Annotated in this window: 58 protein-coding genes and 1 pseudogene (1 of these 59 cut by a window edge); 37 read left to right on the forward strand and 22 right to left on the reverse strand. The window is 61.1% G+C overall.

Features of this window, described 5'->3' with window-relative positions:
* Positions 1-70: 70 nt before the first annotated feature.
* Positions 71-466 carry a DUF3024 domain-containing protein gene (locus ASE26_RS17220; RefSeq protein ID WP_082507238.1) on the forward strand — a complete coding sequence of 132 codons (396 nt, stop codon included), beginning with the start codon at positions 71-73 and terminating at the stop codon, positions 464-466.
* A gap of 243 nt (positions 467-709) precedes the next feature.
* Here the strand turns inward: ASE26_RS17220 and ASE26_RS17225 are convergent, their stop codons facing one another.
* From ASE26_RS17225 to ASE26_RS17235, 3 genes are all read right to left on the reverse strand, one after another.
* On the reverse strand, positions 710-1,189 hold the full coding sequence (locus ASE26_RS17225) for a hypothetical protein (protein ID WP_055928674.1): 480 nt from the start codon (positions 1,187-1,189) through the stop codon (positions 710-712).
* Between the two features lie 344 nt (positions 1,190-1,533).
* Positions 1,534-5,301 (reverse strand): methionine synthase, encoded by a 3,768-nt coding sequence (gene metH, locus ASE26_RS17230; RefSeq protein WP_055928679.1) that lies wholly within the window; start codon positions 5,299-5,301, stop codon positions 1,534-1,536.
* Between the two features lie 188 nt (positions 5,302-5,489).
* Positions 5,490-5,804, reverse strand: a complete 315-nt coding sequence (locus tag ASE26_RS17235) for a hypothetical protein (protein ID WP_156397945.1) — start codon at positions 5,802-5,804, stop codon at positions 5,490-5,492.
* Positions 5,805-5,972: 168 nt separating this feature from the next.
* On the opposite strand from ASE26_RS17235, the gene ASE26_RS17240 reads away from it, so the two are divergent.
* Entirely contained in the window at positions 5,973-6,374 is a 402-nt protein-coding gene (locus ASE26_RS17240; protein ID WP_055928684.1) for a hypothetical protein, read from the forward strand.
* On the opposite strand, the gene ASE26_RS17245 is transcribed toward ASE26_RS17240, so the two are convergent.
* Genes ASE26_RS17245 through def form a run of 3 tightly spaced genes read right to left on the reverse strand, consistent with a single transcriptional unit; the run spans position 6,356 to position 8,765 of the window.
* Positions 6,356-7,252 carry a LysR family transcriptional regulator gene (locus ASE26_RS17245; protein ID WP_055928686.1) on the reverse strand — a complete coding sequence of 299 codons (897 nt, stop codon included), beginning with the start codon at positions 7,250-7,252 and terminating at the stop codon, positions 6,356-6,358. The two genes, ASE26_RS17240 and ASE26_RS17245, sit on opposite strands and share 19 nt — an antisense overlap.
* Positions 7,253-8,209, reverse strand: coding sequence for a methionyl-tRNA formyltransferase (gene fmt / locus ASE26_RS17250; RefSeq protein WP_055928815.1), 957 nt, complete (start codon positions 8,207-8,209; stop codon positions 7,253-7,255). It lies immediately after the preceding gene.
* A gap of 16 nt (positions 8,210-8,225) precedes the next feature.
* Positions 8,226-8,765 carry a peptide deformylase gene (gene def, locus ASE26_RS17255; RefSeq protein WP_055928689.1) on the reverse strand — a complete coding sequence of 180 codons (540 nt, stop codon included), beginning with the start codon at positions 8,763-8,765 and terminating at the stop codon, positions 8,226-8,228.
* Between the two features lie 175 nt (positions 8,766-8,940).
* On the opposite strand from def, the gene ASE26_RS17260 reads away from it, so the two are divergent.
* The 7 genes from ASE26_RS17260 to ASE26_RS17290 all read left to right on the forward strand — a co-directional run bounded on the left by ASE26_RS17260 (position 8,941) and on the right by ASE26_RS17290 (position 19,216).
* Positions 8,941-10,038 (forward strand): LysM peptidoglycan-binding domain-containing protein, encoded by a 1,098-nt coding sequence (locus ASE26_RS17260; RefSeq protein WP_055928692.1) that lies wholly within the window; start codon positions 8,941-8,943, stop codon positions 10,036-10,038.
* A gap of 5 nt (positions 10,039-10,043) precedes the next feature.
* Entirely contained in the window at positions 10,044-11,279 is a 1,236-nt protein-coding gene (dprA, locus tag ASE26_RS17265; protein ID WP_055928695.1) for a DNA-processing protein DprA, read from the forward strand.
* 49 nt (positions 11,280-11,328) lie between these two features.
* A complete protein-coding gene (locus tag ASE26_RS17270) occupies positions 11,329-11,793 on the forward strand; it encodes a DUF494 family protein (RefSeq protein WP_055928698.1) in 465 nt (154 codons plus the stop codon).
* Positions 11,794-11,940: 147 nt separating this feature from the next.
* Complete coding sequence (locus ASE26_RS17275) at positions 11,941-14,619, forward strand: DNA topoisomerase III (protein WP_055928701.1); 2,679 nt, start codon at positions 11,941-11,943, stop codon at positions 14,617-14,619.
* Positions 14,620-14,662: 43 nt separating this feature from the next.
* Entirely contained in the window at positions 14,663-16,708 is a 2,046-nt protein-coding gene (locus tag ASE26_RS17280; RefSeq protein WP_156397946.1) for an alpha/beta hydrolase domain-containing protein, read from the forward strand.
* On the forward strand, positions 16,705-18,090 hold the full coding sequence (locus tag ASE26_RS17285) for a YfcC family protein (RefSeq protein ID WP_055928707.1): 1,386 nt from the start codon (positions 16,705-16,707) through the stop codon (positions 18,088-18,090). The genes ASE26_RS17280 and ASE26_RS17285 overlap by 4 nt, the downstream gene beginning before the upstream one ends.
* Before the next feature lie 10 nt (positions 18,091-18,100).
* A complete protein-coding gene (locus ASE26_RS17290; RefSeq protein ID WP_055928818.1) occupies positions 18,101-19,216 on the forward strand; it encodes a succinylglutamate desuccinylase/aspartoacylase family protein in 1,116 nt (371 codons plus the stop codon).
* Here the strand turns inward: ASE26_RS17290 and ASE26_RS17295 are convergent.
* The 5 genes from ASE26_RS17295 to ASE26_RS17315 form a co-directional block, all read right to left on the reverse strand.
* Positions 19,213-19,746 (reverse strand): hypothetical protein, encoded by a 534-nt coding sequence (locus ASE26_RS17295; RefSeq protein ID WP_055928708.1) that lies wholly within the window; start codon positions 19,744-19,746, stop codon positions 19,213-19,215. The two genes, ASE26_RS17290 and ASE26_RS17295, sit on opposite strands and share 4 nt — an antisense overlap.
* Entirely contained in the window at positions 19,743-20,435 is a 693-nt protein-coding gene (locus ASE26_RS17300; RefSeq protein ID WP_229208171.1) for a hypothetical protein, read from the reverse strand. Before ASE26_RS17300 ends, ASE26_RS17295 begins: the two co-directional genes overlap by 4 nt.
* Before the next feature lie 9 nt (positions 20,436-20,444).
* A complete protein-coding gene (locus ASE26_RS17305; RefSeq protein WP_055928711.1) occupies positions 20,445-20,864 on the reverse strand; it encodes a DUF3597 domain-containing protein in 420 nt (139 codons plus the stop codon).
* 70 nt (positions 20,865-20,934) lie between these two features.
* Positions 20,935-24,510, reverse strand: a complete 3,576-nt coding sequence (locus tag ASE26_RS17310) for a M1 family aminopeptidase (RefSeq protein WP_055928713.1) — start codon at positions 24,508-24,510, stop codon at positions 20,935-20,937.
* A gap of 11 nt (positions 24,511-24,521) precedes the next feature.
* On the reverse strand, positions 24,522-25,415 hold the full coding sequence (locus ASE26_RS17315) for an ABC transporter ATP-binding protein (protein ID WP_055928716.1): 894 nt from the start codon (positions 25,413-25,415) through the stop codon (positions 24,522-24,524).
* A gap of 225 nt (positions 25,416-25,640) precedes the next feature.
* Here ASE26_RS17315 and ASE26_RS17320 point away from each other — a divergent pair, with 225 nt between their 5' ends.
* From ASE26_RS17320 to coq7, 3 genes are read left to right on the forward strand one after another with little or no spacing between them, the layout of a single operon-like run.
* Entirely contained in the window at positions 25,641-26,087 is a 447-nt protein-coding gene (locus ASE26_RS17320; RefSeq protein WP_055928719.1) for a hypothetical protein, read from the forward strand.
* Between the two features lie 20 nt (positions 26,088-26,107).
* On the forward strand, positions 26,108-26,473 hold the full coding sequence (locus ASE26_RS17325) for an SLOG family protein (protein ID WP_055928822.1): 366 nt from the start codon (positions 26,108-26,110) through the stop codon (positions 26,471-26,473).
* Positions 26,474-26,518: 45 nt separating this feature from the next.
* Positions 26,519-27,157 (forward strand): 2-polyprenyl-3-methyl-6-methoxy-1,4-benzoquinone monooxygenase, encoded by a 639-nt coding sequence (gene coq7 / locus ASE26_RS17330; RefSeq protein WP_055928722.1) that lies wholly within the window; start codon positions 26,519-26,521, stop codon positions 27,155-27,157.
* Here coq7 and ASE26_RS17335 read toward each other — a convergent pair.
* From ASE26_RS17335 to ASE26_RS17350, 4 genes are all read right to left on the reverse strand, one after another.
* Positions 27,154-27,381 (reverse strand): hypothetical protein, encoded by a 228-nt coding sequence (locus ASE26_RS17335; protein ID WP_055928725.1) that lies wholly within the window; start codon positions 27,379-27,381, stop codon positions 27,154-27,156. The genes coq7 and ASE26_RS17335 overlap by 4 nt on opposite strands.
* Before the next feature lie 92 nt (positions 27,382-27,473).
* The gene (locus ASE26_RS17340) at positions 27,474-28,214 is read right to left on the reverse strand and encodes a hypothetical protein (RefSeq protein WP_055928728.1); all 741 of its coding nucleotides are present in this window, start codon (positions 28,212-28,214) and stop codon (positions 27,474-27,476) included.
* Positions 28,211-29,059 carry a DUF2167 domain-containing protein gene (locus ASE26_RS17345; protein WP_055928731.1) on the reverse strand — a complete coding sequence of 283 codons (849 nt, stop codon included), beginning with the start codon at positions 29,057-29,059 and terminating at the stop codon, positions 28,211-28,213. The genes ASE26_RS17340 and ASE26_RS17345 overlap by 4 nt, the downstream gene beginning before the upstream one ends.
* Positions 29,060-29,136: 77 nt before the next feature.
* Positions 29,137-29,544 carry a helix-turn-helix domain-containing protein gene (locus ASE26_RS17350; protein WP_055928734.1) on the reverse strand — a complete coding sequence of 136 codons (408 nt, stop codon included), beginning with the start codon at positions 29,542-29,544 and terminating at the stop codon, positions 29,137-29,139.
* A gap of 66 nt (positions 29,545-29,610) precedes the next feature.
* Here ASE26_RS17350 and ASE26_RS17355 point away from each other — a divergent pair, with 66 nt between their 5' ends.
* Complete coding sequence (locus tag ASE26_RS17355; protein WP_055928736.1) at positions 29,611-30,084, forward strand: DUF2938 domain-containing protein; 474 nt, start codon at positions 29,611-29,613, stop codon at positions 30,082-30,084.
* Entirely contained in the window at positions 30,081-30,641 is a 561-nt protein-coding gene (locus ASE26_RS17360; RefSeq protein WP_055928739.1) for a flavodoxin family protein, read from the forward strand. The genes ASE26_RS17355 and ASE26_RS17360 overlap by 4 nt, the downstream gene beginning before the upstream one ends.
* Here ASE26_RS17360 and ASE26_RS17365 read toward each other — a convergent pair.
* From ASE26_RS17365 to ASE26_RS17380, 4 genes are read right to left on the reverse strand one after another with little or no spacing between them, the layout of a single operon-like run.
* On the reverse strand, positions 30,628-31,050 hold the full coding sequence (locus ASE26_RS17365) for an OsmC family protein (RefSeq protein ID WP_055928742.1): 423 nt from the start codon (positions 31,048-31,050) through the stop codon (positions 30,628-30,630). The two genes, ASE26_RS17360 and ASE26_RS17365, sit on opposite strands and share 14 nt — an antisense overlap.
* A 30-nt stretch (positions 31,051-31,080) precedes the next feature.
* Complete coding sequence (locus ASE26_RS17370) at positions 31,081-32,265, reverse strand: ABC transporter permease (protein ID WP_055928745.1); 1,185 nt, start codon at positions 32,263-32,265, stop codon at positions 31,081-31,083.
* Positions 32,262-32,996: an ATP-binding cassette domain-containing protein gene (locus ASE26_RS17375; protein WP_055928748.1), complete on the reverse strand. Its 735-nt coding sequence runs from the start codon at positions 32,994-32,996 to the stop codon at positions 32,262-32,264. Before ASE26_RS17375 ends, ASE26_RS17370 begins: the two co-directional genes overlap by 4 nt.
* The gene (locus ASE26_RS17380; protein ID WP_055928751.1) at positions 32,993-34,405 is read right to left on the reverse strand and encodes an alpha/beta fold hydrolase; all 1,413 of its coding nucleotides are present in this window, start codon (positions 34,403-34,405) and stop codon (positions 32,993-32,995) included. The genes ASE26_RS17375 and ASE26_RS17380 overlap by 4 nt, the downstream gene beginning before the upstream one ends.
* Before the next feature lie 223 nt (positions 34,406-34,628).
* On the opposite strand from ASE26_RS17380, the gene rplM reads away from it, so the two are divergent.
* The 5 genes from rplM to erpA all read left to right on the forward strand — a co-directional run bounded on the left by rplM (position 34,629) and on the right by erpA (position 37,692).
* Positions 34,629-35,057, forward strand: coding sequence for a 50S ribosomal protein L13 (gene rplM / locus ASE26_RS17385; protein WP_028102306.1), 429 nt, complete (start codon positions 34,629-34,631; stop codon positions 35,055-35,057).
* A gap of 9 nt (positions 35,058-35,066) precedes the next feature.
* The gene (rpsI, locus tag ASE26_RS17390) at positions 35,067-35,459 is read left to right on the forward strand and encodes a 30S ribosomal protein S9 (RefSeq protein WP_028102305.1); all 393 of its coding nucleotides are present in this window, start codon (positions 35,067-35,069) and stop codon (positions 35,457-35,459) included.
* Positions 35,460-35,561: 102 nt separating this feature from the next.
* Positions 35,562-36,599, forward strand: coding sequence for an N-acetyl-gamma-glutamyl-phosphate reductase (gene argC / locus ASE26_RS17395; protein WP_055928754.1), 1,038 nt, complete (start codon positions 35,562-35,564; stop codon positions 36,597-36,599).
* A 12-nt stretch (positions 36,600-36,611) separates the two neighbouring features.
* Positions 36,612-37,277 carry a DUF6776 family protein gene (locus tag ASE26_RS17400; protein ID WP_055928756.1) on the forward strand — a complete coding sequence of 222 codons (666 nt, stop codon included), beginning with the start codon at positions 36,612-36,614 and terminating at the stop codon, positions 37,275-37,277.
* Between the two features lie 58 nt (positions 37,278-37,335).
* Positions 37,336-37,692 (forward strand): iron-sulfur cluster insertion protein ErpA, encoded by a 357-nt coding sequence (erpA, locus tag ASE26_RS17405; protein ID WP_028102302.1) that lies wholly within the window; start codon positions 37,336-37,338, stop codon positions 37,690-37,692.
* Between the two features lie 133 nt (positions 37,693-37,825).
* On the opposite strand, the gene ASE26_RS17410 is transcribed toward erpA, so the two are convergent.
* Together ASE26_RS17410 and ASE26_RS17415 are read right to left on the reverse strand one after the other, a co-directional pair.
* Complete coding sequence (locus ASE26_RS17410; RefSeq protein ID WP_057246623.1) at positions 37,826-38,917, reverse strand: anhydro-N-acetylmuramic acid kinase; 1,092 nt, start codon at positions 38,915-38,917, stop codon at positions 37,826-37,828.
* A gap of 94 nt (positions 38,918-39,011) precedes the next feature.
* Complete coding sequence (locus tag ASE26_RS17415) at positions 39,012-40,394, reverse strand: M23 family metallopeptidase (protein ID WP_055928764.1); 1,383 nt, start codon at positions 40,392-40,394, stop codon at positions 39,012-39,014.
* A 156-nt stretch (positions 40,395-40,550) separates the two neighbouring features.
* On the opposite strand from ASE26_RS17415, the gene tyrS reads away from it, so the two are divergent.
* The 10 genes from tyrS to ASE26_RS17465 all read left to right on the forward strand — a co-directional run bounded on the left by tyrS (position 40,551) and on the right by ASE26_RS17465 (position 48,511).
* On the forward strand, positions 40,551-41,783 hold the full coding sequence (gene tyrS, locus ASE26_RS17420) for a tyrosine--tRNA ligase (RefSeq protein WP_057246624.1): 1,233 nt from the start codon (positions 40,551-40,553) through the stop codon (positions 41,781-41,783).
* Entirely contained in the window at positions 41,780-42,226 is a 447-nt protein-coding gene (gene dtd, locus ASE26_RS17425) for a D-aminoacyl-tRNA deacylase (RefSeq protein WP_055928769.1), read from the forward strand. Before tyrS ends, dtd begins: the two co-directional genes overlap by 4 nt.
* A gap of 194 nt (positions 42,227-42,420) precedes the next feature.
* Positions 42,421-43,035: a YbhB/YbcL family Raf kinase inhibitor-like protein gene (locus tag ASE26_RS17430; RefSeq protein ID WP_057246625.1), complete on the forward strand. Its 615-nt coding sequence runs from the start codon at positions 42,421-42,423 to the stop codon at positions 43,033-43,035.
* Positions 43,032-43,673 carry a histidine phosphatase family protein gene (locus ASE26_RS17435; RefSeq protein WP_055928775.1) on the forward strand — a complete coding sequence of 214 codons (642 nt, stop codon included), beginning with the start codon at positions 43,032-43,034 and terminating at the stop codon, positions 43,671-43,673. The genes ASE26_RS17430 and ASE26_RS17435 overlap by 4 nt, the downstream gene beginning before the upstream one ends.
* 74 nt (positions 43,674-43,747) lie before the next feature.
* The gene (dusB, locus tag ASE26_RS17440; protein ID WP_082507236.1) at positions 43,748-44,764 is read left to right on the forward strand and encodes a tRNA dihydrouridine synthase DusB; all 1,017 of its coding nucleotides are present in this window, start codon (positions 43,748-43,750) and stop codon (positions 44,762-44,764) included.
* A gap of 43 nt (positions 44,765-44,807) precedes the next feature.
* Positions 44,808-45,041 (forward strand): helix-turn-helix domain-containing protein, encoded by a 234-nt coding sequence (locus tag ASE26_RS17445; protein WP_028102293.1) that lies wholly within the window; start codon positions 44,808-44,810, stop codon positions 45,039-45,041.
* A gap of 90 nt (positions 45,042-45,131) precedes the next feature.
* Positions 45,132-46,706 carry a bifunctional phosphoribosylaminoimidazolecarboxamide formyltransferase/IMP cyclohydrolase gene (gene purH, locus ASE26_RS17450; RefSeq protein WP_055928781.1) on the forward strand — a complete coding sequence of 525 codons (1,575 nt, stop codon included), beginning with the start codon at positions 45,132-45,134 and terminating at the stop codon, positions 46,704-46,706.
* Positions 46,707-46,851: 145 nt separating this feature from the next.
* Positions 46,852-47,388 (forward strand): crossover junction endodeoxyribonuclease RuvC, encoded by a 537-nt coding sequence (gene ruvC, locus ASE26_RS17455; protein ID WP_055928784.1) that lies wholly within the window; start codon positions 46,852-46,854, stop codon positions 47,386-47,388.
* 22 nt (positions 47,389-47,410) lie between these two features.
* Positions 47,411-47,989, forward strand: a complete 579-nt coding sequence (gene ruvA, locus ASE26_RS17460; protein WP_057246626.1) for a Holliday junction branch migration protein RuvA — start codon at positions 47,411-47,413, stop codon at positions 47,987-47,989.
* Between the two features lie 9 nt (positions 47,990-47,998).
* A complete protein-coding gene (locus ASE26_RS17465; protein WP_057246627.1) occupies positions 47,999-48,511 on the forward strand; it encodes a GNAT family N-acetyltransferase in 513 nt (170 codons plus the stop codon).
* Here ASE26_RS17465 and ASE26_RS17470 read toward each other — a convergent pair.
* Positions 48,508-49,472, reverse strand: a pseudogene (locus ASE26_RS17470) (integron integrase). The gene ASE26_RS17465 and the pseudogene ASE26_RS17470 overlap by 4 nt on opposite strands.
* Before the next feature lie 419 nt (positions 49,473-49,891).
* Here ASE26_RS17470 and ASE26_RS17475 point away from each other — a divergent pair.
* The 8 genes from ASE26_RS17475 to ASE26_RS30695 all read left to right on the forward strand — a co-directional run.
* Positions 49,892-50,182, forward strand: a complete 291-nt coding sequence (locus ASE26_RS17475) for a hypothetical protein (protein ID WP_055928796.1) — start codon at positions 49,892-49,894, stop codon at positions 50,180-50,182.
* A gap of 193 nt (positions 50,183-50,375) precedes the next feature.
* Entirely contained in the window at positions 50,376-50,678 is a 303-nt protein-coding gene (locus tag ASE26_RS17480; protein ID WP_156397947.1) for a hypothetical protein, read from the forward strand.
* 134 nt (positions 50,679-50,812) lie between these two features.
* Positions 50,813-52,348, forward strand: a complete 1,536-nt coding sequence (locus ASE26_RS17485; RefSeq protein WP_057246628.1) for an IS1182 family transposase — start codon at positions 50,813-50,815, stop codon at positions 52,346-52,348.
* A gap of 474 nt (positions 52,349-52,822) precedes the next feature.
* Positions 52,823-53,134 (forward strand): hypothetical protein, encoded by a 312-nt coding sequence (locus tag ASE26_RS17490; RefSeq protein ID WP_055928805.1) that lies wholly within the window; start codon positions 52,823-52,825, stop codon positions 53,132-53,134.
* Entirely contained in the window at positions 53,115-53,525 is a 411-nt protein-coding gene (locus ASE26_RS17495; protein ID WP_156397948.1) for a hypothetical protein, read from the forward strand. The genes ASE26_RS17490 and ASE26_RS17495 overlap by 20 nt, the downstream gene beginning before the upstream one ends.
* Positions 53,526-54,002: 477 nt before the next feature.
* A complete protein-coding gene (locus tag ASE26_RS31215) occupies positions 54,003-54,389 on the forward strand; it encodes a hypothetical protein (RefSeq protein WP_200953784.1) in 387 nt (128 codons plus the stop codon).
* Between the two features lie 322 nt (positions 54,390-54,711).
* Positions 54,712-54,930, forward strand: a complete 219-nt coding sequence (locus tag ASE26_RS30690) for a hypothetical protein (protein ID WP_156397949.1) — start codon at positions 54,712-54,714, stop codon at positions 54,928-54,930.
* On the forward strand, positions 54,923-55,273 hold the 5' portion of the coding sequence (locus ASE26_RS30695) for a hypothetical protein (RefSeq protein ID WP_156397950.1). 129 nt of this gene lie beyond the right edge of the window; 351 of the gene's 480 nt are visible here — the first part of the coding sequence; it begins with the start codon at positions 54,923-54,925; its stop codon lies off the right edge, out of view. The genes ASE26_RS30690 and ASE26_RS30695 overlap by 8 nt, the downstream gene beginning before the upstream one ends.

Consider the following 55,273-nt stretch of genomic DNA (forward strand, 5'->3'; position numbering starts at 1 on the left):
GTGTCCATAATTGAATTTGTGGGCACAACTGCTGTGCGTGTCCATAATTGAATTTGTGGGCACAACTGCTGTGCCAAAATTCGATCATGGATGGGGGCGATTCCTACGTCCAGACGGTGCTGGCTTTACGCTTACGGAGAAAAAGAAGATCGAAAACGCTGTCGGAGCTTTCGTCGCCAGGCGCCGGCCGCCCGTCCACATTCGAAAAGAAGTTGATCTTGATTTTAGAATTGCCGGGCAGAGCATAGAAATTTTTGAGATTCGCCCTGTTTGGCAAGGGCACGGAGAAACGCACGAAATTCCAATCGCGAAAGCGACGTTCGTCAGAACACGGGGCGTTTGGCAGTTGTATTGGCAGCGCAGAGACTTGAAGTGGCACAGTTATGAGCCGTTGCCGTCTGTGCGATCAATTGAAGACGTCATCGCCGAGATTGACGCTGATCCATATGCCTGCTTCTGGGGGTAATTCAGTATCACGTCATTGTGCCTGCCAGGCTGTGTTCGGCCAGAAGCCGTCGTTCGGCAAGAACTAGAATCGCCGGAGTACGGCATTCGCGCTATCTTTTCTTGAGGCTCGGTCTATTCTGCGCTAAATCGCGATAGTTTAGTCTAAGGAGTGCTAGAAATGCAGGGGCTCCCCGGTTCTGTAGACCGAATTCGACCCCGCAAAGAAACCTATGGACTGGTTTAGCCTTTCGCCCCCCCAGGGCTAGACTGCGTTAGACAGCTCGATTTCGCCTTTAGACTGTCTGGACTGCCGCTCGTGATGCCGCATTCTGCATGTGCTCGCTCGTATCCAGTAATCGTTTCCGGGAAACCGCAACCAGACGAAGCGCCAGGCGTTGCGACCCTTTGCATGCCGGTTCGCAAATTGCGACGGCGTCATCTTTGCGCCGTCGTCGGTTACGATCTGATCACCCGCGACTTTGGCAAACTCAATTGTGTTGTAATAGCTGGTTCGCAGAACAGTTCCTTCAGGGAGGAAAACATTTTTCCATTGGAAGCCGCGCATTGCTTGGCCTCGCTCCCGCAACGAGAGGCGTTCCATTTCTACTGCGAGCCAACGATTCACGAGGTCAGTGACAAAGGCGTCCGGTTTGACGCCTGGACGCGTGTCCATCAGGAAGAACTCCAGTTGAAGAAAATCGGTCACGGGTAGGTAGACAGCTTGCTTCGCTTCGTAAGTCATGATTCAGTCCTCTCGAAAATGGTCTAAACGTTGGATCGCGGAACGGAAAAATGGTTCCTTTTAGACTTTGGCTTCGAAAAATTGGATTGAAATGGACTTAGCCCGGAAATCCTTGGGCCGTTTTAGACATCTGGCTCCGACGCTTATCCTGAATTAGACCCGAACGGTTCCGATTAGGCCGAATTGGACTCAGGGCAGTTAAAGGATACCTAAGGTATGTCCTGCCTCGCATTGCGAACGTGCACGAGAAGCGGAGGCGCGGCAACGAAAGCGAAGGCCCGCTAAGGGGCGGAAGCTGCCTCCAGACTGGCAGCCTCCGTCACGTCAAGCCTGAGCTTCTGTTTTTAAAGGTTCGGTGCCAGCCAGCGCTCAAGCTGGTCTTTCGCCACGTCACGCCGCGCAGCCATGTCCAGCAGCTGGTCCTCGTTGATCTTCCCGACGGTGAAGTACTTCGATTCCGGGTGCGCGAAGTAGAAGCCACTCACCGCAGCCCCCGGGAACATCGCAAACGACTCCGTCAGCTCCATCCCGATCTCATTCGCGTTCAGCACGCGGAACACATCCGCTTTCACGGTATGTTCAGGGCAAGCCGGATAGCCGGGTGCGGGGCGAATGCCCTTGTACTCTTCCTTGATCAACTGCTCATTCGACAGCGCTTCCTGGGCGGCATAGCCCCACAGGTCCTTACGTACCCGCTCGTGCAGGTATTCGGCGAAAGCCTCCGCCAAACGGTCAGCCAGCGCCTTCAGCATGATCGAGGAATAGTCGTCATGCGCATCTTCAAAGCGCTTTTCATACTTCTCGATGCCCAGCCCCGCGGTTACCGCAAACATGCCGATGTAATCCTGTTTGCCTGAGTCCTTGGGAGCGATAAAGTCGGAGAGGCACTGGTTCGGACGCTGCACGCCATCGATCACCGGCTTCAGGCCCTGCTGGCGCAGGCCGTAATAAGTGAACGCCACTTCCGAGCGCGACTCGTCGGTGTAGACCTCGATATCGTCGTGGTTGACCGTATTTGCAGGCAGCAGCGCAATCACGCCATTGGCGGTGAGCCAGCGGCCTTCGATAATCTTCTTCAGCAGCGCCTTGCCTTCCTCGAAGACCTTGGAAGCTGCCTCGCCCACCACTTCATCGGTCAGGATGGCTGGAAAGGGGCCGGCCAGGTCCCAGGTCTGGAAGAACGGTCCCCAGTCGATGTACTCGGCGATGGCTGCCAGGTCCACATTCTTGAACACGCGGCGGCCAACGAATTTCGGACGCACCGGTGCAAACTCCAGCTTTGCCTTGTTGGCGCGCGCCGCTTCCAGCGAGACGGTAGGCAGCGCCTTCTTGTTAGCGTGTTGCTCGCGGATACGGGCGTAGTCGTGATCCAGTTCTTGCACGAACTTGCCGCGCTGTTCGTCGGTCAGCAGCGATTGCGCCACCGATACCGAACGCGATGCATCCGGCACGTACACCACCGGACCTTCGTAGTTGTGCGCGATCTTCACCGCGGTGTGGGCGCGGCTGGTGGTGGCGCCGCCGATCAGCAGCGGGATCTTCATCATGCGGAAGTGCTCGTCGCGCTGCATCTCTTTTGCGACGTGCGCCATTTCTTCCAGCGAGGGCGTGATCAGGCCGGACAGGCCGATGATGTCGGCGTTTTCCAGCTTCGCGCGGGCCAGGATCTCGGAGGCCGGCACCATCACGCCCATGTTCACAACTTCAAAGTTATTACACTGCAGTACCACGGACACGATGTTCTTGCCGATGTCGTGCACGTCGCCCTTCACGGTGGCGATTACGATCTTGCCCTTCGGTTTGGCCACGATGCCGGTGCGCGCTTCTTCCGCCTTTTTTTCTTCCTCGATGTAAGGAATCAGGTGGGCCACAGCTTGTTTCATCACGCGCGCCGACTTCACCACCTGCGGCAGGAACATCTTGCCCTGGCCGAACAGGTCGCCGACGATATTCATGCCGTCCATCAGCGGGCCTTCGATCACATTGATCGGACGGCCGCCGCTGTTGAACACCTGCTGGCGCATTTCTTCGGTGTCGTCGGTGATGAACTGGGTGATGCCGTGCACCAGCGCGTGCGCCAGGCGCTTCTCGACCGGTGCATTGCGCCATTCCAGGTTCGCCGCTTCCTGCTTGGCGCCGCCTTTCAGCGTTGCCGCGAACTCGATCATGCGCTCGGTGGCGTCGTCGCGGCGGTTCAGCACCACGTCCTCTACGCGTTCACGCAGCTCGGCCGGCAGGTCGTCGTACACGCCAACCATGCCGGCGTTGACGATACCCATGGTCATGCCGGCCTTGATGGCGTGGTACAGGAACACGGTGTGGATTGCTTCGCGCGCCGGGTCGTTGCCGCGGAAGGAGAACGACACGTTCGACACACCGCCGGAAATCTTTGCATGCGGCAGGTTGTTCTTGATCCAGCGCGTGGCTTCGATGAAGTCGACGGCGTAATTGTTGTGCTCTTCGATACCGGTGGCGATGGCGAAGATGTTCGGGTCGAAGATGATGTCTTCCGGCGGGAAGCCGACTTTCTCGGTCAGCACCTTGTAGGCGCGCTCGCAGATTTCAATCTTGCGCGCGAAAGTGTCGGCCTGGCCGGTTTCATCGAAGGCCATCACGATCACTGCAGCGCCGTAGCGGCGGCACAGCTTTGCCTGGCGGATGAATTCCTCTTCGCCTTCCTTCATGGAGATCGAGTTCACCACGGCCTTGCCCTGCACGCACTTCAGGCCCGCCTCGATGACCGACCACTTGGAGGAATCGATCATGATCGGCACGCGCGAGATGTCCGGCTCGGAAGCGATCAGGTTCAGGAAGCGGGTCATGGCGGCCTGGGAGTCCAGCATCGCCTCGTCCATGTTGATGTCGATCACCTGCGCACCGTTTTCCACCTGCTGGCGGGCGACGGACAGCGCCTCGTCGTACTGCTCGTTCAGGATCATGCGCGCGAAGGCTTTCGAGCCGGTCACGTTGGTACGCTCGCCGACGTTGACGAACAGCGAGTCGTCGTCGATGGTGAACGGCTCCAGGCCGGACAGGCGCTGCGCCACCGGCACATGCGGCAGCTTGCGCGGCGTAGCGGACGACAGCAGCTCGGCGACAGCGGCAATGTGGTCAGGCGTGGTGCCGCAGCAGCCGCCGGCCACGTTGATGAAGCCCGCGTCGGCGAACTCGCGCAGCAGGCGTGAAGTATCGTCCGGCAGCTCGTCGAAGCCGGTGTCGCTCATCGGGTTAGGCAGGCCGGCGTTGGGGTAGATGCAGACGAAGGTGTCGGCGATCTGCGACAGCTCTTCGGCATAAGGACGCATCAGTGTCGCACCGAGCGCGCAGTTCAGGCCAATGGTCAGCGGCCTGGCGTGGCGCACCGAGTTCCAGAAGGCCGGTACGGTCTGCCCGGACAGGATGCGGCCGGAGGCGTCGGTCACGGTGCCCGAGATCATCAGCGGCAGGCGTTCGATTTCAGGGCGCTCGTCGAAATACTGGTCGATTGCGAACAGCGCGGCTTTGCAGTTCAGGGTATCAAAGATGGTCTCGACCAGCAGCACGTCGGAGCCGCCGTCCACCAGGCCGCGCACCTGCTCGTAGTAGGCGGCAACCAGCTGATCGAAGGTGACATTGCGGGCGGCAGGGTCGTTCACGTCCGGCGAAATCGAAGCGGTCTTCGGGGTCGGGCCGAGGGCGCCGCAGACGAAGCGCGGCTTGTCGGCGGTGGAATACTTGGCGGTGGCCGCCTTGGCCAGCCTGGCTGCTTGCACGTTCATTTCATAGGCCAGGTGGGCCATGAAATAGTCGTCCTGCGCGATCGACGTTGCACCGAAGGTATTGGTTTCGATCAGGTCCGCGCCGGCTGCCAGGTAGCGCTCGTGGATCTCCTGGATGACGTGGGGCTGGGTCAGCGTCAGCAGCTCGTTATTGCCTTTGACGAACAGCTCGCGGTGGCCACTACCTTCCGGTGCGGCGAAATCGGCGAAGCGCTCGCCGCGATATGCCTTTTCGTCCAGCTTGTATTGCTGGATGATGGTGCCCATCGCGCCATCCAGGAACATGATGCGCTTCGCAAGGATGTCGCGCAGCTGGGCTTCGGTCTTGGAGGTTGGACGGGTCGTGTTAGTCATTTTGATATCGCGGATTGGGCAACGTGGACCTGAAATTATACGGCAAAGCAGCATTTTCCCCCGGCCACCGCCCCCGCCAGCCGATACAAATTCGGCATTTGCTTATTCGAAATGTCCACTTTGGGGTCAGGAACAACAGTGGACATTTAGCCGGCGGAAACGTCGACTTGCAGCGCTCAGCCAACGGCTTACTTGCACTTGCCGCGCAATTTGGCGATACCGACGAAGGGCAGGCCGAGCACGCCGCTGAGAGGGATGAAGAGTAGGACCGGCGGCTGGCGTTTCAGGCCTTCGGAATGCAGGCAGTCCGGTACTTCGGCCTCCTTGAACGCGAGGTCGAGGCGCCGGGCCTGCTCGCCGCCCGAAAAGTCGGCGGCGCCAGGTTGTGCGCCTGGCCCCGGGACATCCGCCGCCGCTTCGCGTACCGCCTGCTGTACTGCCGGATCGTCAAAGCGCGCCAGCGACACCGCAGGTTTTGCTAAGCAGGGCAGGCAAGCAAGCAAGTCAGCAAAAGAATGCGGCGCATAGGACCTTAGTGGATTGCATTTCTGGTAATTCTAGCGCGACTTGTGCTGGATTCGCACAAATCATGTGTTGCCAGACTGCTACCAATGCTCGGACGCCCGGCCTAAGATGGCTCCATCAACCAACCACTTTGAAGGAGCCTCAAAATGCCTATCCTGAACATCACCGTCAGCGGCACCCCGGAACAAGTGCCAGCCAAAAAAGTCACCAGCATCCTGATGAAGCACACCGGCGAAATCCTGCACAAGGCGCCGGCCCTTACCGCCATCGCCGTGCATTACACGCCGCGCGAGCAGTGGTTTGTCGGCGGCGAGTCGCTGGCGGATCTGGGCAAGGCGAGCTTCTTCTTCGACATCAAGGTGACCGACGAGACCAACACCGCCAACGAAAAGTCAGCTTATATCGCGGCGGTTTATAAGGACTTGCAGGAGCTGCTCGGCGAGCTGCACGAAGTGAGTTACATCCACATCGACGATGCGCGTCCGGCAGCTTGGGGCTGGGGCGGTCTTACGCAGCAATTCCGCGCGGTTCAGAAGATGTTGATGTAAACGCTGGCCGCGTAGTCGACAAAGGCGCGCACCTTGGGCGACAGGTGGCGGTTCTGAGGATAGAGGGCGTACAGCTCGCGCGGTTTGGGCGTGTAGCCGGGCAGGACTTCCACCAGGGCGCCGCTCTCCAGTTCTCCGCGCACGATGAAGGCGGCGGCGTTGGCAATGCCGACTCCCGCCACTGCCGCAGCTTTCAGGGCGACGTTGGTGTTGGCTTGCAGCGAACCGCGCACGGCGACTGAATGTTCCGAGCCGTCAGTGCCGGCCAGCGTCCATTCATTGGCGCGTGCCGCGGCCGTATAGACCAGGCAGTTGTGCTGCGCCAGGTCATCCGGCACGGCCGGTGCGCCGTGCGTGTGCAGGTAGTCGGGACTGGCCACCAGCAGCACCTTGCTGGTGGCGAGCCGGCGTGCGACCAGCGTTGAATCGGGCAGCTCGCGCGCCAGGCGCAGGGCGACATCAACGCCGTCCTCGATCAAATCCACCATGCGGTCGTTGCAGACCAGGTCGACTTGCAGTCCTGGATGGCGCGACATGAATCCCGGCAGCCATTGCGCCACCTCGATAGTGCCGAACGCCATCGGCGCGTTGATGCGCAGGGTGCCGGTCGGCTCTGCCTGGTGGCGGCCGACGTTGCGGTCGGCGTCGTCCAGCAGGTCCAGTACTTCGCGGATGGATTCGATGTAATCGCGGCCGGCATCGGTCAGTGCGAAGCGGCGCGTGGTGCGGTTCAGGAGCTGGGCGCCGAGGTGTTCCTCGAGCTGGCGCACCTGGCGCGAAACAATGGTGTGGGAAATGCCGAGGGCATCGGCGGCAGCGGTGAAGCTGCCCAGTTCAACTACGCGGCGGAGCGCGCGCAGCGCCGCGAGTTGGTCCATTTACTGGAAACGCTGCCCGTCAAGCGGGAAGCCTTTGATGAATTCAGCGGCAGGCAGGCGTTTGCCGCCAGGTTTCTGCAACTGCGTCAGGCGCAGCGCACCTTCGCCGCAAGCGACGATGATGCCGTGCTGCGCGTCGGCGGCAATCACCTGGCCAGGGGCTGCGCTGCTGCCTTCTTCCAGCACTTCAGCGCCCCACAGTTTGATGACCGTGCCATCCACCTCGCCATGGGCGCCGGGGAACGGATTGAAGGCGCGGATCTTGCGGCTGATCTCGCGCGCAGGCTGGGTGAAGTCCAGCGCCGCTTCTTCTTTCAGGATCTTGTTGGCGTAGGTGACGCCTTGCTCCGGCTGCGGCACGGCTTCGACCACGCCGTTTTCCATCTTGCGCAGCACTTTGACCATCATCTGGGCGCCCATGGCGGCCAGCTTGTCGTGCAGGGTGGCAGTGGTGTCCTGCGGCGTGATCGGCGTGCGTTCGATCAGCAGCATCGGGCCGGTGTCCAGGCCTTCTTCCATTTCCATGATGGTGACGCCGGTCTCCGCATCGCCCGATTCGATCGCGCGGTGGATCGGGGCGGCGCCACGCCAGCGCGGCAGCAGGGAGCCGTGGATATTCAGGCAAGGCTTGATGTCGAGGGTGGCGCGCGGCAGGATCAGGCCGTAGGCGGCCACCACCATCACGTCGTAATCGGTGGCCAGCAGGCGTTCGTGGGCGGCTTTTGCTTCCGCCGCGCGCTGCGGGTCCTTGGCGTCCAGGCGTAAAGAAAGCGGCTGCAGCACTTCGATGCCGTGCTTGACGGCGTACTGCTTGACCGCCGACGGCTGCAACTGCATGCCGCGGCCGGCCGGGCGGTCGGGCTGGGTCAGCACCAGGGGAATCTCGAAACCTGCTTCGTGCAGGGCCTGGAGGGCAACGGCCGCAAATTCAGGCGTGCCCGCGAAGATCACTTTCATGCTTCCCCCGTTGGTATCAGTAACGGCGACCTGCGGCGCGCAGCGCTTCTTCGCGCTGGACGCCACGTTCTTCTTTTTGCAGTTTGGTCTTGATACGATTGCGTTTCAAGGGGGACAGGTATTCAACGAATACTTTGCCTTTCAGGTGGTCCATTTCGTGCTGGATGCAAACCGCCAGGAGGCCGTCGGCATCGACCTCGAACGGTTCGCCCTTGACGTTGTATGCGCGCACCTTGACTGCGGACGGGCGCTCGACGCCGTCGTAGATGCCCGGCACGGAGAGGCAGCCCTCGTCATAGACCTGCTTTTCTTCGCTCGACCACAGGATTTCCGGGTTGATGAAGGCGGTCAGGCCGGTTTTGTCTTCGGTTACGTCAATGATGACAACTTGCTCATGCACATCCACCTGGGTGGCGGCCAGCCCGATGCCGGGTGCGTCGTACATGGTTTCTGCCATGTCTTCCACCAATTTGGCCAGGCGCTCGTCGAACACGGCGACGGGTTGCGCAACTTTGTGCAGGCGAGGGTCTGGGTAGCGGAGAATATTCAGTTTCACAGGAGAATCTTATTTAAACGATAATGATTGTGCGGTAAACGGCGCATATAATGCGTGCACGATTGCTTCTGTGACACGAATTCCTTGCTTGATCCGGGTAATATGGGCAGAATTTGATTTCAGTGAGGCAAGCCTTTGTGGCCTTCCGTCATTGCCGCACCTAACGGATATACCAATGAAAAATTTTAGCACAAGCAGCAGCCGCCTGTTGGCCGCAGCCCTGTTTTGCGGTGTGACGGCCGTTCCGGCCCACGCCAAGACCATCGTCTGTGAATTCAAGCCGAACGCACCGGATAGCCATACCGTTGTAAAGGGCGATACCCTGTGGGGTATCTCCGGAACCTTCCTCGACAAGCCTTGGTGCTGGCCGCAGGTTTGGGGAATGAATAAAGAAGAAATCGCCAATCCGCACTGGATCTATCCAGGGCAGATTGTCTGGTTCGACCGTGAGGCCGGCCGCCTGCGCCTTGGTACCAAGGTTGGCGGCGACGGCACCACCGGCGACATGCGCCTTGGTCCGCAATTGCGGACCGAAGGCCTGGGCAAGGACGCCGTCCAGTCGATCCCGTCCGGCGTAATCGAGCCGTTCCTGACGCAACCCCTGATCATCGAAGAAGATGAACTCAAAAATGCACCGCGCATCATTGCGACGCGCGGCGCCCGCGTGTTCATCGGCAAGGACGACAAAGCCTATGTCCGCGGCGACCTGAAAGGCAGCACCTCGTTCCAGGTGTTCCGTCCAGGCAAACCGCTGAAAGATCCGGTGACCAAGAAGGTCGTGGCGCTGGAAGCGTTCTACCTCGGCACCCTGAAGCTGGAAGCCGTCGCGGAAGCAGGCAGCGACGTGCATACCTTCATCGTCGCCAGCGCCAAGGAAGAAATGGGCAAGGGCGACTTGCTGATGGCAATGCCGCCGATGCCGATGCAGAACTATGTGCCGCATCCGCCGGATGTTGAAGTCAATGCCAACGTGCTGGCTGTGTACGGCGGTGTCACGCACGCCGGCCAGAACCAGGTTGTCAGCATTAATCGCGGAAAGCTTGACGGACTCGATGTCGGCTCCGTGCTGCAGCTATACCATAAGGGTGAAGTGGTGAGCGATCCGGGCGCATCGAAAGGCGCGCTCAATCTGCGCAACCCGACGGTCAAGCTGCCGGATGAACGAGTGGGCAGCTTGTTTATCTTCCGTGTGTTCAAGCATGTCTCGTACGGCTTGATCATGCAGGTGACTGAACCAATCGTTGTGGGGGATGTCGCCAAGACAGCGGAGTAAATCCCATGGCCGTGCAAGTCACGGACTCCCCAAACCCCGCCCGCCAGGACTTCGAGCGCCTGGCGATGTGGCTGCGCCTGGCGAATTCGCCGGGCGTCGGCCGCCACGGAGCCTTCAAGCTGCTCCAGCATTACCACTCTCCCGAAGCAGTCTTCACCGCCGCCAATGCCCGCCTCGCTGCGCCACCCGCGCAGGATGATGCCGCGCCGCTGCCTTTGCGCATGCTGTCGCACGCCGATGCCGGCATCGCGCGTCCGGAGCAGCGGCGAGCCAGGACCGGCGATGGCGAAGATGAAATCTCGCTGCAAGCCGCACACTGCCTCGCCGGCCCCATGCCGCCGCGGATACACGCGATGGCGCATGCCACCCTGGAATGGGCTGCGCAGGACGGCAATCACCTGGTCTTGTTTGGCGACCGGGAATATCCGCCAACCTTGCAGCACATCGCCGATCCGCCGCTGCTTTTATATGCGAAAGGCGAGCTGGCCCTGCTCCAGCGCGAGGCTGTGGCGGTAGTGGGCGCTCGCAACGCTACCACCCAGGGCAAGTCCAATGCGCGCCAGTTCGCGCAGGTGCTGAGCGAGGCCGGCATGCCGGTCGTGTCCGGCCTGGCGCTCGGCATCGACGCCGCCGCGCATGAAGGCGGCCTGGAAGGCACGGGCGGCACCGTGGCCGTCATCGGCACCGGCATCGACCGCATTTATCCGCGCCGCAACGCCGCCCTGGCGCGCCGCATCGCGGAGGAGGGCTGCCTGGTCAGCGAATTTGTGCTGGGCACAGCGGCGCATCCGGAACATTTCCCGATCCGCAACCGCATCATTGCCGGCATGACCCGCGCCACGCTGGTGATCGAAGCGGCCGCGCGTTCCGGCTCGCTGATTACCGCGCACGCGGCAATTACAGCCGGCCGCGAAGTCTTCGTGCTGCCCGGTTCCGTGCTGTCGCCGCAATCGGTCGGCTGCCATGCACTAATAAGAGAGGGCGCGCGCCTGGTCGCAACGCCGGACCACTTGCTGGAAGACCTTGGCCTGGCGCCGCGTGACGCCGCGCCGGTGCAAATGGAGCAGGCCGCCGGCTGGCTGCTGGCCGCCCTCGGCCATGATCCGGTCGGCGCCGATGAGCTTGCAACAAGGTTGCAACTTGCGCCAAGTGACATGCAGGCAAGCTTGCTTGCCCTGGAGCTTGCGGGTGTGGTGGAAAGGCTGCCGGGCGGCGCTTTCCAGCGCCTGAAAGGCCCTTGAGCCGCCGTTATGCTTGTGCCCGCCTCACAGATCCTGCTAAAGTAGCGCCATGTTTGACATCCTGGTTTACCTGTACGAGACCTATTACCGCCCTGATGCCTGCCCTGAACCCGCGGCATTGGCAAAGAAACTCTCCGCAGTCGGTTTTGACGATGTAGAGATTTCCGAGGCGCTGGTCTGGCTGAATGACCTCGCCGCCATGGCTGGCGTCGAGCAGTCGCTGACGGCCGCATCTTCTGGCACGCGCTTTTACGTGCGCCAGGAGCTGGACGTACTGGGCGCCGCAGCCGTCGGTTTTATCCAGTTTCTGGAAAGCGCCGGCCTGCTGTCCCCGTTGCAACGTGAAATCGTCATCGAACGCGCCCTGGCGCTGGACGAGGCGCCGGTGTCGCTGGGCAAGCTGAAGATCATTGTGCTGATGCTGCTGTGGAGCCAGGGCAAGGAACCGGACGCCCTGATGTTCGACGACCTGTTTGGCGCCGAAGAAGACCAGGCGCCACGTCTGTTGCACTGAGCACACTCTTGCCAGCGTTGCCCTACGCCGGCCAATTCCGTAATAATATTCGCAGCGTAGTGATGCTTTGGATGCATCACTTGGCATCGCTTACTTTCTAATGTTGTATGATGCGCGCTGCCGCATCCACCGACGAGAACTATAAATATGAGTAAAGCCCTCATCATCGCTGAGAAACCTTCTGTCGCGAACGACATCGCGAAAGCCCTTGGCGGCTTCAGCAAGCACGATGAGTATTTCGAATCCGACGACTACGTGCTGTCTTCCGCAGTGGGTCACCTGCTGGAAATCGCCGTGCCGGAAGAACACGACGTCAAGCGCGGCAAATGGACCTTCACCCATTTGCCGATGATCCCGCCGTACTTTGCGCTGAACCCGATCGCCAAGACGGAATCGCGCCTCAAGGTGCTGAACAAGCTGATCAAGCGCAAGGACGTCACCACCCTGATTAACGCATGCGACGCGGGCCGCGAAGGTGAGCTGATCTTCCGCCTGATTGCGCAGAATGCGAAAGCCAAGCAACCGGTCAAGCGCCTGTGGCTGCAGTCGATGACGCCGAACGCGATCCGCGACGGCTTCACCCACCTGCGCAGCGACGATGAAATGCTGCCGCTGGCCGATGCCGCGCGCTGCCGCTCGGAAGCGGACTGGCTGATCGGCATCAACGGCACCCGCGCCATGACCGCCTTCAACTCGAAAGAGGGCGGCTTCTACCTGACCACCGTAGGCCGCGTGCAGACGCCGACCCTGTCGATCGTGGTCGAGCGCGAAGAGAAGATCAAGAGTTTCGTCTCGCGCGACTACTGGGAAGTGCGCGCCGAGTTCGTGTGCGCCGCCGGCATCTATGAAGGGCGCTGGCTGGACACCAGCTTCAAGAAGGACGAAAACGATCCGGAGAAGCGTGCCGAACGCCTGTGGAGCAAGACCGCCGCCGATACGATCGCGCTGGCGTGCAAGGGCAAGCAAGGCAATGTGAGCGAGGAGTCGAAGCCGACCACCTCGATGTCGCCTGGCCTGTTCGACCTGACCTCGCTGCAGCGTGAAGCCAACTCGCGCTTCGGCTTCTCGGCCAAGAATACCCTGGGCCTGGCGCAGGCGTTGTACGAGAAGCACAAGGTGCTGACTTACCCTCGTACCGATTCGCGCCACCTGCCGGAAGATTACCTGCCAACCGTCAAGGACACGCTGGAAGTCCTGAAGGAAAGCAACAACTACAACCAGTTCGCCAAGCAGATCCTGGACAAGGGCTGGGTCAAGCCGAACAAGCGCATCTTCGACAACACGAAGATCAGCGACCACTTCGCGATCATCCCGACCGGCATCGTGCCGAAGAACCTGAGCGAGCCGGAACAGAAACTGTACGACCTGGTCACCCGCCGCTTCATGGCGGTGTTCTTCCCCGCCGCGGAATTCCTGGTCACCACCCGCTTCACCGAAGTAGCCGGCCACCAGTTCAAGACCGAAGGCAAGGTGATGACCAACCCGGGCTGGCTGGCGATCTACGGCAAGGATGCTGCCGGCGACGATGAGAAGGAAGGCGGAGGCGGCAACCTGGTGCCGGTGGCGAAGGGCGAGAAAGTCCTGACCGAGAAAGTCATGGCGAACGGCCTGGTCACCAAACCGCCAGCACGCTATACCGAAGCGACGCTGCTGTCGGCAATGGAAGGCGCCGGCAAGCTGGTCGACTCCGACGAGCTGCGCGATGCCATGGCCGGCAAGGGCCTGGGGACTCCGGCTACCCGCGCGGCCATCATCGAGGGCCTGCTGGGCGAGAAATACCTGCTGCGAGAAGGCCGCGAGATGATGCCGACCGCGAAAGCGTTCCAGCTCATGACGCTGCTGCGCGGCCTGGGCGTGAGCGAACTGACCGCGCCGGAACTGACCGGCGAGTGGGAATACAAGCTGTCGCAGATGGAGAAGGGCAAGATCTCGCGTGAAGAATTCATGCGCGAAATCGCCCAGATGACCCAGATCATCGTCAAGCGCGCCAAGGAATACGACAACGACACCATTCCGGGCGATTACGCGACGCTGCAGACGCCGTGCCCGAACTGCGCTGGCGTGGTCAAGGAAAACTACCGCCGCTTCGCCTGCACCAAGTGCGAATTCTCGATGACCAAGGTGCCTGGCGGCCGCCAGTTCGAAATCGAGGAAGTGGAACAACTGCTGCGCGACCGTACCATCGGCCCGCTGCAAGGCTTCCGCTCCAAGATGGGCCGTCCGTTCGCAGCCATCCTGCGCATCGTGAAGGATGAAGAGATCAAGAACTTCAAGCTGGAGTTCGACTTCGGCCAGAACGATGAGGAAGGCGAAGACGGCGAAGGCGTCGACTTCACCGGCCAGACGTCGCTCGGCCCTTGCCCGAAATGCGCCGGCGGCGTGTACGAGATGGGCCTGGCGTATACCTGCGAAAACCAGGTGGCCAAGCCAAAGACTTGCGACTTCCGTTCCAGCCGCATCATCCTGCAACAGGAGATCCTGCCGGAGCAGATGGCCAAGCTGCTCAACGAAGGCAAGACTGACCTGCTGCCGGGCTTCATCTCGCAGCGTACCCGTCGGCCGTTCAAGGCCTTCCTGGTACGCGGCAAAGACGGCAAGATCAGCTTTGAGTTCGAAGAGCGCAAGGCCAAGCCGGGCGCCGCCAAGAAATCGGCGGCGAAAGGCGACGGCGCGGAAGGCGCGTCCGAGGCAGCACCGGCAGCCAAACCGGCAGCCAAGCCAGCCGCCAAGAAAGCAGCCGCGAAAAAGGCACCAGCCAAAAAAGCTGCAGCCAAAAAGCCGGCAGCGAAAAAGGCAGCCGCCAAGAAAACCGCGGCAGCGGAATAAACCAACGGGACCCGCGCGGTCCCGTTTTACTTTGTTCGAATACATGAAGAAATCCCGCTGGGCGGCGATTGCTGCCACTATGGTTGTAGCCGGTGCATCGCAGGCCGCCGTCGAGCGTATCGAGATCACGGAGCGCGTGCCGTTCGCGCCGGGCGTCAAGTTCGGCGAGGCCGGCGAGTATGAAAAGCTGCGCGGCATCGCTTACTTCTCGCTCAATCCCAAGGCCACCGCGAACCTGCCCATCGTCGACCTGAAGCGCGCCCCGCGCGACAAGCGCGGCATGGTGCGCTTTTCCAGCGAGTTCGTGCTGCTGCGGCCTGTGAGCGGCAAGACCGGTACGCTGGTGTATGACGTGAACAACCGCGGCAGCATCGTGGTGCTGGGCCAGCTCAATGGCAGGGCCCCAAAGAACAACGACCCGACGACTGCGGAAGATGCCGGCGACGGCTTCATGATGCGGCACGGCTTCAGCATGCTGTTCTCGGCCTGGACCTGGGACGTGGCGCCATCGCCCGCCGGCGTGCGGCCGCTGGTCTTCAAGGCGCCCGTGGTGAAAGGCCCGCGCGGCATGTCGGCCAATGAGTTCATCGTCGACGCGACTGCAGAAGTGGCAAGCTACGCCGGCCTGCGCGGCATCGGCTACGAGCCTGCCACACCGAACGACCCGGAAGCCGTGCTGACGGAGCGCACGCGCCAGGGCGAGATCCGCCGTCCCATCGAGCGTAGCCGCTGGGAATTCGTGGCGCCGGAACAGCCGGGCGGTCCGGGCCGCATCAAGCTGCAAGGCGGTTTCCAGCCCGGCACGATTTACGAGGTGCGCTATGAGGCGAAAGACCCGCGCGTGACCGGCGCCGGCCTGGCCGGTATCCGTGACTTGCTGGCGTACTTCCGCGAGAACCAGGTCGAAGGCGCTTCGCTGCCCAAGACGGTGCTGATGTTCGGCTATAGCCAGTCGGCACGCCTGATCGGCCGCATGCTGCATGACGGCCTGAATCTGGATGAGCAAGGCCGCATGGTATTCGACGGCGCCTTGCTCGAGGTGCCGGGTGCCGGCGGGTCGGGCGGCTTCAACAGCCGCTTCGTGCAGGTCACGCGCCATCCGTCGATGCTGGAAGAACATGACTACCCGAGCGACGCCTTCCCGTTCACCAGCACGCCGACGCGCGATCCGGTCACCGGCCGCGTGGCTTCCACGCTGGACCACGCGAAGGACAAGCATGGACGGGTACCGAAGCTCCTGATCGCCAATACCTCGGCAGAATACTGGAATCGTGGCGCATCGCTGCTGACCACCGCACCCGATGGCGTGGGAGACGCCGCCCCGGCTGCCAACGTGCGTGTGTATGGCCTGATGGGCGCCCAGCACTACGTGGGCCGTTCGCACACCCGCGCGCCGTTCACCGCCTGCGTTTCCACCACCAACTACTACCTGTCGTTGCGCGCCCTGATGCTGGCGCTGGACGGCTGGACCAGCAAAGGCACGCCGCCGCCCGCCAGCGCCTATCCGCGCCTGGAAGACGGCACCCTGGTTTCGGTGGAGTCGTACCGCAAAGCCTTCCCCGCAGTGCCGGGCCTGACCCCGCCGGAGCAGAACCTGCACGAGCCGCGCCTTGACCATGGAGCGCGCTTCCTGTCGCAAGGCATTGCCGACCTTGTGCCGGCCGCGCAGAAGATGGCGTTTGAGACCCGCGTCCCGGCGCCTGATGCCGACGGCAACGACCGCGGCGGCGTACGATTGGTGGAGCTGCAGGCGCCGCTCGGCACCCACACCGGTTGGAACCTGCGCGCACCGGAGACCGGCTTCGCCTGGGCAACCTCGCGCTACGACGGCAGCTTTGTCCCGTTCGCCCGTACCGAAGCAGAGCGCAAGGCAGCCAACGATCCGCGCCCAAGCCTGCAGGCGCGCTACGCCAACCGCGACGCCTTCATCGCCGCGACCCGCGCCGCCGCCGCGCGCCAGGTTGCCGCGCGCCTGCTGCTGCAGGAAGATGTCGAGCGCAGCGTCACCGAACGAGCCGGCCTGTACGACCGCATCATGGCCCGCGACCCGGCCGACCAAAGCTGCAACTACCTGTATCCGAACCAATGAAGAAGCTGAAGCTCCCCAATACCTTCGTCCTGCTGTTCATGATCCTGGCGCTGATCGCGCTGGCGACCTGGCTGGTCCCGGGCGGCAAGTACGAGACCCACCTGGTCAACGGCAAGCAACTGGTCGACCCGGACACCTTCCATTACATTGAAAGCAAGCCGCAGGGCCTGGCCGCGCTGCTGATGGCGCCGATCAAGGGCTTTGCGGAGGCTGGGCTGATCATCGGTTTCGTTATGCTGACCGGCGGCGCGTTCAACGTGCTGCACAAGACGCAGGCCATCGATGCCATGATCAAGTCCATCGCCAAGGCGCACTCGCGTTCGAGCCTGGTGCGCGTGGCGCTGATCCCGGTGTTCGTCACGCTGTTCTCGATCGGTGGCGCCACCTTCGGCATGAATGAAGAAGCGATTCCCTTTATCCTGATCTTCGTGCCGCTGGCGCTGGCGTTAGGGTATGACACCATCACCGGCGTATCGATTCCCTTCCTGGGCTCGCAGGTCGGCTTCTGTGCCGCTTTCCTGAATCCTTTCAATGTCGGCATTGCGCAAGGCATTGCCGGCGTGCCGCTGTTTTCCGGCATCGGCTATCGCGTGATCGTCTGGTTCATTGCCACCGCCGTCACGATTGTTTTCCTGATGTGGTACGCCGCGCGCATCAAGCGCCACCCTGAAAAGAGCCCGACCTACCTGCTCGACATCGAAAAGCGCGCCGAAGGCGTGGTCGATTTCGGCGGCTTTGAAGGCATGACTGCGCGCCATCGCCTGGTGCTGTGGGTGTTTGCCGCGTCGCTGGGCGGCATGGTATTCGGCGTGGTGCAATTCGGCTGGTTCATTGAGGAGATCGGTGCGCTGTTCCTGGCCATGACCATCGTGGTGGCGATGATCGGCCGCCTTGATTCCGACGAGGCGGTAGCCGCCTTCGTACAGGGCGCGAAGGACCTGGTCGGCACCGGCCTGGTCATCGCACTGGCCCGCGGCACGATGGTGCTGGCGCGCGACGCGCATATCATCGACACCATGCTGCACGGCCTGATGCCGCTGGTGGCATCGTCTTCGCCGATTTTCTCGGCGCAGAAGATGTTCCTGATCCAGTCGGTGATCAACTTCTTCATCCACTCCGGCAGCGGCCAGGCTGCGCTGACCATGCCGATCATGGCGCCACTGGCCGACCTGGTCGGGGTATCGCGCCAGACGGCGATCCTCGCCTTTCAGTTCGGCGAATTCACCACGCCGATGATTCCGACGTCGGGCATCACGGTGGGCGTGCTGGCGCTGGCACGCGTTCCGTGGCTGACCTGGGCGCGCTGGATGGTGCCGCTGCAGCTGATTTACCTGGTCCTGGCGCTGGTGTTGCTGGTGCCGCCTTGCCTCATGAACTGGTAGGATGGCTGTCATGGAAACCATCAATCACCCACTCGGCGCGCCCTATGGCACGGCGCAATACGAACTGACCAGTTACCACTTCGGTAAGCCGGGCGGCCCCAAGGCGTATATCCAGGCGGCGCTGCATGCCGATGAAGTTCCGGCGATGCTGGTGGCGCAGGAGCTGCGCAAGCGCCTGCAGGCGCTGGACGCGGCCGGCAAGGTGACGGGGGAGGTGATCCTGGTACCGGCAGCCAATCCGATCGGGCTGGCGCAAGTCATCAACGAACGTCCATTCGGGCGCTTTGACCTGAGCAACGGCATCAATTTCAACCGCGGTTACCCGCATTATTGCGAACAGCTGAAAGCGCGGCTCGAAGGCCAGCTGGGCGCCGACGCCGACGCCAACGTGCGTACCATTCGCCGCCACCTGCGCGAACTGGTCGGGCAGTGGCAGCCCACTTCGGACGCCACTACGCTCAAGAAGTCGCTGCTGGCAATGGCGATCGACGCCGACATCGTGCTCGACATGCATTGCGAGAACGAGGGCGAGCTGCACCTGTATGTCGGCACCTCGCTGTGCGAGATCGCACAGCCGCTGGCCAACCTGATGGGCGCCTGCGCTGTGCTGCACACGACGGGCGCCGGCGGCGAGCCATTCGATGAAGCCTGCAGCCGCCTGTGGTGGGACCTGGCTGCCCACTTTGGGCCGGATTACCCGATTCCATCCGCTTGCATGGCGGCGACGGTTGAACTGCGCGGCGAAGTATCGGTCAGCTACGAGCTGGCGGCACGCGATGCGGAAGCCATTGTCGGCTATCTCCACGTGCGCGGGATCGTCGATGCTGGCGATGTCAAAGTGCCGGAGCAGGGATGCGCGCCGACGCCGCTTGAAGGGACGCAGCGCCTGGACGCGCCGCACGCCGGCATGCTGGTCTACCTGAAGGAAGTGGGCGATACGGTGAGCCCCGGCGACGTGATCGCCGACCTGATCGATCCTGTCAGCGGCAAGACCACGCAATTGAAGTCGGAAGTCGACGGCGTGCTGTTCACGCGCTTGGCGCACCGCTACATTATCCGCGGCATGAACGTGGCCAAGATTGCCGGCAACAAGCCGTTCCGCAGCGGCAGCCTGCTGAGCCTTTAAGGGGCTTCGACAATCACGTTTTCGCGTGCCGCCGTCGTGGATGCAATGATCTTCCACGGTCCGCCCGGCGTCTGGCGCCAGATCGTGATCTCGGCAGCCTTGAGCGGCTTGCCCGTGGCGCGGGCGAGGAATTCGCCGCAGGCGATTTCGTACTGAATGCGGCCATCTTCCAGCAGCAGGCGGCTGGCGGTTACCGGACCGCTTGCTTCGCGCCACCAGTCTTCCTGGTAGCTGCCATCCGCGCCTGCTTCGTGCAACGCATCTTCACTGTCAAAGCGCATGAAGCCCGCATCCAGTTCGGGACTGACGAAAGGGTAGGCGATTTCGGGGCGCCACTCGCAGCGCTCGCCCTCCACCACGGTAGTGCCGGCAAAGCCGGTCATGGCCTTGCGGTCGACCGGTATGCGCAGGTCGATATGGAAGTCGGCGGCCTGGAACCACCAGACCGGCGTCACCAGGTCGCTGCTGCCATTGGCGCGCCAGATGCCCTTGCGCCGCCACAGCCCTTCGTATGCCTGCGGCACGCTCATTTCAGGTCTTCGGTTTCGAAGTAGATGGTGCCGCCCAGCGCTGCCATATTGGCTTTCAGCGCCTGTGCCAGGGCGTCATTGCCGGCCGCCTTCATGCCCCATTTGCGCACCTGGACCGATGCGGTCGGCGCACCGGGCGCGGCAGTGTATGACACGATGTGGTCGAAGTCCGGGCGGCTGTCGATTTCCTTGACCAGGAAGCGCTGGGCCCCGCTTCCGATTTGCATGTAACGCGACATGCTGGCGTTACCCGGCTTGTCGTCCAGCTGGCGGAACACCAGCACCTTGTCGATTACTACCTTGGCAGCCTTGTACTGGGTGCTGCCGCCGCGTTCGAAGTGGCCCTGCACCAAGTCGGCCTTGAATTCCTTGCGGGGGGTTTTGGCGTCCGGGGCCAGGGTGCTTAGCTCGAATTTTTCCGGATCGATGGTCCACAGTGCGTCCTTGCCGTCGAGGCGCTGGCGCAAGGCGGCATCGGTAGCCGGGTCGGCGATGTGGACCTGGAGGATAAGCTGGTAGTCGTGCGGCGCGTGGAACATCGGCAGGTGGGAGGCGTACAAGCCTTCCCGCCCGCCGAACAGCGCCATGCCGTGGGTACCGTAGGTCTTGTCCGCAGCGTGCAAGGGCAGCAGCGGCAGGGTGCAAGTTGCCAGGATGGCGCCGGCAAGCGCGCGTCGGATCGGGTTCATCCAGCCATTTTAACCCTTCAGCTCAGCCGGCACTTTGCCGCCGTTTTCCTCCAGCTTGTGCATCACTTGTTTGTGCAGCCAGATGTTCATGGCCGCCGAATCGCCGGTATCGCCGGTGTAGTGCAGTTCCTGCGCCAGTTCCTTGCGCGCCTGCAGGCTGGAGTCGATGTCCAGCAGCTTAAGCAGGTCGACGATCGAGGTGCGCCAGTTCAGCGGCTGGCCTGCCTGGGCGGCTTTCGCATTGAGGATTGCTTCGACGTCGACCGGTTCCGCAGCGGCTGGCGCTGGAGCAGGCTGGGTCGGGATGGGAGCCGGCGTTGCGGCAGGTCCGCTTGGCGCGGTAGAGGGCGCACCAGAGGCCGATGTTGGGGCGGCCTCTTGATGCGACGACGGGAAAATCTTGTGGAAAATCTTGCTTAGGATGCCCATGTTCGCCTCGCTTTCGGTTGGGTGAAAGCTTAACAAGCATGGGCGGGATACAAAGTGCGTTGCCTAACCTTTAGCGCGAGGTGATCTCGACATTCCCCAGGTTGTCGTCCGGCTTGCGGTCGATCAATTTATTGTCCGGATCTATGCCTGCCTTGGCCGGGCGGCCGTTGACGATCACTTTGAAGCTCGACTCATTGCGGTCGACCAGCTTGCGTTCACGCAGCAGGGCATTGCCATCCTTGTCGTCGATGCCGATCTCGATCAGGTCATGCAGCGGGATTTCCTTTTCCGAACCCAGTTCATCGGAGCGTAGCTTGGCGGCGTGCACGGTCAGCGTCACGTCGTACTTGCCGTCGGCGCGTTTCTCGGCGGTGGCGGCAACCAGGCGGTTATCGAACAGCACGATGGAATTGAACAGGTCATCCACCAGGTAGGCCTGCTCCGGCGGAACGATGCGGCGCAAACCGTCCACCAGCACCGACACGCTCGGATACGGATCGCCATGGTAGGAGTATTTGCGCAGCAGTTCCGCCAGCAATTCGTTGACCTTGGCCTCGCCCACGATGTCGGCCAGCAGGTACATCGCCAGGCTGCCCTTGTGGTAATGGATGTAGTCCTGGTCTTCGTTATCAGCCAGCGGCAGCTCCTTCTTGTTTTCCGTGGCGCGGCCGAACAGGTATTTGTTCAGGTCATAGCGCAGGAAGCGGCGCATGCGCTGCGGACCGAAGCTCTTCTTCATCACCATCAGTGCGGAGTATTCGGCCAGGGTTTCGCTCAACACCGTGGCGCCGCGCGTGTTGCCGCCTATGAGCTGGTGCGCCCACCACTGGTGCGCTACTTCGTGTGCTGTGACGTAGGTCGGGTAGTCGATGTCTTTGGGGTTCTTGTCGTCCACCCGGGCGATAAAGCCGACCGCCTCCGAATACGGGATAGTGTTGGGGAACGATTGCGCGTAGCGCTCGTAGCGCGGGAATTCCACGATGCGCACGATCTTGTGCTGGTAAGGGCTGAAATTGCGCGTGTAGTAGTCGAGCGAATCCTTGACGCCTTTGACCATCCGGTCCAGGTTGTATTCGTGGCCCGGCTGGTAGTAGATCTCGATGCCAACGTCCTGCCACCAGTCGTGCTTGACCGCGTAACGCGCCGACTGGAAGGCATAGAAGTTCAGGATCGGCTGCTCCATCTTGTAGTGGAAGTAGCGGCGGCCGTTCTTGCGCCATTCCTTCACCAGGGAGCCCGGCGCCACGGCGGTCTGGTCGCCGGAAGTACCCAGTGTCGCCTCGAAGCCGACCCAATCGGCGTCCGCGCCGATGTAATTGGTGGCCAGGCCTTTCGGGTCGTCGCGCGGCAGCTTGCGTTCCTGCGCCGGCAAGCCGTGCTTCTTGCGATCGCGCGGGTCGGTCAGTTCGGCATGGCGCTGGTAGCCGATATGCGGCAGCACCGTGTTGTTGAAGAAGGTGCCGTTGTTCATCACCGGCGTGGTCTTGCCGAGGTTGAAGATGCCCTTCGGTTCGTAGCTCAAGTCGAAATCCAGCGTGATCTTCTCGCCTGGCTGCAGCGGCTTTTCCAGGCGATAGCTGTAGAAGCCCAGCTCCGTGTCGTTCAGCACGCGGAAAGCCTTGCGGCCGAACTGCAAGGGTTGCAGGTCGGCGTCGGTGTCCTGCTGCACGTAGATAGTGTTGATAGGCAGCTGGGTCTTGTTCTCGAGCTGGTACCAGCCTTTGACTTTCAGCGTGCGCTGTTCGGGATACATGTCCAGGCCGAGGCGCACGTCGGTAATGCGCGGCTGCGCCGCTTCCAGCACCTGCTTGTATTTGCGTTCATAGTCGGCGCGCAGCGAGTCGCGCCCAAACTGGGTCTTGAAGTTGCTGACGCACAGGTTGTAGGTCAGCACACCGCCAGCACCAAGGAACAGCGCCAGACCAAAGCCGAAGGCACCCAGCACCGGCAGCGTCAAGCCGTGGCGCGCCAGGCTGGCGCGCTGGCGCCATTCTTCGTTGGTACCGCGCGGCCAGAACACCACGGTCAGCACCATCAGCATGACGGCGGCGCCGGCCCAGTACAGCTCGAACCAGCGTTCGCGTGCCATGAAGTGGCCGAAGCCGTTCATGTCGGAGTAGGGCAGGGCCGGGGTTACGCCGTACATCAGCAGTGGATGGTCCAGGCCCAGGGTGGCGAAGGCAATGGTCGCCACGTAGTAGACGATCATGACGAAGTAAGCCACGTATTTGTGGTTCACCAGTACCTGGGTGGTAATCGCCAGCACGGCGATCAGGGCGCAGGCAGGGAGCTGCACGGTGAACAGCCATTCGAAGTACAGGCCGGGCTGCAGGTTGAAATAGCCCCGGAACAGCTGGATCGACATGCCGACCAGCATGACGATGAACAGCAGCAGCGCCTGCACACCGATCAGGCCAAACAGCTTGGACAGGATAGGCAGCCAGCTTGGCACCGGCATCGCGTCAAGCATCTGCGACATGCGGTGTTCGCGTTCGCGCCACACCATCTCGCCGGCGTAGAAGGTGGTCACCACCAGCATGAACAGCGAGAAGGTGTTGGTCACCATCTCCAGCACCAGGTAGGTGACCGGGTAGGTGCCGGTGCCGTACATCGAACCCATGTCCAGCGAACCGGCGTACATGGTCAGCACGCCGGCCAGCACGATGACGAAGAAGTAAATGTTCTTGGTTGTTTCGCGCAGGTTCAGGTAGCTGAAGCGCAGCAGCAGCAAGCCAAGGCTGCGCGCCTTGAAATCCGGCTTCTCGCTGGTCGAGGCGGCGGCCTGGGTCAGGTTGGCCGGCAGGTCGCTGTCGGTTCGCGCTGCGGCGCCGCTGTCCACGGTGCTGACGAAGTGGAAGCGCCAGTAGCCAAGCAGCAGTGCCACCAGGGCGAATGAAGACCAGATTGCGCGGTTCAGCAGGAACACGCCTTCCGGCAGGACCAGGCGCACATTGCGTTCGGCGATCGGCCAGTACTCGGTAAGGCGGATCACGGCGGTGGTGCCGAACGGGTCGATCAGCGCGGCCAGCGTCTTGTAGTCCAGGTCGCGCGCCAGGCCCGGCGCCACGATGTAGCCGACCAGCATGACCACGCTGGACACGTAGACCGGCAGCATGCGGCGTGTCAGTGCCGCCAGCACGAAGAAGATGGCGCCGAAGATGAACAGGTTGGGCAGCAGCGACAGCGCGTAGGGCAGCAGGTAATGCAGCAGGTTGAACGGGCCGAGGCGCTCGGGATCGATGCCCGGCACCTGCGTACCGAGCCAGACGCCCAGCGGAATCGAGGCAAACACCACGCACAGCACCAACCAGGCACCAAGGAAGCGGCCCAGCATGTACTGGAATTTGCGGATCGGGGCGGAGAAGAAGAAGTGGTGCGTCTCGTACTCGAAGTCCTGCTGCACCGAGCGCCCCATCATGGCGGCGACGATGATCACGCCCATGCAGCCCAGGAAGGAGGAGGTCAGCATGATCGAGCGCGGCGCGTTGATGAACACGCGGCCGCCAAAGCTGACGATGGCTTCCTTGAACACGCCGCCGGCAGCGGCCATCCACAGGACGGCCAGCAGCAGGAACATGCCGAAGTAGACCCAGGTCGAGAACAGCTTCAGGCGCTGCTTCGCTTCAAAGAGGGCGATGGCGAACATGGCGGCCCCGGTCAGTCGCAGGCTTTGCTGACGTCGTGGCGGCCGAGGATGGTCGCGAAGTACAGGTCTTCCAGGTCGCCCAGAGCTTCCTCGAAGCCGTCGCCCGGATCGTCGTCGTTGTAGACGTGGATCAGGGTGCGGCCGGACATCAGGCGGGTTGAGATCACGGAATGGCGCTGCTGGAAATAGGCCAGCTCCTTCTTGTCGATAAAGCGCGCCCAGATCTTGCAGCTGACATCATCGATCAGCTGCTGGGTGGCGCCGGCCACCATCAGCTTGCCCTTGTTGATAATTGCCATGTTTGCGCACAGGTCGGCCACGTCGGACACGATGTGGGTCGACAGGATCACGGTGCGCTCTTCGCCGATATCGGACAGCAGGTTGTGGAAGCGCACGCGTTCCTGCGGGTCCAGGCCGGCGGTCGGCTCGTCGACGATGATCAGTTTCGGGTCGCCCAACAGGGCTTGCGCGATGCCGAAGCGCTGGCGCATGCCGCCCGAGAAGCCGCCCAGGCGCTGGTTGCGCACTTCGAACAGGTTGGTTTGCTGCAGCAGGCCATCGACCACTTCGCGGCGGCGGGTACGGTTCGACAGGCCTTTCAGGATCGCGAAGTGATCCAGCATTTCATAGGCGGTGACCTTGGGGTAGACGCCAAAGTCCTGCGGCAGGTAGCCGAGCAGGCGGCGGATTTCGTCCTTTTCATCCAGCACATCGAGGTCGCCAAAAAACACCGAGCCGGAATCGCATTCCTGCAGGGTGGCCAGGGTACGCATCAGGGTCGATTTGCCGGCGCCGTTCGGGCCCAGCAAGCCGAACATGCCGGAGGGGATGGTCAGCGTCACATTGTCGAGCGCGACGACCCCATTGGCATAGGTCTTTGATAAATTCTTGATGCGCAATTGCATGGTGGCTCCGCTAACCCCTTTTCACATGATGGCATTGTATTGAATGCGCGACATATCGGTTGCCCGTATGCGATAGCCCGCACATTCAGCGCCCCAGGATGCACTTTCCGGGGAACGGAAAGTGCGCTTCCGGCGTTGGTTTAGCACTAAAGTTTCAAGGGTAACAAGGTTGATACCCCCGCGCAAGGAACAAATCTGGACAAAAGTGCTATATAGTTCCTTGACATGCAAGTACACCATTCAAAACTTGACGCAGCCATACAGGAAAAGATCCTGGCCGTGACCCGTTGCGGGCTGACGGCCAGCGAGTCCACGGGATTTTTCCGCACCGCGATCGGCTTGTATTACCTGGCCAGCCTGATGACCAAGGAGCAGCTGGATTTCAAGGCGCTGGACAAGGCCTTCAACCGCTTCGTCTACCGCTCGCTTGGCGGAGGGCATAGCATGACCAGCATCCTGCAGTTCATGAGCGGCGCGAAGGTGGTGGAAGTGCTGGAGTCGCCGCGCTTCATGCGCGCAATGGCCGATTACCTGCCGGAGGTGCCGGTCGATTCGATCCCGTTCCTGCTTGGCCTGAACCTGGGCGTGGCAAAAGACATCTCGAAGATCGACGCACGCGGCCCGGTGGCAGACTGGCTGGAAAAACAACGTATTCTTCGCGAGGGCTCGTAATGGGCGGGCCGGTAAACCCCATGCGCATTTTGATCACGGGGGCGACGACGTGGCATGACGACGAAGCGATCAGGCGCGAACTGAGTAAGCTGGGCCGGGCCGGCACGGTGGTCACCGGCGATACGCCAGGTATCGACGCACTGGCCATTTCGGTAGCCCGCGAGTTGGGCTTTGAGGTCGTTCCGATGAAAAAGAACAGGGCCGATTACAGGGCCTTTCCAGGCGAGGGCTGGAAAGGCCTGAATGTCCGGATGCTGGAGACGGGAGTCGACCTTGTCCTGGCTTTTCACGCGGACTTCGATACGCCAGGCTGCGCGCGCGGCACCCGCCACGCGGTCGAGCTGGCGCAGAGCGCCGGAATCGAAGTGCGCGTGTGCCGCAGTTGAGGACGTCCTATAATGTGGCTTTCCGAATAAGCTGGATAGATCGCCATGAACCGCTACCATAACCCACTCGACCGTTTTATCACTGGCGCCGACAAGGCTTTGCGGGTGCTGGCTGGCGTGCACTCGGCGTCGCGCCCGAATCCGGCAGTGCATGCGGCAGATGCGGAGATGACGGAGCAGGAGCACCGCCACAGCGCGGGCCTGATGCGGGTGAATCATGTGGGCGAGGTGATGGCGCAGGCGCTGTACAACTCTCAGTCGCGTTTCGCCAGGAGCGACGAGGCGCGTGCGGCGTTCGACAAGGCCAGCCGCGAGGAAGAAGACCACCTGGCGTGGTGTGCGCAGCGCTTGTCGGAACTGGGCTCGCAACCGAGCTTCCTGAATCCTTTGTTCTATGCCGGTGCTTACGCGCTGGGCACGGCCGCCGCGCTGGCGGGCGACAAGCAAAGCCTGGGTTTCGTGGTGGAGACCGAACGCCAGGTTGAAGCGCACCTGGCGAGCCACCTGGACCGCTTGCCGCCGCAGGACGCCAAGTCCCGCGCCATTGTCGAGCAAATGCGCGTCGATGAAATCGCACACGGCAAGGCCGCTGAAGACATGGGTGCGGAAAAGACTCCGCTGCCGATTCGGCTGGCGATGAAGGCCATGTCGAAGGTCATGACTTCGACCACCTACTACGTCTAAAAGACCCCGGCAGCCTTCAGAATCCACCCGATGATTGCCGCCAGGTTCGTGAGCGTCAGGCCCGCAACCCAATAGATCAGTTTTTCGAAGTCTCTACGTAGCTGTAGTTGTTCTGCGTGCATTTCATTGAATCGCTCGTCGACTTTGCCTCGCAGAAGAGTGAGCTCTTCCTTTAAAGTATCCACAGTCACCTCTAGCTTGACGACCCTCGGTTCGTAGTTCATCACTCCCTCCCGCTCGACAGTGATTAGACTCTGCCGCAGTTTGCGGCGGGAGGCCTTGAGCTTGGACAGGACGCAGTGCGGAAAGTTCCGCCTCAGGTATTGGATGCCAATTCGCTGTTGAGTGAGGCCTGGTAGTCGGCCAATGCCAGCGCGCGCGGCGTGCCTTCGTTTTCCCATGCGATGGCGTTGTCGACGCGCTTGATTACCGTGGGCAGGGTGGCGGCCCAGTCGTCCTTGCGCAGCAGGCGGCGGCTGGCGGTGATCAGTTCTTCCGATGGGGCGGCGCGCCAGCTGATGTGGCGCACCAGGTTGAGGGCGAACGGTGGGCAGGTCAGGGATTCGAACGCGAGCGCGCCGACCTGGCGGCCGGTCAGCTTCAGCGCGGCGCGTTTGAACCATATGTAGGCCAGCGCGAACAGCGCGGCCGCGTAGAACAGCAGGATGCCGGCGGCAACAGCGAGATTGCCGTAACGCGAAAACAGGCCGGCAGGAATCAGGCCGAACAGGGCCAGCGCCATCAGCCAGATAAACGGTGCCAGTACCTTGTAGGGGCAAAACGGTGGCGGCGTCCAGCGCTGCGTGGCCGCAGCGGCGGCAAGCACCTGCTGCTTCCAGCGCAAGGGAAACACAGGGCGGTGCGGCAGCAGGGGATTGGGCACGAACGGTTCCTTGCCGCGCAAGGTGTAATGCTCGGCGCCGAAATGCAGCGACCAGCGGCCACCCAGGGTAGCCGCCAGCACGCCTTCATTCGAATGCAGCAGCCGCGCCGAGTCGTACAGGTAGAGGCCAACCATGGCCGCTACCAGCAGGATTTCGGCGTGGAAGGAGATCAATTGCTGCTTTCTTTCTTCTTGAACATCGACTTCAGGCCGGCGATGGCTGCAACGCCGCCGACTGCAACCAGCTTCCACATCTTGGCCAGGAAGAGGGCTGCGGCAGCCCAGAAGCCTTTCTTGGTCGCGATGACAGCGGCACCGCCGGTCACCAGGGCGGCCAGGCCGAATTCGGCTACGTGGTCGCCCGGCTTGAATTCAGAGTACTTCTCGCCGTCGTTGTAATTGAAGCCGGTCAGCACTTTGCGGAAGTTTGCCACGTCGGCGTCCAGCGTTTCCGGCGACGACACCAGGGTCGCGCTCATCACGCCGCTGCGACCCAGCAGGCGAATGGTGTAGTTCAGCGAGATGCCGTTATCGGAGCGCAGCTTCAGGCCCCATTCCAGCTGCTTGGTCTTTTCGTCGTAGTGCGGCGCAACGTACCAGCCTTCGGTGTGCAGGGCACCCAGGCCGAGGCGCTTGCGCTCTTCGTTGGCCGGTTCGTCGCTTTCCTTCAGGGTTTTCAGCAGCGCGTCGGCATCGATCTTGTCGCCTTCCTTCACGTAGCCGCTTTGGTCGAAGGTGAAAGTGGCCCACCAGCCGCCTTCGGTGTCGAGGATGGTGTAGTTGCCGTCTTCCGGCAGGTTGCCGGTCAATTCCAGGAAGCGACGCGAATTCTTGTCGTCCAGGAACTGGACCTTGTCGCTCGGCGTCTTCAGCGTGGCCTTGGCGGCGATGGACTCGGCGCGCGGGCCGGTATGCCAATCCAGCTTGTCGAATTCTGCCTTGCGCTGTTCGGCAGTCATGTCGGCCATGGCAAATACCGGCACCAGTGCAAGCGCAATCACCCAGTTACGAATCTTCATTGTTATTTCCCCGTTGAGTTTTTTTGGATAAACCCAAGAGGATAGCAGGGCGGGCCCCTTTCAAAATGCGCACTTTCTCACACCCGCAAGCTGCGTTCAATGGCGCCGGAAGCGGCGGCCTTCAACAGTCGCTGGAATTTCGGGCATTCGGCGTGGCTGGGCGCAGGGCAGGCGGCTGCGTGGCGCAGGCCTTCGCTCATGGCCTTGAGGCGCTTGGCCAGCGCCTCGATTTGTTCCGCCTTGGCCAGCAGGAAGGCGCGGTCGATGGAGGTGCCGCCGTCGGGCGTGAACATGGAACCGATTTCGTCCAGCGACAGCCCGGCGGACTGGCCGAGCGAAATGATGGCCAGCGTATCGAGCACGCCGGGTGCATAGGCGCGCCGCAGGCCATTGCGGCCGGAGGGCTTGATCAGGCCCTTTTTCTCGTAATAGCGCAGCGTGGAGGCGGCCATGCCCGAGCGCTGCGCGACTTCGGCAATATCCATCAAAAATCCCTTGACTTGAAGTCGACTTCAACTTCTACAGTGTGCACATCAACCAGGGAGATTGCAATGGAAATCATCATCATCGGCGTTGGCGCCACCATCGTGTTCGACTTATGGCTGCTGCTGCTCAAGCGCATGGGCGTCAAGACCATGAATATGGCCTTTATCGGCCGCTGGGCCGGGCACCTGGCACAAGGCCGTTTTGCGCATGACGCGATTGCAGCCTCGCCGGCAGTCAGCGGCGAGCAGGCCCTGGGCTGGCTGGTGCACTACGCAACTGGCGTGGCGTTTGCCGGGGCGCTGGTGGCGGTGGCCGGCCAGGACTGGCTGCATGCGCCGAGCATCGGGCCGGCGCTGGCGGTCGGCATCGCAACCGTCGGCGCACCGTTGTTCGTGATGCAGCCGTCAATGGGCCTTGGCGTGGCCTCCAGCAAAACGCCGGCGCCGATGAAGAACTGCCTGCGCAGCCTGGCCAACCACACGGTATTCGGCCTTGGCCTTTACCTTTCCGCCCTACTCATTAAAGGAATTCCGCAATGAAGAAACTCGCAGTCATTTACCACAGCGCCAGCGGCCACACGGAACACATCGCCTCGCAGGTCGCACAAGGCGCGGCCAGTGTGGCGGGAGTGGAAGTGCATGTGCTGAAAGCTTCGGAGCTGGCAGGGGCGCCGGATGCGCTCCTGCAGTACGAAGGCATGCTGCTGGGCTCACCCACCTACCTGGGCGGCGTGTCGGGCGTGTTCAAGACCTTCATGGACGCTACCGGCAAGCTGTGGCGCACGCAGCAGCTGAAGGGCAAGCTGGCGGGAGGTTTCACGGTGTCGTCGCTGCCGGCCGGCGACAAGCAATCGACGCTGGTGTCGATGTTCACCTTCTGCATGCAGCATGGGATGATCTGGTCCGGCAATCCGATCCTGCCGGAACAGCACGCAGGCGTGCCTTACGATGAAGCGGCCAATCGCCTCGGCTCCTGGTCCGGCATGATGGCGCAGGCCGGGCATGGAACGGCGGCGCACGAATTCGCCGCCGGCGACATCAAGACCGCCCGCATGTTCGGGCAGGGCTTTGCCGAAACCTTGATCAGGCTTCGATAATCTCGAAGGTGTGGGTGATCTGCGCCGTCTTGGCCAGCATGATGCTGGCGGAGCAGTACTTGTCGTGCGACAGGGTGATGGCGCGGTCAACCACTTCCGGTTTCAGGTCCTTGCCGGTGACGACGAAGTGGAAGTTAATTTTGGTGAAGACCTTCGGCTCGGTCTCCGCGCGCTCGGCCTGCAGCACCACTTCGCAAGCGCGCACGTCGGCGCGGCCTTTTTTCAGGATCAGCACCACGTCATAAGCGGTGCAGCCGCCGGTGCCCAGCAAGACCATCTCCATCGGGCGCGGTGCCAGGTTATGGCCGCCGCCTTCCGGCGCGCCGTCCATGGCAACCATGTGGCCAGAACCGGTCTGGGCGCGGAAACTCATACCCGACGGGCCGTTCCAGCTAACTTTAACTTCCATCTGAACTCTCCGTTAAATGCGTCCGGGGCATTATACGGTCATCATGTATTTTTCGCTCTTCATGCGCCGCTCGGTATACCAGACGCACAGCATGGCCAGCAGCAGGCTGCTGAAGAAGGTTTGCAGGAAGGGCAGCATGCCGATGCTGCCGCCCTTGGCCAGTTCGCGCAGCAAGGTCTGGTTGGACAGGACTGGCACCATATACATCCACCAGCTATTGGTCAGGTTCATCATCGGCACCAGGATCACCGGCACCAGCGGCACGATCATGGTGAAGCTGACCAGGGTCTGCGCTTCCTTGAAGGAGCGGGCGTTGATGGCCAGTGCAATTTCAAGCGCCGCCGCGAATAGCGACAAGGTGGCGGAGGCCAGGCACACCATGGCCAGGTCGCGCCAGCCCAGGCGCCAGGACAGGCCGATCTCCTCCAGCGGCAGCCATTTCAGGATGCCGTGCGCAATCGCCAGTTCCAGCGTGATGCCGACAATCGACAGCAGCGAAGCCGCCAGCCATTTGCCGATGATCAGGTCGGACGGGCGCACCGGCTGCGCCATCAGCACTTCCAGCGAGCGCCGTTCGCGCTCACCGGCGGTGCTGTCGACCGCGGTACTCATGCAGAACATGAAGGCCGGGATGAAGAAGATGCCCAGCATGGTGCTGATGGTGTTGGCCGAACGGGAGGCGCTGGTGCCGGCATCGTAGCGCTGCATCAGCACCGGATTCAGGTTGACCGGCGACACGCCATGCGCCAGCAGGCGCGCACTGGCGATATTGCGGCTGTAGTCGCGCAGCACGTATTCCACTTCGTCTATCTTGCGCGAGCTGTCGGAGGCGGAGTCGAACCACAGCTCGACACGTGCCGGACGCATGGCGTGATAATCCTCCGCGAACTCCGGCGCCAGGCGCAGCACGGCCGTCACAGTCTGTTTCCGCAGCAGGGCATTGATTGCCTCCTCGTCCATCGGCTCCAGTTCGGTGATGTTCACATTGCGCTGGCGCAGCTGGTTCATCAGCGTCGGCGCCTGCTCGCTGCCGATCACCGCGATCTCCACGCCTTCGCGTTCCGGCTTGGTGGCGCGGTCAATCTGCCGCTGCAGCATGAAGCCGACCAGGATCGGGTACATCAGCACGAACAGCAGCAGCAGGCTGAGGGCGCGGCGGTCGCGCAAGGTTTCCACCAGTTCCTTGCGCAGCACGATGGGAAATTTGAGTTTCACAGTTCGATCCCTTCCTCAGTGCCCACCAGGCGCACGAAAGCGTCTTCCAGGCTTGGCAGCCCAGCCTGCTCGCAAAGCTGCTGCGGTGTGCCTTGCGTGACCGTGGTGCCGTTGGCGATCACGATCACGTCGTCGCAGGAATGGATCACCTCCTGCATCACGTGGGTTGCCATGATGACGCAGCAGCCGTCTTCCTTCAATGCAGCCAGGGCGCGGCGCAGGGCGCGCGTACTCATCACGTCGAGGCCGCGGCTCGGTTCGTCGAGCAGCAGGTGGCGCGGCCGATGCAGCAGGGTGCGCGCCAGTGCGACCTTGATGCGCTGGCCTTGCGAGAAGCCTTTGGCGCGGCGGTCGATGATGTCTTCCAGCGACAGCAGCTCGGTGACTTCCCTGGTGCGCTGATCGATTGCCGCGTCTTCCATGTCGTTCAACTCGCCGAAGTAGTGCAGGTACTCGCGCGTCGTCAGGCGCTCGTACAGGCCGAACTGGTCGGTCAGCACGCCGACGTTGCGGCGCACCGCCATTGGGTCGATGGCGGGATCGACACCGTCGATGGAAATGGTGCCGTGGTCTCGCTGCAGCAGCCCGACCAGGGTGCGCAGCAAGGTCGTCTTACCTGCGCCGTTCGGGCCGAGCAGGGCGGTGATGATGCCGTCGCGCGCGGTGAAACTGGCACCGGCCAGGGCCTGCACCTTGCCGAAACGCTTGCAGAGATTATTGACTTCGATCATGGCTGTGGCCCTGCGCTATTGAGCTGGAACGTCGGAGCCGGGATCTCGTTGAGGCATTCCGCCTTCAACGGGGCGGCCGGCTGGTCGAGGAAGCCGCGCAGCAGGCGCGGCATGCATCCAAGCGGCGACACGATATGGCCGCCGTTCTTCACGATCAGGTGCTGGGCATTCTTCATGTATTTGCGCGCCGCTTCGGCGCGCCGCGGCGGTGTGACCGGGTCGAGGGCGCCGGACATCAGCAGCACCGGCGCCTCGATCATGGCCGGATCCTGGTAAGGCACGGCAGGTACCGATATGGTTTCGCACATCTTCCCGATGCGCATGATCTGCGGCGCGCCGAGGAAGGAACCCCTGGTGTCTTCTTCCAGCAATTGCGGCGTCAGGCGCGGGAAGTCTTCGGCGCAGACCACGGCCAGGTGCAACGGCATTGCCGGACCGCCCTCGGAGGAAAAGTCGCGCGATACATTGCTGCGCGCGATGAAGGGCTGCCAGCGGTCGCGGTAGGCGCTGTGGATCAGGAAGGGCAGGCGCCGGCTGTCAGCCTGCGAATACAGGATGTTGTGCACGGTACCGATGAAGCGCATGCTGGTCATTTCGACCTTGGTGGTTTCCGCCGTGCGCGGGTCGGGCAGGGTCAAGGATTGCGGCGACCTGGCCAGCCGCGCCGCCAGCGTTTCGAACTCCGAGCGCAGGCTGGGGAAAGCAGCCGCGCAGACGGTATCCTCGGAACATTGTTTGAATAAGGCATCGAGCGCGGCCTGCGCATCGTGCGCGCCGGCCGGCACAACCTGGTCGGGCGCCGCCACGCCATCCAGCACCAGGGCGCGCACGCTGCCGGGGTACAGGCGGGCGTAGGCCTGGGCCAGGCGGCTGCCGTAGGAACCGCCCCAGAGGTTGATGCGGCCATAACCGAGTGCGCCGCGTACGACTTCTATATCGCGCGCCGCCTGCTCCGTTGTGTACAGGTTGAAGCGCTTATTCAGGCCTTTGATGCAGGCGCGGGTTTCAGCCAGCAGCTCGTCTTCCGTGGCTGTTTCGGCATTTTTGCCTGGTTTGCAATCGAGCTTGCCGGATAATCCGGTGCCGCGCTGGTCGATCAGCACAATGTCGCGCGTGGCGCGCACCTTGCGAAAAGTGGTATTCAGCAGCGGCACCAGGTCGGAACCCGCCTCGCCCGGGCCGCCGGCCAGCAGGAACAGCGGATCGCGCCGGGCCGACTCGCGCAGGGCGGGGGCGAGGGTGATGTGCAGGCTGAGGGTGGCGCCGGGGGCGTGGTGGTCGAGCGGGACCGCCAGCCGCAGGCAGCGCAGGGATTCTTCGGTGCCGGGCAGATGGCAATCCTTGCCGGGCTGGGCCATGGCAAGGGCGGGCGCCAGTGCCAACAGCGAGGCCAGCATGAGCGATCGCATGACTGTCTCCTCTTGTGATTCTGGGGTTCCATAGTAGCTCGGCAATATCTGCTTAGCAACGGCAAGCAGGAACAGTGCGGGGTTGACCCAGCGGGGCGGGGCGGGCTATAATCGCCAGCTTTCCTTTTCGCTCGGGAAAATTAAACAAGAAGGATGCGTCCGCTGAAGCACAGGGGCGGAACCACCGATAGAGCGTTTTTTATCTTTCACAGAAAGTTCAAACATGAAAACTTTTTCCGCTAAGGGCCATGAAGTCCAGCGCGATTGGTTCGTGATTGACGCGACGGACAAAGTCCTCGGCCGTGTTGCCAGCGAAGTGGCACGCCGACTGCGCGGCAAGCATAAGCCAGAATTCACCCCTCACGTTGACACCGGCGACTTCATCGTTGTCGTGAACGCAGGCAAACTGCGCGTGACCGGTACCAAAGCAACCGAGAAGACCTACTACCGTCACTCCGGTTACCCAGGCGGCATCTACGAGACCAACTTCCTGAAGATGCAACAGCGCTTCCCAGGCCGCGCCCTGGAAAAGGCAGTTAAAGGCATGCTGCCTAAGGGTCCTCTGGGCTACGCCATGATCAAGAAGCTGAAAGTGTACGCTGAGGGTTCCCACCCGCACGCTGCCCAGCAACCTAAAGCACTCGAATTCTAAGGAACTGACATGATCGGTAACTACAACTACGGCACCGGCCGTCGCAAGAGTGCAGTTGCTCGCGTGTTCATCAAAGCTGGCACCGGCCAGATCATCGTGAACGGCAAGCCAGCAGCTGAGTACTTCTCCCGTGAAACCGGCCTGATGGTGATCCGTCAGCCGCTGGAACTGACCGGCAACGTTGAACGTTTCGACATCAAAGTCAACGTGCACGGCGGCGGCGAGTCCGGCCAGGCAGGTGCAGTGCGTCACGGCATTACCCGTGCACTGATCGACTACGATGCAGGCCTGAAGGGCGACCTGGCACGTGCCGGCTTCGTCACTCGCGATGCTCGTGAAGTTGAACGTAAAAAAGTTGGTCTGCGCAAAGCACGTCGCGCAAAGCAATTCTCGAAGCGTTAATCTTTACGCTCTCGTACAAAAAGCCGCTGGTCTCCAGCGGCTTTTTTTATTTTTGCCTTAAAATGGCTCCTCGTTTAATTTTTACCTCGCAAGGAAGAGATCATGATCAAAGTAGGCATCGTCGGCGGCACTGGTTACACGGGTGTGGAACTGCTGCGACTGTTAGCCGCACACCCTGAAGTCGAACTGAGCGCGATCACTTCGCGCAAAGAGGACGGCTTGCCGGTGGCTGAGATGTATCCCTCCCTGCGCGGCCGCGTGAACATCGCTTTCTCCTCGCCGGACAAGGTCGACCTGACCCAGTGCGACGTGGTGTTCTTCGCCACCCCGCACGGCGTCGCCATGGCGCAGGCGCCAGAGCTGCTGGCCAAAGGCGTGAAAGTGATCGACCTGGCGGCGGACTTCCGCATCAAGGACCGCGCCGTGTTTGAAAAGACCTACAAGATCGACCACACCGCGCCCGAGCTGCTGGAGCAAGCGGTGTACGGCCTGCCGGAGCTGAACCGCGAAGACATCAAGAAAGCCAGGCTGATCGCCAACCCGGGCTGCTACCCGACCACCATGCAGCTGGGCTTCGTGCCGCTGCTGAAGGCAGGCCTGATCGACGCCGGCCACCTGGTCGCCGACTGCAAATCCGGCGTATCCGGCGCCGGCCGCAAGGCCGAGATCGGCACCCTGTTCTCCGAATCGTCGGACAACTTCAAGGCCTACGGCGTGAGCGGCCACCGCCACACCCCGGAAACCGCAGCCCAGCTGCAGCGCTACACCAGCGACAAGGTCAACCTGATCTTCACCCCGCACCTGGTGCCGATGATCCGCGGCATGCACTCGACCCTGTACGCGCGCCTGACCAGGGAAGTGTCGAACGAAGAACTGCAAAAGCTGTTCGAAGACGCCTACGCCGGGCAGCCGTTCGTCGACGTGATGCCATGGGGCTCGCACCCGGAGACCCGCAGCACGCGCGGCGCCAATATGCTGCGTCTGGCGCTGCATCGCCCCAACGATGGCGACACCCTGATCGTGCTGGTGGTGCAGGACAACCTGGTCAAAGGCGCATCCGGCCAGGCCGTGCAGTGCATGAACCTGATGTTCGGCCTGGATGAAGGCCTGGGCCTGCAAACTATCGCCCTGATGCCATAAGTGGAAGCCGGGATGGAGCAGGCTCGCGTGCCAATGCTGGCGCGCGTGCTGGGCCTGGCTGCGGTCCTGGTCGCCGGCGGTGCGCTGGCGGTGTGGGGCGTCGACCTGGGCAAGCGCGTGGTTGGCGTATCGAAAGGCGAAGCCGGGCCGACGGTTGCCAGGCAACTCGCAGCGGCTGAGCTGGAACTGGCGCGCGTATCGGCTGAGCGCGATGCGCTGGCCGAGAAGCTGAAGGCTACTGCAGCTTCGGTTCCGGCGCCCGCCGCTCCCAATGCCGAATTGGCAAAGTTGAATGCCGACCTGGCCCTGCTGGAAGAGGCGCTGCCGCCAGCCAAGGCCGGCTCCGGCCTGGTCATCCGCGGCATGCAAGCCCGCATGGCTGCGCCAAAGCTCTTGCATTACACGGTTCTGCTCCAATATGGTGCAAAGAAAAAGGGCCCATCCGCCTTCGCCGGCCGGCTCAAACTGGCGGTTGCAGTAATCCAGGATGGCAAGAAAGCGGTGCTCGAATACCCGAAGGAGGGCGCCGAGCGTTATGACCTGAAAGTGGATCGTTACCAGCGCATCGACGGCACGCTGGATCTGCCGGAAGGCATCAAAGTTGTTGCGGTCAAGGTCAGCCTGTCGGAAAAGGGCAAAGTTATTGCTGATGAGACAACGACAGTGCGCAGCCTCTAAAGCGGCCAGGTCCGGCATGGACTATAATGGGACAACTGATTTTAAGTAGGAGTAACACATGACTGCAGTAGCCGAAGACGTGATTCCGGCACCGATCGTTTTCACCGACGCCGCGGCCGAGAAAGTAGCGCAACTGATCGAAGAAGAAGGCAATCCAGACCTGAAGCTGCGCGTATTCGTGCAGGGTGGCGGTTGCTCCGGCTTCCAATACGGTTTCACCTTTGACGAAATCGTCAACGAAGACGACACCACCATGGTGAAAAACGGCGTCCAGCTGTTGATCGACTCGATGAGCTACCAATACCTGGTAGGCGCCGAGATCGACTACAAGGACGACCTGGAAGGCGCGCAATTCGTGATCAAGAACCCATCCGCGACTTCGACCTGCGGCTGCGGTTCCTCCTTCTCCGTCTAAGTATTCAATTCACGGCTCAGTCCGTGTCACACCGTGGGGTCACACCCCAAGTGTGACACGGCCTCTGCTATGACGCGGCCGAGCCCGTGTCACTCTTAGGGTGTGACCCCAAGGTGTGACACGGGCTCGTGCGTTAACGGGGGTATAGGGCGCCGAGGATGCGCTCGCCGCGGGCGCCGGTGACGGATGGCAGGTTACCGGGTTGGCGTTCGTCGAAACGGTGGGCAAGCCAGGCGAATACCATCGCTTCTACCCGGTTGGGCGGTACACCCAGCGCATCGGTGGACTGAACTTCGGTCGACTCCCCCAACTCTGCTTGCAGCTCGCGCATCAGCGTGGCGTTGTAGGCACCTCCTCCGCAAACATAAAGTGCGTCTGCGCCATGCGGGCCGATCTCGCGCGCCAGGCTGAGCGCTGTCAGGCGAAGCAGGGTGAACATCACGTCCTCCGGCTTGGCGCCGGCGAAGGGTGCCAGCCGGGCGTCCAGCCAGTCGGCATGGAACAGGTCGCGGCCCGTGCTTTTCGGCGCCGGCAGCGCGAAATAGGGCTCGGACAGCAGCGCGGCCAGCAGGCCCGGCACTTCCTTGCCAGTGGCGGCCCAGGCGCCGTTGTCGTCGAATTCCACGCCTTTGTGGCGCGAGATCCAGGCATTCATCAGCACGTTGCCGGGGCCGGTGTCGTAGCCGCCTACCGCGCCATCATTGTGCAGCAGGGAGATGTTGGCGATGCCGCCGATGTTGGCCAGCACGCGCATCTTGCCTTCCTTACCGAACAGGGCTTTGTGGCCGGCTGGCACCAGTGGCGCGCCTTGGCCGCCTGCGGCCACATCACGCGAGCGGAAGTCGGCAATGACGTCGATGCCGCTCAGCTCAGCCAGGAGCGAGGCGTTAATGATCTGGCGCGTGAAGCCCAGCTCTGGGCGGTGGCGGATGGTCTGCCCATGCGCACCCACGGCGCGCACGTCGGCCGATTTCATTTCAGCCTTGGCCAGCAGTTCGGCCACGCAATCCGCATAGAGTTCAGCCAGCTTGTTGGCAGCCAGTGCCTCGCGCTCGATTTCGTTCGGCGAGGGGGCCTGCAGCGCCATCAGTTCGTCGCGCAGCGATTGCGGGAACTCCACGTACGCCGCCGACATGGTGCGAGCGGCACCTGCCCAGAAATCCACGAGGACGCCATCCACGCCGTCCAGGCTGGTACCCGACATTAATCCGATATATAGGCTCATACCTTATTGTAAGTCGGGGTCAGCTCCGGCAATCGGACAAAAGGCGCACAAAAGTGCGCCTTTTTGTCCGATTGCCGGAGCTGACCCCGACTTTTTATTTGGCAGCGAGGTTGCTGGTGTTGGCGTTCGGGCGCAGCAGGGCGAAGCGGTGGATCATGTCGCCGGCTACCGACTTGAAGCGGGCCAGTTCGCCCGTGGTCAGCGGCGCTTGGGCGGTGATGTTCAGCTTGTTCGGGTCCTTGGCTTCACCTGCTACGCGGAATTCGTAGTGCAGGTGGGCGCCGGTCGACCAGCCGGTGGTGCCGACGTAGCCAATGATGTCGCCCTGGCTGACCTTGGCACCCTTTTTCATGCCGGCGCCAAATCGGCTCATGTGCGCGTAGGCGGTGGAGTAGTTGGCCCAGTGCTTGATCACGATCACGTTGCCGTAGCCGCCTTGCACGCCGGAGAATTCGATCACGCCATCACCGGCTGCGCGGATCGGGGTACCGGTCGCGGCCGCGAAGTCGGTGCCTTTGTGCTGCTTCCAGTTGCCGGAGATCGGGTGCGAACGCATGCCGAAGCCGGACGAAATACGCGAGAACTCCAGCGGCGATTTCAGGAAGGCTTTCTTCAGCGATTTGCCGTCGAAGCTGAAGTAGCCACCGCCCGATTTGGTCAGCGGGTCTTCAAACCATACGCTCTGGTAGGTGGTGCCCTTGTTGGTGAATTCACCAGCCAGGATGCGGCCGGCACGCACGAACTCGCCGTCTTGCCAGAAGGTTTCGTACACCACGTTGAAACGGTCACCGCGCTTCAGGTCGGAACGGAAGTCGATGTTGGTGGAGAACATTTCAATGATCTGCGCGACAACGGTGTCAGGCAGGCTGCTGCCGTCGGAGCTGGAGTCGGTCGCGGCATACAGCGAAGAGGTGATTTCGCGCGCGCGCATCTCAACGCGGCGTTCCAGTTTCGCGGCGGTCTCTTCGGCCGTGAACTCTGCGTCCCCCGAACGGGAGACCATAATATTCTTGACGGGGTTATCTTTGCCGTCCACAACGGTGGCCTTCAGCCACAGCAGGTTGCCGTTATCGTCGGTCTGCGCCTGCACGCGTTTGCCGCTGCGCAGCTGCATAATGGCGCGCGCGGTCTTGTCTTTCTTGATGAAGTTTTCTGCAGCGTCGTCTTCCACGCCCAGGCGATTGAGCAGGGTCGCGAGCGTGTCGCCGGCGCGGACCTTTTCTTCGTGGACGTATTTCTGGGAAGCTTCTTGCTGCTGCAGGGCGGTGATCTGCGAGGACAAGTCAGGTAACTGGATATCCTGGGCAATGGTCTTCACGGGCAGGTCGCTCGCGTCAGGGGCGAGCGGGGCCACGCCGGCCGCGCCAAAAGCGCAGACGGCGAGGAAGATCGCCGATGCGCTAATGATTCGCGACTTACGCGTCGAACCGAGCAGATTGTGCAAGCGTGAGCTTGTGAACTTGTTTATAGGGTTCATGCAATCAGTTAAAATTTGCCGCTTGAACTTTTAGGATTCTTGGTATTTTGTTCTAAGTTGTTGATTTAATTCGTTTTCATCGGGCAAGATTGATGGGATCGGGCATTATAACAAAGTCCTGAGCCGTGCCAACAATTTGAGAGATTTTCGGGAAAAATGGATACAGACAACAAAATCCTGCCTTTGAGCGACAGCGTGCAGGAAGCCCTCGCCATCACCAAGCGTGGTGTGGACGAGCTCATCATCGAAAGCGAATTCGCTCAAAAACTGGCGCGCTCGGAAAAGACTGGCGTGCCGCTGCGCATCAAGCTTGGCCTGGACCCGACCGCTCCGGACTTGCACCTGGGACACACCGTGGTGCTGAACAAGATGCGCCAGTTGCAGAACCTGGGCCACCAGGTGATCTTCCTGATCGGCGACTTCACCTCGATGATCGGCGACCCGTCGGGCCGCAATGTGACCCGTCCGCCGCTGACCCGCGAGCAGATCGAGCTGAACGCCCAGACTTATTTCAAGCAGGCATCGCTGGTGCTGGATGCGGCCAAGACCGAAATCCGCTACAACTCGGAGTGGTGCGATCCGCTGGGTGCGCGCGGCATGATTCAGTTGTCCTCGCGCTACACCGTGGCGCGCATGATGGAGCGCGACGACTTTTCCAAGCGTTTCAAGAGCGGCACCCCGATTTCCGTACACGAGTTCCTGTACCCGTTGATGCAGGGTTACGACTCGGTGGCGCTGAAGGCTGACCTGGAGCTGGGTGGTACCGACCAGAAGTTCAACCTGCTGGTTGGCCGGGAGTTGCAAAAGGATTACGGCCAGGAGCAGCAGTGCATCCTGACCATGCCGCTGCTGGAAGGCCTGGACGGCGTCGAGAAGATGTCCAAGTCCAAGAACAACTATATTGGTATCACCGAGGCGGCCAACACCATGTTCGCCAAGGTGATGTCGATTTCGGACGTGATGATGTGGCGTTACTACGACCTGCTGTCGTGGCAGTCGATCGAGCACGTCGCCGGCCTGAAGAAGGCAATCGAAGGCGGCGCGAATCCGCGCGATGCGAAAGTAGCGCTGGCGCAGGAGATCGTGGAACGCTTCCACTCGCGTCAGGCGGCGGAAGATGCGCTGGCGGACTTCGTCAATCGTTCGAAGGGCGGGATTCCGGACGACGTGCCGGAAGTGGCCCTGTCCGGCGCGCCGGTCGGTATCGGCCAGCTGTTGAAGCAGGCGAACCTGTGTGCTTCGACTTCCGAGGCGCTGCGCATGATCGACCAGGGCGGCGTGCGTATTGATGGCACCGTTATTTCCGACAAGGCGCTGAAAATCGAGGCAGGCGTGTTCGTACTGCAGGTCGGCAAGCGTAAATTTGCTAAAGTGACCCTGTCGGCATGATCGGGCTGCTGCAGCGGGTTTCATCCGCCAAGGTTGTTGTCGATGGCGAGACGACCGGCGCCATCGACGGCGGCTTGATGGTGCTGGTGTGCGCTGAGAAGGGCGATACGGAGAAGGAGGCGGACCAGTTGCTGGCCAAGCTTTTGTCGTATCGCGTGTTCTCTGACGATGCGGGCAAAATGAATAAGTCGGTGACGGATGTCGCGGGTGGATTGCTGCTGGTTCCGCAGTTTACGTTGGCGGCGGATACCAATTCGGGCACGCGGCCTTCGTTCAGCCCGGCGGCTGCGCCGGCGGATGGCAAGCGCTTGTTTGAGTATTTTGTTGCGCAGGCCCGTGCCAGGCACGCGGTTGTAGGCACGGGCGTGTTTGGGGCGGATATGAAGGTGTCGCTGACCAATGACGGGCCGGTGACGTTTTGGTTGCAGGTGAATCCTAAATAAAACCGGTAAACCGGGGTCTGACCCGCAGGGTCAGACCCCGTCTGTGCCACTGCCGCAGTGCTGGTTCGAGGCCTTTGATCTTCGCCGAAAGTCAAAAGCCTCGAACCCGCCCCCAGGCAGGTGAGCAGACAGGGTCTGACCCTGCGGGTCAGACCCAGGTTTACCGGTTTAAAAAAGCAAGCTGGGAGACAAAGATGAAAATCTGGAGCGATTCCTTCAAGAATGGCGCCGCCATCCCCGGCGACTTTGCTTTCGCCGTGCGCGACAAGGCCACGAAAGTGCGCCTGTCCGCCAACAAGAACCCCCACCTGGCCTGGTCCGAAGTCCCTTCAGGCACCGAATCCCTGGTCCTGCTCTGCATCGACGGCGACGCCCCGACCGACGGCACCCACGTCAACCAGGAAGGCCACACGCTCCCGGCATCGATGCCGCGCGCCGATTTTTACCATTGGTCCCTGGTCGACATCCCCCCGAGCCGCAACAGCATCGCCGCCGGCGAATTCTCGAAAGAAGTCACGCCCAAAGGCAAACCGGCCACCCTGCCAGCGCCCCTGCGCCACGGCATCAATGACTACACCGGCTGGTTCGCGAGCGACAAGGATATGGCCGGCGACTATTACGGCTACGACGGCCCATGCCCGCCATGGAACGACGAACGCCCCCACCATTACATTTTCCGCCTGTACGCGCTGGACATCCCGCGCCTGGAGCTGGAAGGCCGCTTTACCTGCCAGGACGTGCTGCAAGCCATCCATGGCCATATCCTCGACGAGGCGCAGGTGATCGGTAGCTACTCTCTATTTGAATGACAAGAATCCTGTTGATCCGCCACGGCGAAACCGCCTGGAACGCCGTGCGACGCCTGCAAGGCCACACCGATATCCCCCTGAGCCCCATCGGCGAACGCCAGGCCGAATCCCTGGCGCGCGCGCTGGCGGCCGAGCCGCTGGACGCCATCATCTCCAGCGACCTGGGACGCGCCCGCCAAACCGCGCAGGCGGTAGCCGCGCACCATCCCCACCTGCCGCTGCACAGCGACCCCGGCCTGCGCGAGCGCGGCTACGGCGCCTTTGAAGGCCTTCTATATACAGAGATCGCCGAACGCCACCCGGTCGAATTCGCGGAATGGCAGGCGAGGGACGTGGATGCCGTGATGCCTGCCGGCGAGCGGTTGGCGGAGAGCTTCCGCCAGTTTTACCAGCGCTGCCAGGACGGCATTGCGCGCTGGGCCGAACGCTACCCAGAGCAATCGATCCTGATTGTCGCCCATGGCGGCGTGCTCGAATGCGCCTACCGCGCCGCCCGGGGCCTGTCGATCGACGGCCCGCGCGATTTCCAGGTCAAGAATGCGAGCATCAATCGATTTACCTTTGATAAAGGGATGTTATTGCTTGATCAATGGGGCGAGGTTGCGCACCTGTCCACCAGCCTGGACGACATTGTTTAAAAAAGTGCTTAGTTTTTGGGCAGGGCATCGGTTAAAATAGCCCCCTTTCCCGCACTGTCTTACGGATTTGTTAAGTGAATATCGGACCTCACGAGCTCCGCAATAACGTCTTTGTCGCGCCTATGGCTGGTGTGACGGACCGCCCGTTCCGCCAATTGTGCAAGGAGCTGGGTGCGGGGTATGCCGTGTCCGAGATGGCTGCATCCAACCCCCGCCTGTGGGCCAGCGAGAAGTCGTCGCGCCGCACCGACCACACCGGCGAGATGGAGCCGAAGGCTGTGCAGATCGCGGGCGCGGTGCCGGAAGAACTGGCCGATTGCGCCAAGTTCAACGTCGACCGCGGCGCCCAGATCATCGATATCAACATGGGCTGCCCGGTGAAAAAGGTCTGCAACAACTGGTGCGGCTCCGCCCTGTTGCAGCACGAAGACCTGGTCCAGCGCATCCTGGAAGCGGTGGTGCCGGCCGTGAACGTGCCGGTCACCCTGAAATTCCGCACCGGCTGGAACCGGGAAAACAAGAACGCCCTGCGCATCGCCCGCATCGCCGAGCAAGCCGGCATCCAGATGCTGACGCTGCACGGCCGTACCCGTGCCGACGGCTATACCGGCGACGCCGAATACGACACCATAGCCGCCGTCAAGGCCGCAGTGAGCATTCCCGTGGTCGCCAACGGCGACATCACTACCCCTGAAAAAGCGCGTTATGTGCTCGACAAGACCGGCGCCGACGCCGTGATGATCGGACGCGCTGCCCAGGGACGCCCATGGATCTTCCGCGAGATCGACCATTTCCTCCGTACCGGCGAACACCTGCCGGCGCCGCTGGTGGCCGAAGTACGCAAGCTGATGGACGAACACCTGCAGGCCCACTACGCCTTCTACGGCGAATTCCTGGGCGTGCGCACCGCGCGCAAGCATATTGGCTGGTACGTGCGCGACCTCCCGGGCGGGGAGGAATTCCGGCAGGAGATGAACCGCCTCGAGTCGACCGCAGAACAACTGCGCGCAGTCGACAGTTTCTTCGAATCCCAATGGAAGTACGGCGACCGGTTACAATACCGCCTCGCCGAAGAACCGCTGGCTGCGTGAACCGCGCCTGCATTGGCAAATATTTAGCAAGATCGATAAGAAAATGAGCAAAGAAAGCATTCAGGAAGTAGTCCAGAAAAGCCTGGAAGACTACTTCAATGACCTGGGCGAGCAGCAAGCATCGAACGTGTACGACATGGTAGTGATGACCGTTGAGCGTCCGATCCTCGAAGTGGTGATGGGCCGCGCCGACGGCAACCAGTCGCATGCAGCCCAGATGCTGGGTATTAATCGCAATACTTTGCGCAAGAAATTACAGGAACACGGCCTGCTGTAAGGCTGATTCCGCGTCCCGGTCCCTATTGGCCGCGACGGCCCGTGGGGCCGGTTGGTGTGTACAGATTTCCGTAACCTTCCCCCCACAGCTATGATCAAACAAGCTCTCATCTCCGTATCCGACAAGACCGGCGTGCTGGATTTCGCCAAGGCCTTGGCGGCCATGGGCGTCAACATCCTGTCCACCGGCGGTACCGCGAAACTGCTGGCCGATAACGGCGTGCCGGTCACCGAAGTGGCTGACTACACCGGTTTCCCGGAAATGCTGGATGGCCGCGTGAAGACGCTGCACCCGAAAGTCCACGGCGGCATCCTGGCCCGCCGCGACTTCCCTGAGCACGTCGCCAAGCTGGAAGAGCACAGCATCCCGACCATCGACATGGTAGTGGTGAACCTGTACCCGTTCCAGGCGACCGTGGCCAAGGCCGAGTGCTCGCTGGAAGACGCGATTGAGAACATCGACATCGGCGGCCCGGCCATGCTGCGCTCCGCAGCCAAGAACCACAAGGACGTGGTGGTGATCTGCGACCCGACCGACTACGGCGTGGTGCTGGCGGAGATGAAGGGCACCGACAACGCCCCCGGTTACGTTTCCTACGAAACCCGCTTTGGCCTGGCGAAGAAGGTCTACGCGCACACCGCGCAGTACGACGGCGCCATTACCAACTACTTCTCCAGCCTGGGCCCGGACCGCAAGCACGAAACCCGTTCCGCCTACCCGGCAACCCTGAACGTGGCCTTCGAAAAAGTGCAGGACATGCGCTACGGCGAAAACCCGCACCAGTCGGCTGCCTTCTACCGCGACCTGGCTCCGGTAGCCGGCGCACTGGCCAACTACCGCCAGCTGCAGGGCAAGGAACTGTCCTTCAACAACATTGCCGACGCTGACGCAGCGTGGGAATGCGTGAAGTCCATGGGCTCCACCGCTTGCGTGATCATCAAGCACGCCAACCCATGCGGCGTAGCCCTGGGCGCGAACGCACTGGAAGCCTACCAGCGCGCACTGAAGACCGACCCGACCTCCGCTTTCGGCGGCATCATCGCCTTCAACGTGGAAGTGGACGGCGCAGCAGCTGCCGAACTGGCCAAGCTGTTCGTGGAAGTACTGATCGCTCCATCGTTCACCGCCGAAGCGCGCCAGATCATGTCGGCCAAGCAGAACGTACGCCTGCTGGAGATTCCACTGGGCGAGGGCGTGAACGCGATGGACTTCAAGCGCGTGGGCGGCGGCCTGCTGGTGCAGTCGGCTGACTCGAAGAACGTGCTGCCATCGGAAGTGCGCGTAGTGAGCAAGCTGCAACCTACCCAGCAGCAACTGGCTGACCTGATGTTTGCATGGCGCGTGGCCAAATACGTGAAGTCGAATGCTATCGTCTTCTGCGGCGGTAATATGACCCTTGGCGTTGGCGCGGGCCAGATGTCGCGTATCGACTCGGCACGCATCGCTTCGATCAAGGCGCAGAATGCCGGCCTGTCGCTGCAAGGTTCCGCTGTGGCTTCGGACGCATTCTTCCCGTTCCGCGACGGCCTGGATGTGGTGGTTGATGCGGGCGCTACCTGCGTGATCCACCCAGGTGGTTCCATGCGCGACCAGGAAGTGATTGACGCCGCCGACGAGCGCGGCGTGGTGATGCTGTACACCGGTACCCGCCACTTCCGTCACTAAAAACCGGCAAACCAGGGTCTGACCCAAGGGTCAGACCCGCCTGTTCGAAGGCCGACGGTGATTTTTTCGGCCGCGGGCGGTGAAAAAGCGGGTCTGACCCTTGGGTCAGACCCAGACTTACCGGTTTCTGCCGTAAAATCCGGGAATGATTATTCTCGGCATCGACCCCGGCTTGCGCACCACTGGCTTTGGCGTCATCCAAAAAGTGGGCAACAAGCTGCGCTACATCGCCTCCGGCACCATCAAGAGCGGCGAAGGCGACCTGCCGCAGCGGCTTAAAGTCATCCTCGATGGCGTGGCCGAAGTCGCCGCCACCTACAAGCCCGATTGCGCCGCAATCGAAAAAGTCTTCGTCAACGTCAATCCCCAATCCACGCTGCTGCTCGGCCAAGCCCGCGGCGCCGCGATTTGCGCACTGGTGACGCACGACCTCAAAGTCGCCGAATACTCCCCGACGCAGCTGAAGCAAGCTGTCGTCGGCACCGGCCGCGCCACCAAGGCGCAGGTGCAGGACATGGTTGCACGCCTGCTTACGCTGCCCGGCCTGCCCGGCACCGACGCCGCCGACGCCCTCGGTATCGCCATCTGCCATGCCAACAGCCAGGCCACACTGGCCGTCGTCACCAACGCCCATCCCGCCCTGTCCGGACTACGCATGAAGCGCGGCCGCCTGGTGGGCTAACCGCACCCCAAAAGGAAGAACAATGATCGGACGTCTCACCGGCATCCTGCTCGAAAAGAATCCCCCGCAACTGCTGGTAGACGTGCAAGGCGTCGGCTACGAAGTCGACGTGCCGATGTCCACCTTCTACAACCTGCCCGGCGTAGGCGAGAAGGTAAGCCTGTTCACGCACTTGACGATCCGCGAAGACGCTCACCTGCTGTTCGGCTTTGGCAACGCCGAAGAACGCGCCGTGTTCCGCCAACTGATCAAGATCAGCGGCGTCGGCGCGCGCACCGCGCTGTCAATCCTGTCAGGCCTATCGATTGCCGACCTGGCGCACGCCGTGACGCTGCAGGAAGCCGGCCGCCTGGTGAAAATCCCCGGCATCGGCAAGAAGACTGCGGAACGCCTGCTGCTGGAATTGAAGGGCAAGCTCGGTGCTGATATCGGCGCTGCTGGAGCGCACCCGGTCCACGATTCGCAGTCCGACATCCTTAACGCGCTTCTGGCGCTGGGCTATTCCGACAAGGAAGCCTCGCTTGCGCTGAAGACCGTGCCCGCAGGTTCCTCGGTCTCCGACGGCATCAAGCAGGCGCTCAAGGCATTGTCCAAAGGCTAAACGCTGTTTATGGAAATCGTCCGCCTTAATGACGAGGGGCCGTGCCGGCTGGACCATGAAGAGAATGGTTTCACCTCCAACGAAGTGTTCGACATCTCCCTCATTGATGGCGAAATTCGCATGTCTACGCGAAGCGTCGAGCAATTCACCAAGAGCTATGAGTCTGATGATTCACCGGCGGAGGGTGTCGAGTCGTACGGCGCACTCGTTGACGGCACCCTGGCCGGCAAGATCGAACTTGCGGCGGCATGGAACGGCCTCGGTTCGATTGAGCAAATCGTTGTGGCCCGCGAGTTTCGCCAACACGGTATCGCCACTGAATTGATCACCTTCGCAAAAGCGTGGGCGCTGGAGAAGCAACTCAAGGGACTTCGTCTTGAAACGCAGACCAATAATGTCGCTGCTTGCAAACTCTACTTCCGAAATGGCTTCGAAGTCGGCGGCTTCGACAAGCTGACATATCGCACCCAGCCGGAGGTGAGCGGCGAAACAGCACTCTATCTGTACTGGTTCGCCACCTAACGGTCCAAGGGGCTTAGCACCGCATTGCCGCCATGGTTTAGCACGTGAGTGTAGATCTGGGTTGTACGAACGTCTTTGTGGCCGAGTAGTTCCTGGACGGTCCGAATGTCGTGCCACTTTGCAGCAAGTGCGTTGCAAAACTATGCCGCAGCGTATGCGGCGTGACCTTCTTCTGGATATTTGCGTCTTGCGCCGCTTGCTTCACAGCGCGCTGCACGCGTTGTTCATCGATGTGGTGCCGCCTGAGGGCTCCCGAGCGCGGATCTTCCGAAAAACCGTCGGCTGGAAAGATGTATTGCCATTTCCATTCCCGCGCAGCAGCTGGATATTTTCGATCCAATGCAAACGGAAGATACACCTCGCCGCCTCCCTGATCGCAGTCGCGCTGATGCTGAAGCTTGACCAACTCCGAATGGGATTTGAGCGGAACAATGAGAGAGCCGGGCAACATGGTCACGCGATCCTTGGCACCTTTACCACTGCGGATAGTGATCTGCCGCATATCGAAGTCAATATCGAGAACGCGCAGGCGGCATGCTTCCATGAGGCGCATTCCGCTGCCATAAAGCAGCGAGGCGATTAGCCAGGTTTCGCTCTTCATGTGCGAAAGCAGGGTTCTGGTTTCATCGACAGTCAAAACGGTTGGCAGGCGCTGGGGCTGCTTGGCTGCGACGACGTCTTTCAACCAATCGACCTCAAGTCTCAGGACCTTTTGATAAAGAAAGAGGACGGCGGACTTCGCTTGGGACTGTGTCGAGGCCGCAACCCTCCGGTCAACAGCAAGATGGGTTAAAAATTCCTCGATTTCGGTTTTCCCCATCTCGGAGGGATGCCGCTTCTTATGAAAAAGGATGAAGCGGCGAATCCAATCCACGTACGCTTCTTCAGTTCGAATGCTGTAATGCATGGTGCGGATCAATGCTCGCACCTGGTCCAGCAGCTTAGGCTCATTTGGTGGCATGACATAATTCTCCGGTATTAGGACGAATTATGTTCATCGACTTTCAGGCTGCGGGTTTGGACATTGATCAATAGGCCATTAGGCGTCATAATGAAATTTATTAAAACGTCAATATGACGTCGACTTTACGTTGGCCATCGCTGTGAACATGATGCACGCTTCGTCTTCTTCGCTTGGCTCCAAGGCCCGCTACTCGCCCTCCATGGCTATCGGTGGCGATTGTGCCGTTGGCGGCACCACCACTTTAGGCAAGCGCGAGCCGGTGCGGTATGCTGGCGTTTTTACGGGCACATTCGCGGATGTGCAATCGGTTGGTCATTCGCTGCGAGTTCACACGCGTGTCCAACTTCCCGCTCAACCGGACGGCTTACGCGCTGCGCGCTCCAGCCGCCGGTTAGCATCACGTTAGAGCGCACCACATGGAACGCGTCAAAGGAATATCAACGGCACCAACCGAACTTGATGAGTTACAGGAACTTGCGCGCGTCGCCACGCGCGAGGCGCTAGAAAGTTACGAGCGTATTCCGGCTGAATGGGAAAAAAAACTAACGCTTGGGACCTCTTTCGAGGGCGATGACCGTATCTTCGAGCTCTATATCGCGGCTGAACGGCCGTCAGATGCCGTGGTGATTAGCACTGCCCGTGTGAATCGCAAATCCAAAAGCGTCAGCGTTGCTATTACAAACCTTAAGAAGGGGGCTTCGCTATGAAGCGCTCTAACAATCCATTCCAGCGGACGCCTCGCGGCGCCGCTGAATTCTGACGTTCGGCCTCTTAACTAATCCGATAACAATGACCACGGTCCAACGAACCCTCGAAAGATCCAGCTTCGATGCCTACTTGATTGAGTGCTCGAATCCTGCTGAGTACGCTTCATCCGATGAGGCCTCCCGTGTCGAACGAATGAAGCGCTTTCCATTCGCTGTAATGCTGAAGGTTTCTTATCCTGAGCTCGATTTCGCGAATCGCTGGTGTTGGAAAAACTTTGGTCCTTGTGACGGCGAGTGTACTCAGGCTCAATCTGAGTATCAGGTCTGCCTCGAATCTGGACCACACGACCACTCAGGAAACTGGACGTCTTATTGGTTCGAGAAGACCGATTATGATTTTGGCTTCAACGAGTGGTACTTTGTGAATTCTGTGGATCGGGACCGCTTCATCGCTATACTTGATGAAATTAATTGGGGTGAGAACTATGCAAAGTAATTCGCCGAACCATGCAATCCAGCGGACGCCAACGGCGCCGCTGATTTGAGACGTTGAGGCTGTATTTTTAGTCCTCAAGTAAACGACAGACCAAGCTAGCGCGTTGAACCTCCAGGCAATTGATGGAGCTTGCAATGGCGCGCTACAAGGTTGTTGACCGCAGTCCGAGATTTCTTCCCGTAGTCCTTGATGCACAGCTGCTGCCCGGCAGCTTCGAGTTCGCCCTGGACTACCTGATTGACCACGAGCTTGACCTGTCAGCGCTAGCCGACCGCTATCGCAATGACGCCAACGGCGCCCCAGCCTATGACCCTGCCGTCATGCTCAAGATCATTCTCCTGGCCTACAGCCGTGGCATGGTCTCCAGCCGCGCCATTGAAAGGGCCTGTCGTGAGAATGTGCTGTTCATGGCGATCTCCGGCGACAGTGCGCTGCAGTTCACAACCATCGCCAAATTCATCCGCGAACTGAATTCACAGATCGCCGAACTTTTCACGCAAGTCCTGCTTACCTGTGATGCGCAAGGACTGATAGGCCGCCAAATGTTCGCCATCGACGGCGTCAAGCTACCCAGCAATGCCTCCAAGCAGCGCAGCGGCACCCACGCCGAATTGGCACACAGCGCACTCCGAATGGAGCGTGCCGTCAAGGACATACTGAAGGCGCACCAGGGCCAGGACAATCGTCCCTTCGCCGATGACGAGGGTGCCAATCAAACCAGGCAGCAGCGCCGGATCGAAAGCCTGCAAAACGAAGCGCACCGCATCCGCTCCTTCCTCGCTACAAAGCCAGAGCGTAAAATCGACAAAGGCAGCATCCGCAAGAGCAACGTCACGGACAACGAGAGCGCCAAAATGGCGACATCCAAAGGCGTTATCCAAGGCTACACCGCCGTAGCTGCGGTCGACAGCCTGCACCAAGTGATCGTCGCGGCCGCAGCACATGGAACAGGCAGCGAGCAGAACGCGCTGATGCCAACCGTGCGCGCCACCGATTCACTTCGAGACGCGCGAACTGTCATAACGGCCGATGCCGGTTATCACAGCGAAGCCAACCTGCGCGAGCTGCACAACGCCGGAATTCCGGCGATGATTGCCGATGGCCTGATGCGCCGCCGCGATGAACGCTTCAAAGGACAGGAGAAGTACAAGAACAAGCCCGATCCGCTTTACGACAAACGCGCGGCGCAGCTGCCCAAGCAAGCCAGCCACTTCCGGCCTGACGACTTCCAGCTTGATGAGAGTACTAATACCTGCATCTGCCCAGCCGGGGAACGCCTTTATAGCAATGGCACGAACTGCACCGTCAACGGCAGGCAGCACCATAAGTTCACCGGCGCTAAGCAAAGCTGCGTGCCTTGCTCACTGCGAGAGAAATGCTTACGCCATCCGGAGCGAACTCAGGTTCGGCAGGTGGCGTTCTTCAGGAAGGGCCAGGCATCGCCATTGACCTACACGCAGCGCATGCGGCAGGCCATCGATACACCGCGTGGACGCGCACTTTACAGCCAGCGCATGGTGACCGTGGAGCCGGTCTTTGCCAACTTGCGATTCAATAAGCGGCTTGACCGCTTCACCTTGCGGGGGCAGCCAAAGGTTAACACGCAATGGCACCTTTTCTGCTTGGTGCACAACATAGAGAAGCTGGCGCGAAGCGGTTACGCGGCCTGAGAGGGGCGATTAGAAGGCTATTTCTCGCCTTTTCTTGCCTGAAAGGCAGCGTTTGCGGCAAACTGCTGAAATGTTTAAAAAATCAACTGAGCTGAAACGAAGAATCGGGACTTGGGGCGCTGCTGCGCGCCAAATCGGGGTTTTCCTACAGCCTCGTTAGAGCTATGGCATACCTGCGGTACTCAAGAACCTGTGAGTGGTACATCTTCGAGCGAAACGATTCGCGGCTCGTGGTGTGGCACAATGACTTTCGAGAGTCGGACGTGAGTTTTGATCGCTCTGAAATCACCTCTATTCTTGACGCCGATGTGTTCGAATCAGTTCCGGGCTATCGTCCAGATCAGAAACAAGTTCTTCGCGGAGCATTCGAAGCATGGCTCAAAGATCCTGTCGAATAAGCTCTAACAAATTAATCAACCGGACGGCTTACGCGCTGCGCGCTCCAGCCGCCGGTTATCGCACACGTTGGGCCATATGCAATATCAACTAGTGCTTCAGGTTCCAGCGGATTCGCTTGAGGGGTTTGACGCCTTGCTCGAATTCGAGGACCGACTAATTTCTGAGCTGGCTGGTGCCGGTGACGTCGATGGCCATGACTTCGGTTCGGGCGAGATCAATTTCTTCATCATTACCGCGAATCCGAATTTGGCCTTCGAACGTTGTGTTGATTTGCTTTCGCATGTCGGCCTGCTTCACCACGTTGTTGCTGCATATCGGTCGCTGAATTCGGACGAGTACTCGGTGGTATGGCCAAAGACATTTCACGGTGAATTCAACGTCGCATGATGAACGTTTTTGCGCCCAACCAATCATTCCAGCGGACGCCTGCGGCGCCGCTGAATTCAAAACGTTAGCCCTGCAGATGCGGATCTGGATAGACATTTCAATCTTTTCGTCACCGACCGTGGCTTTCGGCAACGTCTCGGGTGAATTCGACGTGACCGATCTTCCTAAGGTGCAGGCCGCCTTTCTTTGGCCTGCTGATTGGTTGGCCGAAAGGCCCACCTATTTCACGCCGGAGCAGAGTCACATCATGAGTGTGACTGAAACGGATGGCAGACACTTGGTCATCTTGTCGGGGATCGTGTGCTCCTCGGTTGCTGACGCACGAGATTGTGCTGCCTATCTCCAAAGGCAAGCTGGACTGTCCCTGGATGAATATGAACCTAGTGCATAAAACCAAAAGGCCTAACATGGCGGTCGAGCGGACCGCCTTCGGCGGCCGCTCACCTCTACGTGTGTGCCGAGCATGGCACGTAACTATGTCGGTGTAAGTCCGGCAGCCGGGTATAAGCAGAGCCGAAGGCTAGGGAGACGGCAAGGGCGTTACCGCGAGGTAGGGTCTGAAGGAAGTCGAACCCAAAGCTGCGGGGCGATGAACAAGAACCGGATGGTAGGCGTGGTGCATTCGGGGCGAGCGGGCACGTAACCGCGAAGCCCTCCATCTGCAAAACTGGATGCACTTTGTAAATCCGGCGCTCGCGCAGCGACAGTGACGTGTCTTACCTCGGGAGATCTCACGGGTGCGCCCGCCAAAGCGGCAGGCGCTGAGTGCCGGGCAACCAGCATTGACCGCCCGTGAGAAGACAGCAGAAGGCATAGTAGGCGCAAGGCAGGCGCTGAAGGCCGGAACAATGAAAGGCGAAGGACTGGCGTGAAGAGTGACTGGACTGCATCTGACCACCTGCGACAGCAGGCTGCAGCAACACCGCAGGATGAACCAGCTGCTGGATCAAGCCCGACCCCCGAGCCGATTTCACCCGAAACGTTGCTGGCGTGCGTACTCGAACGCACCAACCTGCAACGCGCATTAAAGCAAGTACGCCAGAACAAAGGCGCGCCCGGCATCGACGGCATGACGGTCGATGTCCTGCCCCAATACCTGAAACAGCACTGGCCGAGGATACGCAGCGAACTGCTAGCCGGGACTTACCGCCCGAGCGCAGTGCACCGCGTAGAAATACCCAAGCCAGACGGACGAATGCGCGCGCTAGGTATTCCGACGGCGCTGGACCGGTTCATCCAACAAGCTATTGCGTAAGTCGTTCAAGCGCAATGGGAGTTACGATGCTATATCTGGAAGCAATGGGACAGGGGCGGCTATCGGGAATTGCGCAAACGCGGGGTGTCCGTGCGGGATGCATGGAATACCCGCAAGTCGGCGCATGGCCCATGGAGGCTGTCGAATACCCCGGCGCTGGCACTGGCTTTGCCGGTGCAGTACTTCCGCAATCTAGGGCTACCGTCTCGTGTGGGCAGGTAGGAATTATTTTCATTGAACCGCCGTGTACGTGATCCGTATGCACGGTGGTGTGGGAGGAGGGGCATCGTGAGGTGTCTCCCTATCCCGATTGGGTATCGACATGAACGAAGCTTGGGAACAATTGATTGCAGGGGGTGTCATCGTCGCGGTATGCATTGTTTCCGCGCTAAAACGCAAAATTGAATGGGAAGGCGGCGGTCACACCTCTGCGAGCGAACGGCCCATCTTATTTTGGTCGTTTGTAATAGGTTTCGGGTGCACAGGCGCAGTCGTCGCCGCCTTAGGCATTTCTGTGTTACTTGGTTTGCGTCATGGCTAAGCTATGGCCCAACCTTGCAATCAACCCGGACGCGCTAAAGCGCGCCGGTTATTTTGAACGGTTCGGCGGCCTAGCAATGGATATTCGAAGGCTTAATGTTTTACTTGCTCCATATGCGTGCTCCTGGCCAAGTGGGGACAGCTTGGATCTTGCGCTATTACTTATAACACCAAGTGAGGTGGCCGCATCGGTCGGCGCAACAGCGACAGCCGGTGTTGAACCTGGACTTGGGCCTTGGACAGCTATTGGGATTCAGTTACCGTCTGGCGTCGTTGTCGAGCTCATCGAATACGCAGAACGTCCGCGCCTCGCCGGTACAATTGCGCGAGTGGACCGTGATCTT

It is taken from the genome of Duganella sp. Root198D2, from assembly GCF_001428585.1.
In the GTDB taxonomy this organism is placed as follows: Bacteria; Pseudomonadota; Gammaproteobacteria; order Burkholderiales; family Burkholderiaceae_D; genus Rugamonas.

What these genes read in the sequence shown, in the direction of transcription:
- ASE26_RS30690 (WP_156397949.1), top strand. Translation starts at nt 54,712, where the DNA reads ATGAACGAAGCTTGGGAACAATTGATTGCAGGGGGTGTCATCGTCGCG.
- rpsI (WP_028102305.1), top strand. Translation starts at nt 35,067, where the DNA reads ATGATCGGTAACTACAACTACGGCACCGGCCGTCGCAAGAGTGCAGTT.
- ASE26_RS17295 (WP_055928708.1), bottom strand. Translation starts at nt 19,746, where the DNA reads ATGAGCGTGCCGCAGGCATACGAAGGGCTGTGGCGGCGCAAGGGCATC.
- argC (WP_055928754.1), top strand. Translation starts at nt 35,562, where the DNA reads ATGATCAAAGTAGGCATCGTCGGCGGCACTGGTTACACGGGTGTGGAA.
- ASE26_RS17320 (WP_055928719.1), top strand. Translation starts at nt 25,641, where the DNA reads ATGCAAGTACACCATTCAAAACTTGACGCAGCCATACAGGAAAAGATC.
- erpA (WP_028102302.1), top strand. Translation starts at nt 37,336, where the DNA reads ATGACTGCAGTAGCCGAAGACGTGATTCCGGCACCGATCGTTTTCACC.
- ASE26_RS17410 (WP_057246623.1), bottom strand. Translation starts at nt 38,917, where the DNA reads ATGAGCCTATATATCGGATTAATGTCGGGTACCAGCCTGGACGGCGTG.
- coq7 (WP_055928722.1), top strand. Translation starts at nt 26,519, where the DNA reads ATGAACCGCTACCATAACCCACTCGACCGTTTTATCACTGGCGCCGAC.
- ruvA (WP_057246626.1), top strand. Translation starts at nt 47,411, where the DNA reads ATGATCGGACGTCTCACCGGCATCCTGCTCGAAAAGAATCCCCCGCAA.
- ASE26_RS17275 (WP_055928701.1), top strand. Translation starts at nt 11,941, where the DNA reads ATGAGTAAAGCCCTCATCATCGCTGAGAAACCTTCTGTCGCGAACGAC.
- ASE26_RS17335 (WP_055928725.1), bottom strand. Translation starts at nt 27,381, where the DNA reads ATGAACTACGAACCGAGGGTCGTCAAGCTAGAGGTGACTGTGGATACT.
- purH (WP_055928781.1), top strand. Translation starts at nt 45,132, where the DNA reads ATGATCAAACAAGCTCTCATCTCCGTATCCGACAAGACCGGCGTGCTG.
- ASE26_RS17490 (WP_055928805.1), top strand. Translation starts at nt 52,823, where the DNA reads ATGCAATATCAACTAGTGCTTCAGGTTCCAGCGGATTCGCTTGAGGGG.
- ASE26_RS17285 (WP_055928707.1), top strand. Translation starts at nt 16,705, where the DNA reads ATGAAGAAGCTGAAGCTCCCCAATACCTTCGTCCTGCTGTTCATGATC.
- dprA (WP_055928695.1), top strand. Translation starts at nt 10,044, where the DNA reads ATGGCCGTGCAAGTCACGGACTCCCCAAACCCCGCCCGCCAGGACTTC.
- ASE26_RS17415 (WP_055928764.1), bottom strand. Translation starts at nt 40,394, where the DNA reads ATGAACCCTATAAACAAGTTCACAAGCTCACGCTTGCACAATCTGCTC.
- ASE26_RS17345 (WP_055928731.1), bottom strand. Translation starts at nt 29,059, where the DNA reads ATGAAGATTCGTAACTGGGTGATTGCGCTTGCACTGGTGCCGGTATTT.
- ASE26_RS17480 (WP_156397947.1), top strand. Translation starts at nt 50,376, where the DNA reads ATGAAGCGCTTTCCATTCGCTGTAATGCTGAAGGTTTCTTATCCTGAG.
- ASE26_RS17365 (WP_055928742.1), bottom strand. Translation starts at nt 31,050, where the DNA reads ATGGAAGTTAAAGTTAGCTGGAACGGCCCGTCGGGTATGAGTTTCCGC.
- ASE26_RS17245 (WP_055928686.1), bottom strand. Translation starts at nt 7,252, where the DNA reads ATGGACCAACTCGCGGCGCTGCGCGCGCTCCGCCGCGTAGTTGAACTG.
- ASE26_RS17225 (WP_055928674.1), bottom strand. Translation starts at nt 1,189, where the DNA reads ATGACTTACGAAGCGAAGCAAGCTGTCTACCTACCCGTGACCGATTTT.
- ASE26_RS17310 (WP_055928713.1), bottom strand. Translation starts at nt 24,510, where the DNA reads ATGTTCGCCATCGCCCTCTTTGAAGCGAAGCAGCGCCTGAAGCTGTTC.
- ASE26_RS17400 (WP_055928756.1), top strand. Translation starts at nt 36,612, where the DNA reads ATGGAGCAGGCTCGCGTGCCAATGCTGGCGCGCGTGCTGGGCCTGGCT.
- ASE26_RS17465 (WP_057246627.1), top strand. Translation starts at nt 47,999, where the DNA reads ATGGAAATCGTCCGCCTTAATGACGAGGGGCCGTGCCGGCTGGACCAT.
- ASE26_RS17475 (WP_055928796.1), top strand. Translation starts at nt 49,892, where the DNA reads ATGGAACGCGTCAAAGGAATATCAACGGCACCAACCGAACTTGATGAG.
- tyrS (WP_057246624.1), top strand. Translation starts at nt 40,551, where the DNA reads ATGGATACAGACAACAAAATCCTGCCTTTGAGCGACAGCGTGCAGGAA.
- ASE26_RS17380 (WP_055928751.1), bottom strand. Translation starts at nt 34,405, where the DNA reads ATGCGATCGCTCATGCTGGCCTCGCTGTTGGCACTGGCGCCCGCCCTT.
- metH (WP_055928679.1), bottom strand. Translation starts at nt 5,301, where the DNA reads ATGACTAACACGACCCGTCCAACCTCCAAGACCGAAGCCCAGCTGCGC.
- ASE26_RS17325 (WP_055928822.1), top strand. Translation starts at nt 26,108, where the DNA reads ATGCGCATTTTGATCACGGGGGCGACGACGTGGCATGACGACGAAGCG.
- fmt (WP_055928815.1), bottom strand. Translation starts at nt 8,209, where the DNA reads ATGAAAGTGATCTTCGCGGGCACGCCTGAATTTGCGGCCGTTGCCCTC.
- dtd (WP_055928769.1), top strand. Translation starts at nt 41,780, where the DNA reads ATGATCGGGCTGCTGCAGCGGGTTTCATCCGCCAAGGTTGTTGTCGAT.
- ASE26_RS17435 (WP_055928775.1), top strand. Translation starts at nt 43,032, where the DNA reads ATGACAAGAATCCTGTTGATCCGCCACGGCGAAACCGCCTGGAACGCC.
- ASE26_RS17315 (WP_055928716.1), bottom strand. Translation starts at nt 25,415, where the DNA reads ATGCAATTGCGCATCAAGAATTTATCAAAGACCTATGCCAATGGGGTC.
- ASE26_RS17485 (WP_057246628.1), top strand. Translation starts at nt 50,813, where the DNA reads ATGGCGCGCTACAAGGTTGTTGACCGCAGTCCGAGATTTCTTCCCGTA.
- ASE26_RS17280 (WP_156397946.1), top strand. Translation starts at nt 14,663, where the DNA reads ATGAAGAAATCCCGCTGGGCGGCGATTGCTGCCACTATGGTTGTAGCC.
- ASE26_RS17430 (WP_057246625.1), top strand. Translation starts at nt 42,421, where the DNA reads ATGAAAATCTGGAGCGATTCCTTCAAGAATGGCGCCGCCATCCCCGGC.
- ASE26_RS17305 (WP_055928711.1), bottom strand. Translation starts at nt 20,864, where the DNA reads ATGGGCATCCTAAGCAAGATTTTCCACAAGATTTTCCCGTCGTCGCAT.
- ASE26_RS17240 (WP_055928684.1), top strand. Translation starts at nt 5,973, where the DNA reads ATGCCTATCCTGAACATCACCGTCAGCGGCACCCCGGAACAAGTGCCA.
- ASE26_RS17290 (WP_055928818.1), top strand. Translation starts at nt 18,101, where the DNA reads ATGGAAACCATCAATCACCCACTCGGCGCGCCCTATGGCACGGCGCAA.
- ASE26_RS17360 (WP_055928739.1), top strand. Translation starts at nt 30,081, where the DNA reads ATGAAGAAACTCGCAGTCATTTACCACAGCGCCAGCGGCCACACGGAA.
- rplM (WP_028102306.1), top strand. Translation starts at nt 34,629, where the DNA reads ATGAAAACTTTTTCCGCTAAGGGCCATGAAGTCCAGCGCGATTGGTTC.
- ASE26_RS17300 (WP_229208171.1), bottom strand. Translation starts at nt 20,435, where the DNA reads ATGAACCCGATCCGACGCGCGCTTGCCGGCGCCATCCTGGCAACTTGC.
- ASE26_RS17350 (WP_055928734.1), bottom strand. Translation starts at nt 29,544, where the DNA reads ATGGATATTGCCGAAGTCGCGCAGCGCTCGGGCATGGCCGCCTCCACG.
- ASE26_RS17270 (WP_055928698.1), top strand. Translation starts at nt 11,329, where the DNA reads ATGTTTGACATCCTGGTTTACCTGTACGAGACCTATTACCGCCCTGAT.
- ASE26_RS17375 (WP_055928748.1), bottom strand. Translation starts at nt 32,996, where the DNA reads ATGATCGAAGTCAATAATCTCTGCAAGCGTTTCGGCAAGGTGCAGGCC.
- ASE26_RS17355 (WP_055928736.1), top strand. Translation starts at nt 29,611, where the DNA reads ATGGAAATCATCATCATCGGCGTTGGCGCCACCATCGTGTTCGACTTA.
- ruvC (WP_055928784.1), top strand. Translation starts at nt 46,852, where the DNA reads ATGATTATTCTCGGCATCGACCCCGGCTTGCGCACCACTGGCTTTGGC.
- ASE26_RS17445 (WP_028102293.1), top strand. Translation starts at nt 44,808, where the DNA reads ATGAGCAAAGAAAGCATTCAGGAAGTAGTCCAGAAAAGCCTGGAAGAC.
- ASE26_RS17260 (WP_055928692.1), top strand. Translation starts at nt 8,941, where the DNA reads ATGAAAAATTTTAGCACAAGCAGCAGCCGCCTGTTGGCCGCAGCCCTG.